This window comes from Enterobacter cloacae complex sp. IR5428, assembly GCF_049238585.1.
Taxonomy (GTDB): domain Bacteria; phylum Pseudomonadota; class Gammaproteobacteria; order Enterobacterales; family Enterobacteriaceae; genus Enterobacter; species Enterobacter intestinihominis.
The window spans coordinates 228,305-285,975 of record NZ_JBMKHV010000005.1; the positions used below are offsets into that span (position 1 = coordinate 228,305).

The following is a 57,671-nucleotide window of genomic DNA, read 5'->3' on the forward strand; positions in this document are numbered from 1 at the left end:
AAATGGTGGCTACCATTCTAGGCACCAACGAGTATCGCCGATTCCTGACCGGGCCGCGCGGGTGCGAAATCACCGGCATTGCATTTACGCCAGACAACCGGACGCTGTTTATCAACATTCAGCATCCGGGGGAGGGCGGGGATGATATTACCGACCCGGCCAACCCTCGCGCTGTTTCCAGCTGGCCAGACGCGAGCCCGAACGGGCGTCCGCGATCGTCAACGGTGGTGATCGTCAAAGCAGACGGCGGGATCATCGGGTCGTGACGTTTATCAGCCGGGCGCATGCGCTGGCCCGGCGTTAAGCTTGCTACCACCAGCATGAAGTGTTAAAACGTGCCCCTTCTAAAAAAGAGACAGGGGTAGGGCGTGAAAGACGCGTCATCCGCTTCAGGCCATGGTAGCGCTGAAGCTTCGTCGGATCAGAGTCCGACGCTGCAACGTGGTTTGCAAAATCGACATATTCAGTTAATTGCCCTTGGCGGCGCGATCGGTACCGGGCTGTTTCTCGGCATCGGCCCCGCCATTCAAATGGCTGGCCCGGCGGTTCTGCTGGGTTACGCTCTCGCGGGGATTATCGCCTTCCTGATCATGCGCCAGCTCGGCGAGATGGTTGTTGAAGAGCCGGTGTCCGGCTCCTTCGCGCATTTTGCCTATAAATACTGGGGTCCGTTCGCAGGCTTCCTCTCCGGTTGGAACTACTGGGTGATGTTTGTGCTGGTGGGCATGGCGGAGCTGACCGCCGCAGGCATCTATATGCAGTACTGGCTGCCGGATGTCCCGACGTGGATCTGGGCGGCGGCCTTCTTCATCATCATTAACGCCGTTAACCTTGTGAACGTGCGCCTGTATGGTGAGACCGAGTTTTGGTTTGCGCTGATCAAGGTGCTGGCGATTATCGGCATGATCGGCTTTGGCCTGTGGCTGCTGTTCTCCGGCCACGGCGGCGAGCGTGCATCGATCGACAACCTGTGGCAGCACGGCGGCTTCCTGGCGACCGGCTGGAAAGGGCTGATCCTCTCGCTGGCGGTCATTATGTTCTCCTTTGGCGGTCTGGAGCTGATAGGTATTACCGCTGCCGAAGCGCGCGATCCGCACAAAAGCATTCCGAAAGCGGTCAACCAGGTGGTGTACCGTATCCTGCTGTTCTATATCGGCTCGCTGGTGGTGCTGCTGGCGCTCTATCCGTGGGTGGAAGTAAAATCTGACAGCAGCCCGTTCGTGATGATCTTCCATGACCTGAACAGCAACGTGGTGGCTTCCGCGCTGAACTTCGTCATTCTGGTGGCGTCTTTGTCGGTGTACAACAGCGGGGTTTACTCCAACAGCCGCATGTTGTTTGGCCTCTCTGTACAGGGCAACGCGCCGAAGTTCCTTACCCGCGTCAGCCGTCGCGGCGTGCCGATCAATTCGCTGTTCCTTTCCGGCGCTATCACCTCGCTGGTGGTGCTGATCAACTATCTGCTGCCGAAAGAGGCGTTTGGCCTGCTGATGGCGCTGGTTGTCGCCACGCTGCTGCTGAACTGGATCATGATCTGCCTGGCGCACCTGCGTTTCCGCGCCGCGATGCGCCGCAAGGGGCGCGAGACGCAGTTCAAGGCGCTGCTCTATCCGGCGGGGAACTACATCTGTATCGCCTTCCTCGGCCTGATTCTGGTGCTGATGTGCACCATGGATGAGATGCGCCTGTCAGCGATGCTGCTGCCGGTGTGGGTGTTGTTCCTGTTTGTTGCCTTTAAACTCTCACGTAAAAAGTAGCGCGCTTTTCTCCCTCTCCCTGTGGGAGAGGGCCGGGGTGAGGGCACCAGACCGCACCAGACCGCACCACACTGCCCGCCTTCACGCCCGGCACCGCTGCGCTTACCGGGCCTACATGTTCGGGGACGTTATTTAGTTGGCCGGGTAAGGCGAAGCCGCCACCCGGCACCTCCGCTTCACCATTATCGTGACCCCTCTCCCAATTCTGTTTCGATCCACAGGATCTTTGTTTTGTAATCGATTACTTTTCATTTGAACTAATTTGTAATCGATTACTTTTTCCGGGTGAGGCTTATCATGGTGTCAACTGAGAGTAGTGAAAAGGCGATAACGCAACACCGGCTGCTGGTGCCGCGTCTGTCGCTGATGATGTTTCTGCAATTTTTTATCTGGGGTAGCTGGTCGGTCACGCTTGGCCTGGTGATGAGCCAGCACAACATGTCTTTGCTGATTGGCGACGCGTTCTCTGCCGGGCCTATCGCTTCCATTCTTTCGCCGTTCGTGCTCGGGATGCTGGTGGACCGCTTCTTCGCCTCGCAGAAGGTGATGGCGGTGATGCACCTCGCAGGCGCGGCGATCCTCTGGCTCGTGCCGGGGGCGCTGATTGCTGAGAACGGCGCGCTGCTGATTGGCCTTCTGTTTGGCTACACGCTCTGCTACATGCCAACGCTGGCGCTCACCAACAACATCGCGTTCCACAGCCTGGCAAACGTGGATAAAACTTTCCCGGTGGTGCGCGTGTTTGGCACCATCGGCTGGATCGTGGCGGGCATTTTTATCGGCGTCACCGGCGTGGCGTCCAGCGTGACCATCTTCCAGGTGGCGGCGGTCAGCTCCGTGCTGCTGGCGCTCTATAGCCTGACGCTGCCGCACACGCCAGCACCGGCGAAAGGCCTGCCTGTGAAGGTGCGCGATCTCTTCTGCGCGGACGCCTTCGCGCTGCTCAAAACCCGCCACTTCTTCGTCTTCTCCGTCTGCGCAATGCTGATCTCCGTCCCGCTAGGCACCTATTACGCCTACACCGCCTCGTATCTGGCGGATGCCGGCATTGCCGACGTCAGCACCGCCATGTCCTTCGGGCAGATGTCTGAGATCGTCTTCATGCTGGTTATTCCGCTGCTGTTCCGCCGCCTGGGCGTGAAATATATGCTGCTGATCGGCATGCTGGCGTGGTTCGTACGTTATGCCATGTTCGCGCTGGGCGTCAGCGAGGAGGGGCGCATTCTGCTGTATCTCGGCATTCTGCTGCACGGCGTCTGCTACGATTTCTTCTTTGTTGTCGGCTTCATCTATACCGACCGCGTGGCGGGCGAAAAGGTCAAAGGTCAGGCGCAGAGCATGATCGTGATGTTCACCTATGGCATCGGCATGCTGCTCGGCTCGCAGATTTCAGGGGCGCTTTACAACCGCCTGGTGGCAGGGCAGACCGTGCCGCAGGCGTGGGTTACATTCTGGTGGATCCCGGCGGTGGCTGCCGCGGCGATCGCGCTGATTTTCCTTCTCACGTTTAAGTATGACGATGACAAGGCGTAATGTTCTGGAGGTGGTATGAGGACAATGAAAGGACCGGGTATTTTTCTGTCGCAGTTTATTAGCGGGGAAGCGCCCTTCAACACGCTCGACGGGCTGGCAGGATGGGCGGCGTCGAAGGGTTACAAAGCGGTGCAGATCCCCTGCAACCATCCGCATATCTTTGATGTGGAGAAAGCCGCAGAGAGTCAGGCCTACTGCGACGACATCACCGCAAAGCTGGCCGCGCACGGGCTGGTCATCAGCGAGCTGTCGACCCATCTGGAAGGGCAGCTTGTGGCGGTGAACCCGGTTTACAGCGAGGCGTTTGACCACTTCGCACCCGCATCCGTGCGCGGTAACGATGCGGCGCGTCAGGCGTGGGCGACGGAAAAACTGAAGCAGGCGGCGGTCGCCTCGGCCCGATTAGGGCTGAAAGCGCACGCCACCTTCTCCGGCTCGCTGGCCTGGCCGTTTTTCTATCCGTGGCCGCCGCACAACGAGCAGCGTTTTCAGGAGGCGTTCGAGGCGCTGGCAACCCGCTGGCGGCCGATACTGGATACCTTCGACGAGCAGGGCGTGGACGTCTGCTTTGAGCTGCATCCGGGGGAAGATCTGCACGACGGCGTAACCTTCGAGCGTTTTCTGGCGCTGGTGGATAACCATCCGCGCTGCAACATACTCTACGACCCGAGCCACATGCTGCTTCAGCAGATGGATTACCTGACCTTTATTGATCTCTACCATGCGCGCATTAAAGCGTTCCATGTCAAGGACGCGGAGTTCCGCCCCAGCGGGCGCAGCGGCGTCTACGGCGGCTACCAGCCGTGGATCAACCGCGCCGGACGTTTTCGCTCGCTGGGTGACGGGCAGATCGACTTTAAGGGCATCTTCAGCAAGCTGACTCAGTACGACTACGACGGCTGGGCGGTGCTGGAGTGGGAGTGCTGCCTGAAGGATGGCGATACTGGCGCGAGTGAAGGCAGCGAATTTATCCGCCGCCACATTATTCCCGTTTCCGGACGGGCGTTTGATGATTTCGCCGCAGGGGGCAGCCATGATTAACGTCGGGATTATCGGTAGCGGGTTTATTGGCCCGGCACACATCGAGGCGCTCAGGCGTCTCGGGTTTGTGCAGGTGGTCGCGCTCTGCGACGGTTCGCTCGTTAAGGCGCAGGAAAAGGCGCGCCAGCTAAATGTGCCGCATGCTTACGCCAGCGTGGAAGAACTGCTCGCGCACCCCAATCTGCATGCGGTGCACAACTGCACGCCGAACCACCTGCACGCGGAGATTAACCGCCAGATCCTGCGCGCGGGCAAGCACGTGTTTTCCGAAAAGCCGCTGTGCATGACGCCGGACGAGGCGCGCGAGCTGGTGGCGCTGGCAGAGCAGGCGGGCGTGGTGCATGGCGTGAGCTTTGTCTATCGTCAGTTTGCGATGGTGCGCCAGGCGGCGAGCATGATGCGCGCGGGCACCCTCGGGCGGCTGTTTGCCTCGCACGGCAGCTATTTGCAGGACTGGATGCTGCTGGAAACCGACTACAACTGGCGGGTGGATGCCGCGCTCGGCGGCGCATCGCGGGCGGTGGCGGATATCGGCTCCCACTGGTGCGATACGGTGCAGTATGTCACCGGCAGGCGCATTACTGAGGTGATGGCTGATTTATCCATCGTCTGGCCGACGCGCAAGGCTAACGTGGCAGGCAATCAGACGTTTACGCACGACGAACATGCTCACTATGAAGATAAACTGGTCACCACCGAAGACTTCGGCTCGGTGCTGTTGCGTTTTGACGACGGCAGCAAGGGCAGCTTTAGCGTCTCGCAGGTGAGCGCGGGGCGAAAAAACCGCCTGACCTTTGAAATTAACGGCAGCGAGCAATCGGTGGCGTGGGATCAGGAAACCCCGCAGCAGCTGTGGATCGGCCATCGCGCCCGGGCAAACCAGACGCTCAGCGACGATCCGGGTTTGATGAACCGTGATGTGGCCGACAGCGCCCATTTCCCCGGCGGACACATTGAAGGCTGGCCGGATGCTTTTAAAAATATGATGGCGCAGTTTTACCGTGCCGTGCAGGCGGGAGCGATGCCGGATAAGCCGCAGTTTGCCACCTTCCACGATGGCGCCAGTGTGATGTATATCCTTGATGCGATTGTGAAAAGCCATCAGCAGCAGCGCTGGGTGCGTGTGGAATACTGACGCATTGCCCGGTTCGCCGGGCAACCAATTTATGGTAGCCTGCACAAAACGCTAACCGCAGGATGTATCGTCGCTATGTCAATTCAGAAAATCGCTCAACTGGCCGGGGTATCCGTGGCAACGGTCTCTCGCGTACTGAATAACAGCGATACCGTGAAGGCGAAAAACCGCGAGCGCGTTTTGCAGGCGATCCAGGAGAGTAACTACCAGCCCAATCTGCTGGCGCGTCAGCTGCGCACCGCCCGCAGCTATATGATCCTGGTGATGGTCTCGAACATCGCCAACCCGTTCTGTGCCGAAGTGGTGAAGGGCATCGAAGCCGAGGCGGAGAAAAACGGCTACCGCATTCTGCTGTGCAACTCCGGCTCGGATATTGAGCGCTCCCGCTCGGGCTTAAGCCTGCTCTCCGGCAAAATCGTCGACGGCATTATCACCATGGATGCGTTCTCGAAGCTGCCGGAGCTGGCCGCGCTGATTGGCAACGCGCCGTGGGTGCAGTGCGCCGAATACGCCGATGCGGGCGCGGTCTCCTGCGTGGGGATTAATGATGTTGATGCCTCTCAGCATGTTGTCAGCCAGCTTGCCGACGGGGGCCGCAAACGCATTGCGCTCATCAACCACGACCTCAGCTACAAATATGCCCGTTTGCGCGAACGCGGCTATAAGAGCGTCATACACCTGCGGGATCTGGACTATCAGGCGGTGGAGTACGCCAGTGAGCTCAGCTCCAGTGCGGGCATGGCGGCGATGCAAAATCTGTTAAAAGCAAACCCGCCGGATGCGGTGTTTGCCGTTTCTGATACGCTGGCGGCGGGGGCGCTGCGCGCCATTCAGCAGGCAGGGCTGCGGGTGCCAGAAGATATCGCGGTGGTGGGTTTTGACGGCACCGAGCTGGCGGAGATGATTTCTCTCACCACCATTGAACAACCGTCGCGGGATATCGGGCGCAAGGCGGTCAATCTGCTGTTAAATAAGATCGACAACCCGGATGCGCCCACGGAAAGGGTCATGATGGACTGGCGCTTTATTTTCCGCGCCAGCACCTGATTATCTGGCGATGACGCCAGCCAGCGAGCGAATATCGTTTCCGGTTGGCGACTGGTGAATACGCAGGCCAAATTCATCCACCACCGCGAAAATATGATCGAAGATGTCGGCCTGAATATCTTCGTATTCTGCCCAAATCACCGTGTTGGTAAAGGCATATATTTCAATCGGCAGCCCGTTGGCATCGGGCGCGAGCTGGCGCACCATCAGCGTCATATCTTTACGAATACGCGGGTGGTTACGCAGATATTCATTCAGATAGGCACGGAAGGTGCCGATATTGGTCATCTTGCGCAGGTTTAATACCGATTCCCCTTCGCCGTTCTGCTGATTCCACAGGTTAATTTCCTCATGACGCGCGGCCAGATACGGCTTCAGCAGTTTCGCCTGAATCAGTTTCTGCTGCTCCTGCTCATCGAGGAAATGAATGCTGGTGGTATCGATATTCAGGCTACGCTTGATGCGGCGACCACCGGAGGCTGACATGCCGCTCCAGTTGATGAACGCGTCGGACACCAGCGCCCAGGTCGGGATGGTGGTGATGGTGTTATCGAAGTTACGCACTTTAACGGTGGTCAGGCCGATGTCGGTCACCGTGCCGTTGGCCCCGTATTTCGGCATCTCCAGCCAGTCCCCGAGCTTCAGCATGTCGTTGGCGGAGAGCTGAATACCGGCCACTAAGCCCAGTATCGGGTCTTTAAAGACCAGCATCAGAACGGCAGCCATCGCACCCAGGCCGCTTATCAGAATGGCGGGTGACTGACCGATCAGAAGGGAGATAATTAATATTCCCACCAGAATGGCGCTCACCAGCTTGATGCCCTGGAATATCCCCTTCAGCGGCAGCTGTGATGCGGTGGCCATTTTCTGCGACAGATTAAAAATCACATCCAGCAGCGAGAAGAAGGAGAGCAGGGCATAGACCATCACCCACAATTTTGCGCAGGTGGTGAGCATTTCCGCCGCTTCGCTGCCTTTTTGCAGCCACAGAACCGCCTGAACGTTGACGATTATCCCCTGGAGGGTAAACGCCAGACGGTGAAATAACTTGTTCTGCGTAATGATCTGCAACCATAAATGGCTGCTGGCCTGCGCGCGTTTTTCGAAGGCGCGCAGCACCACTTTGTGCAGAATAAAATGAACGATAATGGCTGTAAGAAAAATAATACCAAAGATAATCACTAAAGAGGTGGTGTGATTAATTTCAATCCCTAACTCTTCAACCTGAGCAATTAATTCCTGCATAACGTCTCCTGTATTGATGCAGCCCCATAATGGCGGCTGCGGATCTATTATGCAAATTCAGGCAGTTTTATTTTGTCGCCGGACAGGCCTTGACGACCGGCAAACACAGACGATGGCGCATACGCAGCGTGGCCAGCGCCAGCACCCCCATCATGGCCGTTTCCACCATCAGGAAGACGTTGACTGCCTGGGTGTAATCTCCGTGATGATTTTGCAGCCCGTGCAGCAAAATCGCGCCGAAAATGGCCGGGCCAAGCCCCAGCGCAGCCTGTTGCAGCGTGCTTAAAATCGCGCTCGCGGCCCCTGCGTCATCAGGCTGGATATCGCGCATCCCGATACGGTAGAAGCTGTTTACAATCAGCGCCTGCCCGTATCCCACCAGCCCGGTGGCCGGGGCCAACGTCAGCGCGGTATTCTGCATCCCCCAGTGACGGAACGTGGCGATCAGCGCCACCAGGCCAACAAGCTGAATCACAAGCCCGGTCAGCAGGATGGCGCTGGTGCTGTAGCGGGCAATCAGGCGTGGGGCGAACCAGGCGGAAATAAAATAGGTGACGCCGAGCGCGATAAAGCTGTTCCCGGACTGCCACGGCGCCATCCCCAGACCGCTTTGCATGGTCAGCGCCATACAGAACATGAACCCGGACCAGACGCTGAAAAAGAGTATCCCGATCAGCACGCCAAAGCGGATGCTGCGCAGCTGCAACAGGCGCGGCGCGATGAGCGGGTGGGCATCTTCTCGCTCTTTCTTACGCGCGTTTAACACCATCAAATAGACCAGCGGCACAATCGCCAGCAGCGCGGCCTTCAGCGGCCACGACCAGTGCCATTGCGGGCCGAGCGCCATCGGGAACAGCAGACAGCACAGTATCGCCGTCAGCAGGACAGTACCGGTCCAGTCAATGCGCGACGGCGTGTCGCGGCGGGTTTCCGGTACGTAGCGACGGCTCAACGCCAGCACCACCAGACAAATCGGCACGTTGATAAAGAAGGCGTTACGCCAGCCAAGCCCGGCGATGTCCGCCGACACCAGCCAGCCGCCACCCATCTGGCCGACGATAAACGCAATCCCGCCGATACCCCCGAACAGGCTGATCGCTTTGGCGTGTGCCGTTCCTTTTAACGTCACGTGCAACGTCGCGAGAATTTGCGGCATGATCAGCGCGGCGCCCGCGCCCTGGATAATGCGCGCGGCAAGCAACTGTTCGATATTGCCCGCTATGCCGCACAGCAGCGAGGCCAGGCCAAAACTCGCCACGCCCCACATAAACAAGCGACGGCGGCCAAGGTTATCGCCCAGCTTGCTGCCGGGGGCCAGGCAGACGGCAAAGGCCACGCCGTAGAGGGCGACGATCAGCTCCAGTTCGGTGGCGGTGGCGTGTAACGAATGGGTGATGGAATCCAGCGCCACGTTGGTGATCGAGGTATCAATCAGCGGCAGCATCTGGCCGGTTAATAGCAATATCAGGCCCGCACGACCCGGTGAAACAACTGACGTATTCATGGTGACTCCATTGCGTCAAACAGCGTAGAGTCGTAGCATCAACCATCTGATAAACGGGTACCAGTTCTTGCTTATACTGGTACTGGCACTACCATGCAGGAGATGTTATGGCGCTGATGTCTGAACCTGTCACCTCTCTCCAGGATGACACCCGCAAGCAGCTGGGCGCGTTTTTGCGTGCCCGGCGCGAAAGCCTCGATCCGCAGCGGCTCGGCTTACCGCGCAGCGGCCGTCGCCGCACGCCGGGCCTGCGCCGGGAGGAGGTAGCGATGCTCGCGGATGTCGGTGTGACCTGGTACACCTGGCTGGAACAGGGCCGGGACGTCAATCCGTCCAGCGCGGTGATGGCCGCCATTGCAAAAGCGCTGCAATGCACCCCGACCGAAGCCCGGCATCTTTTTGTGCTTGCCGGTTTGCCGCCGGGCGAAGCCCCGCAGGCGGTGTGCTGTGAGGGGATCAGCGAAGGCACGCGTCGCCTGCTGGATACCCTGATGCCGAAGCCTGCCAGTATTCAGAAACCGAATTTCGATATCGTGGCGTGGAACGACAGCTTCGGACACCTGATGGGCGTCGATTTCAACGCTATCCCGCCGGAAGATCGCAACTGTATTTACCTGTTCCTCACCCATCCGGCGTGGCGCGCGCGGCTCGGCAAACGTGACGACGTGCTGCCGATTTTCGTCTCCTACTTCCGCGCGGCAATGGCTGAGCACCGTGGCGACCCGCTCTGGGAAGCGAAGCTGGCGCGTTTTTTTGCGGTGTCCGAGGAGTTCAAAACCCTGTGGCACCAGCGTAACGACGTGCGCGGCGTGGAGAACCAGCTCAAGCTGTTCACCCATCCCGAGCTGGGGGATTTTCATCTCCAGCAGATGTACTGGTACTCCGCCCCGCGAAACGGATCGCGGCTGCTGGTCTATTTACCGGTGGACGAGGCGGGGGAGAGGGCGATGGCGTGGCTGGAGGCGCAGGGGAAATAAGTTTTTTGCGAGGGGCTTTCAGGGAATAAGAGCTGGCTCTGCTAAGCGGATGAGACAGGTATAAGGTGGCGTTTAACTTAAACCAACCGACTGAATCGACATCATTTCGATGAGGGATTAAGTCGACTATACTCACGCCATGAGAAACAACAAATGTCGCCACTGATGATTGATTCCGCAGACTTCAGCCAAAAACTCGGCCTTATCTCCCGAAACGTCGAACACACCGAAGCGTTCCTGGCACGAGGTACGGCGGATTTTCATCTGCCGGGGTTTCTGCTGCCTGTGGGATACCGGCTCCTGAAATCGCGTTATGGTGATGAATATCGTCTCGTGACCACCGATGACGGCAAACCTTATACGGCGTATGCCGTAAAGCTTAAATTTCATAAAGAAATTACCTTTCCCCACGGTGCCGCCACGCAGGTGATGGTGTGGCGTACTCCGCGTGCCGTTCATCAACGCGTGATAAGCGGGTTGCCACAACTCTTTTTTCAGTGGGTGCTAAGCGAATACGACATCGTTGTCTCTGACAGCGAACAAACGGGAGACGGGCAACGGTTCTGGCTGCGCATGATCGACTGGGCGTTTACCATGAACTATCGCATTAGCGTGGCGGACGGTACGGTGGGAGAAAAGTGGACGTTAACGCCCGTAAATTCCTACGCTGAGCTGGAAGAGCGCTGGATTGCTTTTGCCTGGGGAAACGATCGTGAGGTCCATCCGCATCGCAGGCTTGTCATCAGTAAAGCGTAACGGGCCGCATGCAGCGGCCCATTTTCATTAGCATTCAGTCACAATCGTGCTCAGCGGCAGGCGAGACTTCGGCAGCGTGGCATTGAAATCCTCAACGCTGTGATGCCCAACCGGCACCACCACCAGGCTGGTGAAGCCTTTCTCTTTCAGGCCGAACTCTTCGTCGAGGATTGCGGCATCGAAGCCTTCAATCGGCACTGCGTCCAGGCCCATCGCGGCCACGCCCAGCAGGAAGTTGCCGACGTTCAGGTAAACCTGCTTCGCCATCCACTGGTCGTCATCTTTCAGATCCACGCGGTGCATGTCGGCAAAATAGCACCGGCCTTTGTGGTTCGCGGCTTTTGCTTCTGGCGTGGCGAAACGGCCGTCAGCCTCTTCCTGATCGACGACGCGCTCAAGCCAGGCATCGTCCATCGCGGTTTTCGCACAGAACACCACCACGTGAGAGGCATCCAGCATTTTGCGTTCGTTAAACACATAGGTGCCCGCCGCGGATTTTGCCACGCGCGCTTTACCCTCTTCAGTACTGGCAACAATAAAGTGCCACGGCTGGGAGTTGGTGCTGGACGGGCTGTATTGCAGCAGCGTTTTGATTTTTTCCGCTTCTTCTGCGGTCAGTTTTTTGGCTGGGTCGAACGCCTTGGTAGAGTGGCGTTTCAGGGCGACAGAAATAATATCCATAACAACTCCTGGTGATGAAATTCGCCCGCGGGCGGGCGTGAAAGGAAAGCAGATTACCGCGCGAAGCGGGAAAAGATAAGTGCGATTCGAGCGCTTATTCTGTTCGTCTCAGACGAACAATCAGGCTGGCCGAATCCACTTCTGATCTTTTTTCGGCAGTTTATCAACGACCAGATTCCACGAATCCGTAATCAGGTCGGTGACCAGTTCAGGCGTGATGTCGTCCGTGCCATAAAGGGAGATCCAGTGTTTTTTATTCAGATGGTAGCCAGGCTCCACGCCACGGTAGATCTGCTGATTGAGCAGCGATTTTTCCGGATCGGATTTCAGGCTGACGTGGGCCCGACCGTGAGCGGTCGCCATCAGCATAAAAATTTTCCCGCCCACCTTAAACACGTCATACTCCGGGCCAAACGGCCAGCAATGTTCGGTAAAAGGCATCTCCAGCGCGACGCGTCTGGCATGTTCCTGCAAGGCTTTACTGTCCATGGCTCTCTTCCTCAGCAAGCCCGCGCCACATGGCTTCAAAGCCCAGCGCTTTAAAATCGACGGCACGGGACGGATCGCGCGCGGCAAACTCCATGGTGGTTTCAGCCAGCGATAAGAATATTGCATCACCGAAGGTCTTAAACTCGTCAGACATAAACACCGGGCGCACCGAGCGGTGACACAGTTCGTGTATTTCCGGGAACATGTCTTTCACCGCCTGCTCGGTTTCAATGTTCAGCTTTTCACTGACGCCAATCTGGCGGATAGCCGCATGCGCCAGGGGGTTACGAATGCCCCAGTCCACATAGCTATTCCAGATATTACGGGTATGCTCTTTTGGCTGGGTGATGGTGCGATCGAGGTTCGCCAGCATGGTCTGGCAAAGATCCTGCTTCAGATGCAGATAGAGGGCATTCAGCAGATCGTCTTTGGTAGCAAAGTAGCGAAACAGTGTCCCTTCAGCGACGCCCGCATTACGGGCAATTAACGCCGTTGAGGCGGCAATACCTGACTGCGCAAACGCAGCCGTTGCTGCTTCCAGTAAGGCCTGTTTTTTATCTTCACTCTTCGGACGTGCCACTAAATTTTTCCTCCCGTCAATTGTAAAAACCCTGATTGAAACACGTGCTTTGCCACGCTGCAACGCGGAATGTCAAAGATCGAAAACCTTCTTGACGGCGTAATCATCCTATCTATAATGAGTGCTTACTCACTCATAATCAAGTTCAACCCGCGCAAACTATCGGACAGGGCGCGTTGGCGGGTCAGGATAATGAAAAAGCCTCTATTCATCTGCGTGGTGTTAGTCATGATTATTGCTTCAGCTGCCAGTTTACCGTTTGTACTGAATGCCGGATTTGGCCAGCCACCGCAGGGTGCGCAGCTCTCTGAAGTGGAGGCCTCTCCGCACTATCGCGACGGGCAATTCCATAACACGCTCCCTACGCCGGGCTTTACCGGGCAACAAAATATGCTGGTGGCGTGGTGGCAGTTCCTTACCCGTAAAACCGAAAACGCCCGTCCTGCGCAGCCGCTGCCGCTGGTGAAAACCGATCTGGCGAGCCTGTCGCCTGAACAGGACACGCTGGTGTGGCTCGGCCACTCCTCCTGGTATATGCAGCTGGCGGGGCAACGAATCCTGATCGATCCGGTTCTGAGTAACTACGCCGCACCGTTCTCCTTCCTCAATAAAGCCTTTGCGGGGGAGTACCCGTGGCGTGCGGAGAGCATGCCGGAGATCGACCTGCTGATTATCTCCCACGATCACTATGATCATCTGGATTACGCCACCATCAAGGCGCTGCTGCCGAAGGTTAAGCGCGTGGTCACCCCGCTGGGCGTGGGTTCGCATCTGCGCTACTGGGGGATGAACCCTGAGATTATCGACGAGCGGGACTGGAACCAGTCGGTACGTATCAGCGATGCGCTGACGGTACATGTTCTGCCGGCGCGCCATTTTTCCGGGCGCGGCATTAAGCGTAACCAGACCCTGTGGGGCAGCTTTATGTTTGTCTCTCCGGAGCAGAAGGTCTACTACAGCGGAGATTCCGGTTATGGCCCGCACTTCAAAGCAATTGGCGAGCAGTTTGGCGGAGTGGACTTAGCCATTATGGAAAACGGCCAGTACGACCAGGACTGGAAGTACATTCATATGCATCCGGCGGAAACGTCGCAGGCCTCGGCAGATCTCAATGCCAGAGCGGTCGTACCGGGACATAACGGGCGTTTTGTGCTGGCGAAACATACCTGGAACGATCCACTGATCCAGCTGGCGAAAGCCAGTAAGGATAAAAACTACCGGCTGCTGACACCGGAGCTGGGCGAGCCCGTGCGGGTGAGTGATACCACGCAACAATTTCGCGAGTGGTGGGAATAATGTTTAAGCGAGAAGCAGAGGGGGAGAGCAGTATGACGATTTCCGCTCAGGTCATTGATACGATTGTCGAATGGATCGATGACAACCTACACCAGCCGTTACGCATCGAAGAGATTGCCCGCCATGCGGGTTACTCAAAATGGCATTTACAGCGGCTGTTTATGCAGTACAAAGGCGAAAGTCTGGGGCGCTACATCCGCGAACGCAAGCTGCTGATGGCGGCGCGCGATCTGCGTGAGTCAGACGAGCGCGTGTACGATATCTGCCTGCGCTACGGGTTTGACTCGCAGCAGACGTTTACCCGCATCTTTACCCGCACCTTCAACCAGCCGCCCGGGGCGTACCGCAAAGAGAATCACCGCCAGACACATTGAAATTTACGACATCAAGGCCGGGTAAGGCGTAGCCGCCACCCGGCTTTTTTGTGGGCTCGGTGCCCGTAATTGCCCGGTGGCGCTGCGCTTACCGGGCCTACAAATCCCTTACCACCGATAATTCACCGTCGCCGTCACCGTCCGGCCAATCCCGTAGAAGCACGCCGTATCGCTTGCGCATGACGCCACATACTTCGTGTCCGCCACGTTATTGACGTTGAACTGCACGCTTGCCCCTTTCAGGCTGCGGTTCATCTCGCCCAGATCGTAGCGCAGCATCGCGTCATACAGATCCACCGATGGCACCTTAAAGGTGTTCTTCGCATCGCCGTAGCTGGTGCCGATGTAGCGCATCCCCACGCCAGCGGTCAGGCTCTTGAGCGCCCCGCCCGGAACGGTATAGCTGGCAAACGCAGACGCCATATGCGTCGGGATACGCGCCGGGGTCTTGCCCTCGGTGCCCGCCACCGTGGTGCTTTCGGTTTTTGCATCGGTGTAAGTGTAGGAGCCAATCAGGTTGATGTTATCCATCAGCGTGGCGTGGATTTCCGCTTCAGCGCCTTTCGAACGCACCTTGCCCGCATTTTCGAACCAGCCTTCAGCGCTGTTATAGGTCGCTACGTTGTCCTGAGTTAAATCGTACAGCGCGAGAGTCATCAGCGTGGTGTCTACCGGCTGATATTTCAGGCCAATCTCGGTCTGCTCCCCGGTAGTAGGCCTGAATGGCGCGACGCCCGGCGCACGGTTGGTTTGCAGGTTCGGCTCAAACGACGTGCTGTAGCTGATGTACGGCGAGAGACCAAAATCGAACGCGTACAGCAGGCCAGTGCGCCAGGTAAATTTGCTGTCGTTCTGCTGCGTAAAGCTATTATCGGTGAAGTCGTTGGTACGCACTTCGCTCCAGTCGTAGCGCCCGGAAACCAGCCACTCCCAGTTGTTCCAGCTCATCTGATCCTGAAGATACAGCCCCATCTGGTCGAGATTTTGCTGCTTGTCGGAGGCCGTTTTGAAGGTGCTTTCATCCACGTTCACGCCGTAAACCGGGGTTGTCCAGTCGAGGTCATACTGTGAGCCGCTCCCGCGCGCCAGCAGCTGTTTATCCTTGCTTGTCTTGTAATCAAACCCGCCGAGCAGGGTATGGCTGACGCTCCCGGTCTCCAGCAGATATTCCAGCTGGTTATCGAGGCCAAATTCATTGGTCGTGCGCTCTTCACGCTGGGCGCGACGGGTCAACACCGTGCTGTTGGCCGCGCTGTTGGCGTAAACCAGATAACGGTATTTCTGCTTGATGGTGGCGTAACGGGCGTTCTGGCGGAAGGTGAGGTTGTCGGCGAACTGGTGTTCCAGCTCGTAGCCAATCATCGTCTGCTCGCGCCAGGACTGATTGTAATTCGGATCGCTGACGTTAAAGTCGCGTGGGATGTACTTCCCGTCGACGCTTTTCACCGTGCCATACGCGGGCAGGAAGTTGCGGTATCCGGCATCCGGATCTTTCTGGTAGCTGGCCAGCAGCGTAAAGCGGGTCTGATCGTTCGGATACCAGGTGATCGCCGGGGCGATCGCCATCCGCGTCTCTTTATAATCGTCCACCTGATTATGCTGCGTACGGGCGATACCGTTCACGCGATACAGCACGCGGCCGTCGTCGCTCAGCCTGCCGCCGAAATCAAACGCACCTTCGGCGAGATCGTTATTGCCTGTGCGGAACTGCACGTTGTGAATGGCCTCCGCCGTCGGGCGCTTGCTGGTCATGCTGATTAACCCGCCAGGATTCACCTGACCAAACAGGACCGACGCCGGGCCGCGCACCAGCTCCACGCGCTCCAGCAGCCACGGGTCAACTGTGCCCGTCTGTGATGAGGCCGTTGCGCCAAAGCTTAAGCCGTCGAGGAATTTTGGCACGTAGCTAAAGCCGCGCACAAACACCTCGTCGTTACGGTTAGACGAGCCCCGGTATTCGGTAAACACGCCCGCCGAGTAGCGCAGCGCCTGCGAAACGGATGTGACGTCCTGCATGTTCATTTGATCGCGGGTGATCACCGATACCGACTGCGGCGTCTTCACAATCTCCGCGCTGGTCTTGGTGGCGGAGAGCGTTTTCGTCGCCACAATGCCTTTTACGGACGCAGTGGGCTCTTCACTCACGCCCTGCGTCACCGTAATCGTTTCTTCTTTCGTTTCTGCCTGAGCCGCGACGCTGGTCGTCGCCAGACTCAGCAGCCAGAGCTGCATTATCTTATTATTTTTAAACATTTTTATTGAACGTCCTTGGTTGCTATCGCCATAAAAACACCGGTAAATCGCCGTTGATGATATTGCAAATTATTACCATTTGCATTAGCGTTGTTAACAAATTTCGTTGGGGAACAAGCGGTAATGAAGAGGGTATGGAGTGGGTTGCTGTTGGGGATCGGCGCGCTGCCCGCCGTGGCGGCAACGTGCGAGCAGTCGTCCCGGCAGGGCGATGTTCAGGGAAAGTTTGATGCCAGCGGCGAAGTCTGCTTCTCCCTGCCTGAACTGGGTGAAAATTACGTTTCCGCCACGCTGAATGGCGTGACGGATGCGCGCCTGCTGGATGGGCAAAACCGCCGCATCCGCACGCTGATCGAAAATGGTCCTGCGGACGGGGAACACACGCTGCTGTTTGCCCTGCCGGTGAAACAGAACACCTCGCTGGTGCTACACGGCGAAGCCGGTAAGCCGTGGCGTTTTCAGTGGCGGATGAAAGAGACCTCTCCATTACCACGCGTGCAGATGCTGGCGCCAGTAAGCCCGACGCTAAAGGCGCTGGCAAACGTCATTTCTGCCGGTGGAAGTACCGAGGCGTTCTGGCAGGCGCAGCGTCGACAGGGAACGCCAATGGTGGAACCGGTAGATGCGAACCATAAGCGCGTGACCTTTCTGTGGCGCGGCGCGCGGGATAACGTCTTCATTCTCGGCTCTCCGGCGGGGGATCACGATCCGCTGTTCCGCCTGGGCAACAGCGACGTCTGGTTCCGCAGCTACGTGGTCCCCGCTGATACGGTGATGCAATATAAGCTCGCCCCCGATGTGCCGATCGTTGAAGGCTCTGCCCGCGATCAACGCCGTGCCATCCTGGTGAGCGCACAGGCCGATCCGCTTAACCCGAACACCTTTGGGGAGCAGAAGGCGGATCGATGGAACCGTTACTCGCTGCTCGATCTCAGCCCGGCGCGCTACTGCTCCGTTCAGGCCACGGCAAAGCCGCTGGTGCACGGGACGTTGAGCCGTCAGAGTTTTTCCAGCCACATCCTCGGCAACGCCCGCGACGTGATGATCTACAAACCGCGCGGCGCACAGCCCGCACGCTGGACGTTAATTCTGTTCGACGGGCAGATTTATCAGGACGAATACCATTTTGCCAACGTGCTGGACGGTCTGATTGCCCGGCATCACCTGCCACCGATTAACGTGGTGTTTATCGACAGCCTCGATCACGCCCGTCGCGGCAACGAGCTGCCGCCGAACCCGGAATTTGCTGACTTTATGGCGCACGAGCTGCTGCCGTGGCTGCGCGGGCAGGGCATCGGCATGCAGCGGCAGAAAACGGTGCTGGCGGGGTCGAGCTACGGGGGAATCGCGTCGTCATGGGTGGCGCTGCGCTATCCGCGCCTGTTTGGCAACGTGCTGAGCCTTTCCGGCTCCTACTGGTGGGCGCCGAAAGGTGACGCCCCCGGCTGGCTGACGCGTCAGTACCAGCAGTCGCCGCCGTATCCGGTGCGCTTCTGGTTACAGGCCGGAAAGTTTGAAACCACGGGGCCGGGCGGCGGCATTTATCGCACCACGCAGGATTTTGAACAGGTGCTGAAGGAAAAAGGCTATCGCGTCAGCTTCCACCCCTCATCCAGCGGCCACGACTACGCGGCCTGGTGTGAAGCACTGATCCACGGGATGCGCGATCTTACTGGCTTACGACGCCAGTGAAAACCAGCGGCGCCAGATGAAACGCAGGATAAAGAATTCGATGGCGCCGAGCACCAAAAACCACAGACAGAACAGAATGGTGTACAGCTGATTCAGATCGACCATATGAAAGGTCTGAACCAGTTTCTGCGCCAGCACCAGACCCAGCGACGGCGCAGGTAACAGCAGACAGGAGAGCAGGGCCATCAGCAAAATGCCCCCTGCGGTGAGCAGCGATTCTAACGGGTGTTTCATCTTAATGTTAATCGTGAGTTAAAAATGTCATTGTCCGGCATCCTGAAACGTAAAGCAATATCATCCCCACTGGCAAAATTGAGTGAAAGGCCACCGTTATTTTGCGAGTTAATAACGGAATATAGATAATATTTCCGGGGCGATTAAATTAATATCGCGTAATGTAAATAAACGTCTTTTTCACGAAAATAATTTTACAAAGCTATAGGTGCTATATCCAATTAACGTCGCAATAACAATGGCTGCGACAATGTATAACGCCAGGCGCCGCCCGCGATAAATACCAAACATGCTTCCTCCTCGTTTAGTGTTGGTTTAGAAATATTTTGTAAAAATCAACGCGTCGAAATAATTTTAATCAGTTTTGAATAACCGGGTAGTCAATATATTGCGGTAGATCAATTTAACCCGCAAGACTTAAAAATGAATTATTTAAAGCCAGAAAGGAATTCCGGCTTCCGTCCACCGGATATTGAAGGAAAAATACCATGACCAAAAAAAATTTCTCGCAGAATATGCCACCCGCAGGCGGGCAGGCGTACCAGCAGACCGTAGAGCAGGTGCTTGCTCAGGCGCAGAGCCAGGCGAATGGCCTGGACCGCACCGAGGCGCAGGCGCGTTTGCAGAAGCATGGCCCGAACGCGCTGCCGGAGAAAAAAGGCAAGCCGGGCTGGCTGCGTTTTCTCGCGCATTTTAACGATGTCCTGATTTACGTCCTGCTGGCGGCCGCCGTATTAACGGCTGTAATGGGACACTGGGTTGATACGCTGGTTATCCTGGGCGTGGCGGTAATCAATGCCTTAATTGGCCACATTCAGGAAAGTAACGCAGAAAAATCCCTGAAGAGTATTCGCAATATGCTCTCCAGCGAGGCGCGCGTAATTCGTAATGGTAACCATGAAACCATCCCGACGACGGAAATCGTCCCGGGCGATATTATTGTGTTGCGCGCAGGAGATCGTATTCCGGCGGATATGCGCTTAATTGAAGCGCATAATTTACGCGTGGAAGAGGCAATTCTGACCGGCGAATCCACCGTGGTGGATAAACACATTAATCCGCTGAGCGGTGAATTGCCGCTGGGCGACCGCACCAATATGGTCTTCTCCGGGACGACCGTAAGCGCGGGCGGTGGCGTTGGCCTGGTCACCGCGACCGGTAAGGATACGGAGCTCGGCCACATCAACCAGATGATGGCGGGCATTGAAAAGCACCGCACCCCGCTGCTGGTGCAGATGGACAAGCTGGGCAAAGCGATTTTCGCCATCATTCTGGCGATGATGGCCGCGCTGTTTGTCTTCAGCCTGGTGTTCCGCGAGATCCCGATGGGCGAGCTGCTGCTCTCCCTGATTAGCCTGGCGGTAGCCTCCGTACCGGAAGGTCTGCCGGCGATTATCTCCATCATCCTCTCTCTGGGCGTACAGGCGATGGCGCGTAAGCGGGCGATTATCCGCAAGCTGCCGACGGTTGAAACCCTGGGCGCGATGACCGTGGTCTGCTCGGATAAAACCGGCACCCTGACCATGAACGAGATGACGGTGAAAGCCATCATTACCGCCGATACATGCTATCGCGTGGACGGCAACAGCTACGAGCCGGTGGGCAACCTCTACCTCGAAGGCAGCGACGAGCCGGTGCAGATCCAGCCGGGCACCGTGCTGGAGCAGTACCTGCGCACCATCGACCTGTGTAACGACAGCCAGCTGATTCAGGACGAGCGCGGCCTGTGGGGCATCACCGGCGGCCCGACCGAGGGCGCGCTGAAGGTGCTGGCGGCAAAAGCCCACCTCGCACCGGTCGAGACCACCCTGGTCAACAAGATCCCGTTCGACTCGCAGTACAAGTACATGAGCACCCACTACCAGATTGGCGGTGAGGAGCAGATTTTGATCACCGGCGCGCCGGACGTGATTTTCGCCCTGTGTGAGCAGCAGCAGACCCGCAACGGTGCGCAAGCCTTTGACCGCGCGTACTGGGAAACGGAGATGGAGCGCTATGCGCGTCAGGGGCTGCGCATGGTCGCCGCGGCGTTCAGGCCAGCGAACGGTGAGCAGGCACTGACTCACGACGACCTGAGCCACGGCCTGATCTTCCTCGGCATTGCCGGGATGATGGATCCGCCGCGTCCGGAAGCGATTGAGGCGATTAACGCCTGCCAGCAGGCGGGGATCCGCGTGAAGATGATCACCGGGGATCACCCGCAGACGGCGATGAGCATAGGCCAGATGCTGGGGATAACCAACAGCGAGCAGGCGGTCACCGGCTATGAACTTGAGAAGATGGATGACGCCGAGCTGGCCGAAGCGGCGGTGAAGTATGACATCTTCGCCCGTACCAGCCCGGAGCATAAGCTGCGCCTGGTGAAAGCGTTACAGGACAAAGGCGAAATCGTCGGTATGACCGGTGACGGCGTGAACGATGCGCCAGCGCTGCGTCAGGCGGATGTGGGTATTGCGATGGGCATCAAAGGCACGGAAGTCACCAAAGAGGCGGCGGACATGGTCCTGACGGACGATAACTTCGCCACCATCGCCAGCGCGGTGAAAGAGGGGCGTCGCGTTTACGACAACCTGAAGAAGACCATTCTGTTCATCATGCCGACCAACCTGGCGCAGGGGCTACTGATTGTGATTGCGCTGCTGGCGGGGAACATCATTCCGCTGACGCCGGTGTTGATCCTGTGGATGAACATGGCGACCTCCGCCACGCTCTCCTTCGGCCTGGCCTTCGAGGCCGCCGAGCGCAACATCATGCGCCGCCCGCCGCGTCAGACCGGGCAACACGTGATGGACGCCTACGCCGTATGGCGCGTGGCTTTCGTCGGCACCATGATTGCCATCGCCGCCTTTGCGCTGGAAGCCTGGCTGGCCCCGCGCGGGCACAGCGCGGAGTTCATCCGCACCGTGCTGCTCCAGATGCTGGTCTGCGCCCAGTGGGTGTACATGATTAACTGCCGCAACACCGAAGGGTTCTCCCTGAACCGCGGCCTGCTGGCGAACAAAGGGATCTGGCTGGTAACGGGCGTACTGTTCCTGCTCCAGGCGGCGATCATCTACCTGCCGTTTATGCAGATGCTGTTCGGCACCGAAGCACTGCCGCTGCGCTACTGGTTCGTGACGCTGGCGGTGGCGGGGGTGATGTTCTTCGTCGTCGAAATCGAGAAGCGACTGACCCGCAGGTTCCGTAAGGCTGCATAACCAAAACCTTACCCCTCATCCTGCCCTCTCCCCAAAGGGGAGAGGGTGTTCAAGTTCCCTCTCCCCTTTGGGGAGAGGGTTAGGGTGAGGGGAAAATACTGAGGTACTCCCATGAAATTCCCGCTCCTGCTCATACTCCTCGCCGCTACCCTGCCGCCCGCATTCGCCGCAGTCATTCCCGTGCGTGTCGCCACCGTGGAGCAAACCGCCCACGCCGCCGAACGTCAGATCCCGGGTCGCATCGAAGCGATTCACACCGTTGAACTGCGCGCGCGTACGGAAGGCGTGATTACCAAAATCCACTTCCGCGACGGCCAGTACGTGAAAAAAGGTGACGTGCTGTTCGAGCTGGACGACGCCGAGCCGCGCGCCGCCCTGCGCCTGGCGCAGGCCGAAGTGAAAAGCGCCGAAGCCACGCTGCGTCAGGCGCAGCAGCAGCTTTCCCGCTTTGAAAGCCTGGGCAGCAGCAACGCCATCAGCCGCCACGACGTGGACAACGCCCGCATGCAGCGCGACGTAGCGAGCGCCGCGCTGGAGCAGGCGAAAGCCCGTCTCGACACCCGCAGCGTCACCCTCAACTACACGCGCATTACCTCACCGATTGACGGACGCGTGGGGCACAGCAACTTTCACGTCGGCAGCCTGGTGGATCCTGCCAGCGGTGTGCTGGTGGAGGTGGTCCAGCTCGATCCGATCCGCATCGCCTTTGCGCTGGAAGAGGGCGCGTTTGCCACCAAAGCCGGACAGCATGCGGATATCAGCGCCATGAAACAGGCCTGGCAGGCGCTGATTGACAGCAACGGTCAGCGCGTCAGCGGGGAACTCACCTCCGTGGACAACCGCATCGACCCGCGTACCGCCAGCGTGATGCTGCGCGCCGAGTTCGCCAACCCGCGCCATCAGCTGCTGCCCGGCGGCAATGTGAACGTCTACCTGCGTCCGGCAAGCGAGCAGCCTGTCCTGACCCTGCCCGCCGCTGCGGTACAACAGAATGGCGACGGGTTCTTCGCCTGGGTGGTTAACGCCGAGGATAAAGCCGAAATGCGTCCGCTTAAGGTCGCCGGGCAGATGGGCCAGCAGTTCCAGATTGCCTCCGGCGTTAAGCCCGGTGAGCGAGCAATTACTGACGGTGCGCAGCGCGTGCAGCCAGGCGCTGCCGTTCAGATACTGAATTAAGGAGCCATCATGCTGACGTTTTTCATCAAACGCCCGCGCTTTGCGATGGTGATTGCGCTGGTCATCACCCTGCTGGGGGCCATCGCGCTGAGGATTATTCCGGTGGAGCAGTACCCGCAGATCACACCGCCGGTCGTGAATGTGTCAGCGTCATGGCCGGGCGCCAGCTCGGCTGACGTGGCGGAGGCCATCGCCACGCCGCTGGAGACGCAGCTGAACGGGGTGGATCATATGCTCTATATGGAGTCCACCAGTTCGGACGAAGGCACGTATAGCCTGAACATCACCTTTGCGGCGGGCACCGATCCGGATCTCGCCGCCATCGACGTGCAGAACCGCGTGGCGCAGGCTGTGGCGCAGCTGCCGACCGAGGCACAGCAAAACGGCGTGCAGGTGCGCAAGCGCGCCACCAACCTGATGATGGGGGTAAGCCTTTACTCACCAAATAACACCCACACGCCGCTGTTTGTCAGCAACTACGCCAGCACCCAGGTGCGCGAGGCGCTGTCGCGTCTGCCGGGCGTCGGGCAGGTACAGATGTTTGGCGCGCGCGACTACAGCATGCGCATCTGGCTGCGTCCGGACCGCATGAATGCCCTGAACGTGACCAGCGATGACGTGGCGCAGGCGTTGCGCGAGCAGAACGTGCAGGGGGCGGCAGGCCAGGTCGGCACGCCGCCGGTGTTTAACGGCCAGCAGCAGACGCTAACCATCAACGGGCTAGGGCGCTTAAACCAGGCCGACGACTTTGCCAACATCATTATCCGCACCGGGGAGATGGGGCAGCTGGTGCGCCTGAAGGACGTCGCCACCATTGAGCTTGGCTCGCGCAGCTACAGCTCGGGCGCGCAGCTGAACGGGCATGACTCCGCCTACCTTGGCATCTACCCGACGCCGTCCGCTAACGCCCTGCGCGTGGCCGATGCGGTGCGGGCGGAGCTGGAACGGTTATCCACGCGCTTCCCGGACGATCTGGTCTATGAAGTCAAATTCGACACCACCTCGTTTGTGGCCGCTACCATCAAAGAGATTGGCGTCTCGCTGGCGCTGACGATGCTGGCGGTGGTGGTCGTGGTGTCCCTGTTCCTGCAAAGCTGGCGCGCGACGCTGATTGTCGCCCTTGCCATTCCGGTGTCGCTGGTGGGCACCTTTGCGTTGCTCTACGCGCTCGGCTACTCCGCGAACACGCTCAGTCTGTTCGCCATCATTCTGGCGCTGACCATGGTGGTGGATGACGCCATCGTGGTAGTGGAGAGTGTCGAAACGCTGATGGCGGAAGGGCAGAGCCGCACGGCGGCGACCGCGCTGGCGCTGCGTCAGATTGCCGGGCCGGTGATTGCCACCACGCTGGTGCTGCTGGCGGTGTTTGTACCGGTGGCGCTCCTGCCGGGGATCGTGGGCGAGCTGTACCGCCAGTTCGCGGTGACGCTCTCGACCGCCGTCACGCTCTCAAGCCTCGTGGCGCTGACCCTGACGCCCGCGCTCTGTGCGATGCTGCTGCGCCCGCGTCCGGCACAGCCCGCCGCCGTTTTCCGTGGGTTCAACCGCGGGCTGGACGCCACGCGCACGCTTTACACCCGGATCGTGAGCGTGTTCAACCTCCGTCCGTGGCTAGCGCTGCTGGCCACCGCAGGCGCGGCGGCGGTGGTGGTATTCAGCTTTATGTCGATGCCAAAGGGCTTCCTGCCTCAGGAGGATCAGGGCTACTTCTTCGCCAGCGTCCAGCTGCCAGAGGCAGCCTCGCTGGAGCGCACCGAAGCGGTGATGACCACCGCGCGCGAGCTGATCGCTAAAAACCCGGCGGTGGAAGACGTGATTCAGGTCTCCGGGTTTAACATCCTCAACGGCACCAGCACATCGAACGGCGGGTTTATCTCCATCATGCTCAAAGACTGGAGCGAGCGTCCGCCGCTGGATGAGGTGATGGGCACCCTTCAGCGCCAGCTGCTGGCCCTGCCGGAAGCCACCATCATGACCTTTGCACCGCCGACGCTGCCGGGGCTGGGCAACGCCTCCGGCTTCGATCTGCGCATTCAGGCACAGGCGGGGCAAAGCCCGGCGGAGCTGGAGCGCGTAACTCGCGAGGTGCTGGCGAAAGCCAACCAGCACCCGCATCTGAGCCGCGTGTTCACCACCTGGAGCAGCAACGTGCCGCAGATGACGCTCACCGTTGACCGTGAGCGCGCGGCCCGCCTCGACGTGCCGGTGTCGCGCATCTTCAGCAGCCTGCAAACCGCCTTTGGCGGCACGCGCGCCGGGGATTTCAGTGTCAACAACCGCGTCTATCACGTGGTGATGCAGAACGAGATGCAGTGGCGCGAGCGCGCAGAGCAAATCAGCGAGCTGTTCGTGCGCAGCAACAGCGGCGAGCGGGTGCGTCTGAGCAACCTCGTCACCATCACGCCGACCGTCGGCGCGCCATTTATTCAGCAGTACAACCAGTTCCCGTCGGTATCGGTGAGCGGCTCGGCAGCGGAAGGGGTGAGCAGCAGCACCGCAATGGCGGCGATGGGCGAGATTCTGGCGGAAAACCTGCCAGCCGGGTACGACTACGCCTGGAGCGGCATGTCGTATCAGGAGCAGCAGACCGGGAATCAGGCGATATGGATTGTGCTGGCGGCGGTGGTGATGGCGTGGCTGTTCCTCGTCGCCCAGTATGAGAGCTGGACGCTGCCGGCGAGCGTGATGCTCTCGGTGCTGTTCGCCATCGGCGGAGCGCTGGTCTGGCTGTGGCTGGCAGGCTATGCCAACGACGTGTACGTGCAGATTGGTCTGGTGCTATTGATAGCCCTTGCCGCCAAGAACGCGATCCTGATCGTGGAGTTTGCCCGCGCCCGGCGTATGGACGGAATGGCGATTGTCGATGCCGCGCGGGAAGGGGCATCGCGCCGCTTCCGCGCGGTAATGATGACCGCCGTGTCGTTCATCATAGGCGTCCTGCCGATGATGCTGGCGACCGGGGCGGGTGCCCAGAGCCGCCGTATCATTGGCACCACGGTGTTCAGCGGCATGCTGGTAGCCACCGTGGTGGGGATAGTGTTCATCCCGGCGCTGTTCGTGCTGTTCCAGCGCCTTCGCGAGTGGGGTCACGGCCTTACGGACTCGTCGCCCACAGTTCACAGTGCTTCTGCACCAGAGAAATCAGCGAGCCGCCATCGGCGATAAAGTCCCGCATGCGCTGCGCCTCGCTCTTGCCCTGCTTTAACAGCAGGGCAATTTCCTTGATGGCGCTCGTCGCGCCGAGTTTCTCGGCCGACGGTGCAACCTGCTCCAGCAGCCAGCCGATATCCTCCGCCACGGTTTTGTGCTCGCCGGTATGCACGTCCGTCAGAATGCCTTCCAGCCCGTAGCGACAGGCCTGAAAACGGTTAAAGCGGTACAGCAGAAAATCCCGTTCCTGATGCTTATAGGGCCGCGCAGTCAGCAGCCAGTGCGACGTCGCCTGAATAAGCCCGGCGATGTTAATGGCGTGACCGAGCGTCAGCGGCGTATCCATCACCCGCACCTCCACGGTGCCAAAGTGCGGGCTGGGGCGGATGTCCCAGTGCAGATCCTTAATGCTGTCGATCATGCTGGTGGAACTCAGGCGGCGGAACAGCCCCTCGAACTCCTGCCAGCTGTTGACCCACGGCATCTGGCCGTTATCCGGGAACCCGGAAAATATGTTGAGCCGCGACGAGGAAAACTTGGTGTCCGTGCCCTGCATATAAGGCGACGACGCGGCGAGGGCGATAAAGTGCGGTACGAAGCGCGACAGGCCGTGCAGCAGGTAAATCGCGTCGTCCCCGTTTCGGCATCCCACGTGCACGTGCTGGCCGAACACCGTCGCCTGCAAAATCAGATAGCCAAAGCGCTCCAGCGTGACGTTATAGCGCTCGTCGTCACACACCTCCTGCCGCTGCCATTTCTGGAACGGGTGCGTGCCGCCGCCGCAGATCTGGATGTGCTGCTCCGACGCCGCCCGCAGGATGCTCTGCTGCATCACGGAGAGCTGCGCCGCCGCCTGGTCGATGGTCTGGCAGACACCGGTGGCGATTTCGAGCATGCTTTCGGTGATGTCGTGTTTGACTTCGCCCCCTTTGATGTCGTCTTTGACGGCGGCGATGAGGGCAGAGGAGTCCTGGCTCAGATCGTAACCCGGCGGGTTAACCACCTGGAGTTCGAGCTCAATGCCGAGGGTATAAGGTTCAGAGGACTTGAAATCGGGTAAGGGCATGGCGCACTCCGTTGTCTGTTATGTGTTGAGTATAGACAATGGGCGTGGCGCGCTCTTTTCAAGGTGGTATAACTGATAGCAGGCTTAGCAAAAGGGGAGTGACCCATGTCTGACTATCCAACCATTGCGCTGATTGGTCCCGGTGCGATTGGCACCACCATTGCCGCGGTGCTGCATGACGCGGGCCGTACGCCGCTGCTGTGCGGTCGCACCGCGCATCCGGTATTACGCCTGCGTCACGATGAGGATGAAACTGTGGTGCCCGGTCCGGTACTCACCGATCCCACCGTCATTACCCGCCCCGTAGACCTCGTTTTTGTGGCGGTAAAAACGACGCAAAATGCCGACAGCGCCGGGTGGCTGCGCGCCCTGTGCGATGAAAACACCGTGGTCTGCGCGCTGCAAAACGGCGTGGAGCAGAAAGCCCAGCTTGCGCCTTTGGTCAACGGCGCAACGGTGCTGCCGTCGGTGGTCTGGTTCCCGGCGCAGCGCGAGCCGGACGCCTCCGTCTGGCTGCGGGCAAAACCGCGTCTGACGCTACCGGACGTGCCGCAGGCGCAGCGGGTGGTCGAGACGCTTCGCGGTACGCGCTGTGATGTTGAGCTCTCGACAGATTTCACCACCGTCGCCTGGCGCAAGCTGCTGCAAAACGCGGTCGCCGGGCTGATGGTGCTGGCCAACCGCCGCGCCGGGATGTTCAGACGCGAGGATATCAGCGAGCTGGCCCTGGCCTACCTGCGCGAGGGGCTTGCCGTCGCCCGCGCCGAAGGGGCGAAGCTGGACGATGCGGTGGCCCAGGAGATTCTGGCGAACTTCCAGCGTGCGCCCGAGGATTTAGGCACGTCGATCCTTGCCGACCGTCAGGCCGAACGCCCGATGGAGTGGGATATTCGTAACGGCGTGATCCAGCGCTATGGCCGCAGGCATGGTATTGCGGTGCCCATCAGCGACGTGGTGGTGCCGCTGCTGGCGGCGGGGAGCGAGGGGCCGGGCTAACGGCCGCTGTTTTTCCGTTCGGCGAGCGTGACGGTGGAGCAATAATCTGGGGATAGTCAGCCTTAAACACATATGCGAAACTTACCGCTTCTGAAAAAATGTGGTGGGACCCGCTCAATGTCAGAACCATCTTCGCAGTGCCTGTTTAATGAAGGAATGATTGCTTTTCCTGAGGGCTATCAGGACCGTACCGTCAATGTCTTCGCGCCGCCTGCAGCGGATGCGCCCGCGTTCAACATTTCCCGCGATGCCCTCAACCCCGGCGAAGCGCTTGCCGCGTATATCGATCGCCAGCTCGCCCTGATGGCAAAGCACATCAAGGGCTGGAAGCAGGGTGAGCGCAGCGCCGCTACGCTGGGCGACAGCCTTTTACAGGGGGAAACCGTCCATGCCAGCTACCTGCGCGACGGGAAACGCATCTGGCAGCAGCAGGCCGTGTTTAACGTCGACGGCGATAAAATCCTGGTGTTCACTATGACCTGCACCCGCGCGCCGGGCGATGCCGACGGCGCGCTGTTTGGCGATCTTCTCAGGAGCTTCCGCTTCCACCATTAACTTCAGGGACCGTTGTTATGTTTGAAGCAGCACGCGTTGGTGATGATATCGGCCACTCCGGTGCGCTGGCCGGGATGATTGCCGGAACGATTGTCGGTGGCCTGATTGCCGCCGCCGGGGGCATTCTGGCGGGGGCCATGTTTATTGCCGGTCTCGGCGCATCCTGTCTTGGCGTGGGCGTCCTGCTTGTCGGCGCCAGTCTGGTCGTGGGGTATTACACCGGGGAGCTGGCGACTGCCGCCAGGGACAGCATCGCCGACGCCGGGGCATCCAGCATGACGAAGAAAGGCGTCATCACCTCCGGCTCGCCCAACGTGTTTATCAACGGTAAACCCGCCGCGCTTGCCACCGATAGCACCGTCGACTGTTCTGACGACGGCTCGCAGCAGATGGCCGAAGGCTCTAAGCGTGTCTCCATTAACAGCCAGCCAGCGTCCCGCATCGGGGATCGCACCACCTGCGACGCGAAGGTGATGACCGGTTCGGACAACGTCATTATCGGCGGCGACCCGCAGCAAACCCTGCCCATTCAGTCTGAAGTGCCCGAGTGGCTCTACAAGGTCTCCGATCTTACCCTGCTGTTCGCCGGGCTTCTCGGCGGCTGGGGCGGCGCCGCTGGCAAAGTCGGGGCGCTCTCTAAGCTGCTGGGCAAAATCCCCGGCATCAATAAGCTGGCCCGTATCGCCTGTCGCGCCGGCACGCTGATGACCGGCGTGGCGGCCGCGGGGATCATCGCCCGCCCGGTGGATATCGTCAGCGGACAGAAGTTTCTCAGCGGGGATGATGAACTCGATTTCGTCCTGCCTTCCCGTCTTCCGGTGCGCTGGCAGCGCTACTGGCGCAGCGGCAATCCCGGCGACAGCGTGTTGGGCCGCGGATGGAGCCTGTTCTGGGAAAGCCGCCTGGAGCCTTATCAGGACGGCCTGGTGTGGCGCGCACCGTCCGGCGATTACGTCGCCTTCCCGAAGGTTCCGAAAGGGATGCGCTCCTACTGCGAAAGCGAAAAAAACTGGCTTGAACATCACCAGGACGACAGCTGGTCGGTGTATGACGTCAGCGGCGAGCGCTGGCACTATGCGCCGCTGCGGGATGATGCCCCGTCGCTGCTCCTGCGCCTCTCCGAACCCTGCGGCAACGATATCCTCTTTGAGTGGAATGCGGATAATACCCTGCATGCCCTGACCGACTGTGCGGGCCAGCGCGTGGTCTGCCGCTACGACCGCGACAGGCTCGTTGGCGCCTGGCTGGATGACGAGATCTGCCTGGTCAGTTACGCTTATGATGAACAGCGCCAGCTGGTCTCCGTGACCGGCCGGGGCGGTAGCGTGCGCCGACGCTTCAGCTGGCAGGACGGGCTGATGAGCGCTCATGAGGACGCCAACGGCCTGCTGAGCGAATACCGCTGGCGGGAGATTGACGGCCTGCCGCGCGTGGTCGGCTTCCGCCATAGTGGCGGCGAACGGCTGACGTTCGAATACGATTTTGAGAACGGCACCCGCCGCGCGACCCGCGAAGACGGCGCGCAGGCGCACTGGCTGGTGGATGACGACGACAACGTCGCGCGCTTCACGGATTACGACGGTCGCCAGACGACGTTTGTCTACCGCGACGGCGAGCTCTGCCACGTCATTCTGCCGGGCGGGGCGATGCGCCGCAGCACGTGGGACAAATACGGCCGCATGACCAGCGAGACGGACCCGGCGGGCCGCCGCACGGAGTATCACTGGCATCGCCTGACCGACCGCATCACCCGCACGGTTTACCCGGACGGTACCTCATCGCAGGCCATGTACGACCTTCGCGGTCGCCTGCTGTCGGAGACGGATCCGGCCGGTAGCACCACCGCGTATCGCTATCCCGATGATGAAGAATTCCTCCCGGAGAGCATCACCGACGCTATCGGCGGCGTGGTGCGCCTGGTCTGGAACCACCAGGGGCTGCTGACGCAGCGCACCGACTGCTCCGGCAGCGTCACCCGCTTCACCTACGACCGCTTCGGGCAGCTGATTGCCAGCGAAGATGCAGAAGGGAATATCACGCGGCGGGAGTGGAGCCGTGCCGGGCTGCTCAGCGCCGTGATCCATCCGGACGGTAGCCGCGAGTCGCTGGTGTGGAACGAACGCGGCCAGCTCACGGGCTGGCGCGACCCGCTGGAAAGCGAGGTGAGCTGGGCCTATAACGCGCTCGGCCTCCCGGTCAGCCTTACCGACCGTATTGGCCGCGTGCGCCAGTGGCGCTACGACCCGCGCGGTAACCTGCTGCGACTCGATAACGGCAACGGGGCGGAATACCGCTTCACCTATGACGCCGTGGGCCGCCCGCTCAGCGAAACGCGCCCGGACGAGACCGTGCGCCATATGGAATGGGACGCGCGAGGGTTCCTCTGCGCGCTCGAAGAAAACGGCCGGCCTGCCGCCGACGGCGGTATCGCCCGTCGCGTCCAGCAGTTCAGCTATGACGACAGCGGGCTGCTGATCGGGCGCACTCAGCGCCACGCGGAGTACCGCTACTTCCGCGACCTGAGCGGCCAGATCACCCGCATTCGCCGCACGCCGACGGCCGAAGGCGTTGCCCTGGGTATCGAAAGCGATGAGATCGCTTACCGCCACGACGCCGCCGGGCGCGTGCTGAGCGAGTCCGGCATTAACGGCGCGGTGGGCTACGAATGGGATGCCCTGAGCAACCTGACCGGCCTGACGCTGCCCGGCGGGCAAAAGCTGGCCTGGCTGCACTACGGCTCCGGCCACGTCAGCGCCATCCGCTTCGGGCAGCAGCTGGTGACCGAGTTCACCCGCGACCGCCTGCACCGTGAGGTACGCCGCACTCAGGGCGCGCGCGAGCAGCTCCGCCAGTATGATAGCCTCGGCAGACGCACCCTGCAGCGCAGCGAGCTAAGCACGGACGTGACCCTGCCGGAGCAGGCGCTACTGGAACGCCTGTATCGTTACACCGCACGCGGCGAGCTTTCCGGCGTCAGCGACACCCTGCGCGGTGAGGTGGACTACGGCTACGACGCCGAAGGGCGTCTGCTGAAGCACTACGAGGCCCGACAGGGGCACAGCCGCGCGCAGTTCAGCTATGACGCCGCGGATAACCTCGCCGCCAGTGACGATCCGGTACCGGTTACGGATAACCGCCTGCAGCACTGGCAGGCGCTGTTTATGAAATACGACCACTGGGGCAACCTGGTCAGCCGCCGCAACGGGCTGTATGAGCAGCATTACGCGTATGACGCCGAGAACCGGCTGGTATCCGCCCGGGGAACCGGGCCGGAAGGGCGGTTTGAGGCGCGCTATCACTACGACGCGCTGGGCCGCCGCACGCGCAAAATCGTCACCACGACGCACGGCACCACCGACACCCGCTTCCTGTGGCAGGGCTACCGTCTGCTGCAGGAGCAGCAGGAGAGCGGGCTGCGCAGCACCTATATCTACGACCCGAATGAAGCCTGGAGCCCGCTGGCACGGGTGGATCACCTTCGTGACCAGAGCAGCGGTGAGATTTACTGGTTCAGTAACGATCTGAACGGCGCGCCGCTGGAAGTGACCGACGAGCGCGGCGCGGTGCGCTGGAGCGGCCAGTACGGCAGCTTTGGCGAGGTGCGCCATCAGAGCGAAGGGTTCTCACGGTTGGTGAATCGCACGGCGATGGCACACCAGCCGCTTCGCTATGCCGGGCAGTACGCTGACGGTGAAACGGGGCTGCACTATAACCTGTTCCGCTACTACGACCCGCAGGTCGGGCGGTTTATTGTGCAGGATCCGATTGGGCTGAATGGCGGGTGGAACCTTTATCAGTATGCGCCGAATCCGTTGGGGTGGATTGATCCGTGGGGACTCTCTGCGCAAGGTTTAGTTCGTTATAAACCAGATCCCACCCTTAGCGCGCAGCCGGGAGCTAGGGCGACAGCAATAAGCCGAGCATGGGGAGAAGAAAGGGAACTAGTTGCGGCTGGTGGAGGAAGCCGAGACTGGACGGCCGCTGAACGCGAAGTAATATTAAGCACAAAAAATAATCGCCAATTATCGTCGGTTATGTCCGAAATGGGTTATACAGGCCATCATATCAATAGTGTGAAAGGTAATGGTGTTCTGGGAGGGAAATGGCAAGGTGATCCAAGGAATATTGTATTTCTCCAGAATGCTAATCATCCAAGCGGCTATGATGAGCATTTACATGGTCTACAAGGTCACCGTGGCAGCTATGAGACTCCAGGTAAAGGACGATTGATAGACCGTAATCTTACCCGTAAGAATTTGAAGAGCTGTCAATAATATCAATGAATATGCTGAATGTGAGGTATTGTTATGAGTGAATTTGAAGAGTCTTTAAAAAAACTTGTTGCTGTTTGCAAAAAATACTCGCTGTCCGGGAGTTTCAATACAATCAATGACTTGGATAATACATTCCCGTCCAACTTACCTCGTTCAACAGATGTTGATTACTTATATAAAAATTATAATCCTGAAAAGTTAAAGATTGAAACAGGCTTCACGCCAATTAAAATTCATTCTGTCAGCGAGCTCTCGAAGGCTCAAAGTGGTTATGAATACTTACCAGACAATTATCTTGTTTTTGGTGATGATTTAGGTGGAGGTAAACCTATAATTGCGGTTATCGATGAAGGGAATACCTCTGTCTATGCTAGTTATGATGTAATTGAACCATTTGAAATAGCTGGCAGTCTCTCTGGATTTATATTTTCATTAGCTGAGCTTATTGATTTGGTATATGGTCAATACGATATCTTTGATATAGCAGATGATAATGACGAAGTGAAAGGTGACTTTATTGATGAGTTGCGGAAAAGAATTGCACCTCTTATCGGTAATGAAGGTTTTAATGCATTCTATGATTATTTTTATGGCTAGGGCACATGTTTTTTTATTTTGATAAATGAATGTAATACGCCGGAAACCATTAAGTTCCGGCTTTAATTACTACCATCGATTTTTCCATATTATAGGTGGAGTGCCTAAGATCACTAAGTCATGACCTTAGCAAGGAGAGCTTATGCCTATTTCATGCGGTAAACCTACAACTCAAGATGAAATTAAAGTTTTGGAGGCAAAATTCAAAATCAGTTTGCTTGAAGATTATAAAGATTTCCTCAGGTTGAAAAATGGTTTTGTTGTAAATTCTCCAGATTTTTGTGAACTGGAGTACGAAGGTGTCGATGAAGGGGTTATAGCTTTTTATGCCCTTTTTGGAATCAATATGAAAAATCCTAATCACGACATTTTTCGTCAAAATGAGTGTTTTTTAAATGAACTCAATTTTATTGATGATAAATTAATCATCGGCGGTGATCCTGGAGGTAACTTTTACCTTATATTGAATGGCAGTAAAAGCCAGGGTGTGTATTATTGGGACAGAACACATCTACATGTAGAGGATGATCTCCAAGAGTATCAGATCGCTAAGCAAAATGAGTGCGGCAATATCTATAAAATTACTAATAGTTTTACTGAATTTCACAAGATAACTTGTAAGACTTCCCTTGATGCAGGAATGAATGTAACTGTTGATTTATGATATTTTAAAAATAAGCCATATTAAGAATATGATTATGGCTTATTTTTAAATTTAGAGGTTATTAAATGGATAAATAGTAAAATAAGAGTGTCACGTATGCTTGTATTTAAATCTTCATATTAAAGTCGACAGCATTGTTAGGTTTAGAACATTAGATAAGCACGTTATAAAATAAACTATTTGACTTTTTATAATGATATATTCTAATTATTTATTACCGGTGATGATATTAATAATATGAATGAAATATTGATGATAATCCCAATCTCGTCGTTTCTGACTACTAGATCTTGAAGTGTGAAAAAAGACTCTGTGCATATCTGGCTCAGGCTTCGATTTTACGGCTGGGATAGATGAAAGAGATGCTGGAATACCAGTGAGCCAGCAACCATCAAAAGTTGAGCTAGTACCTTTAACAGATCGAAACGGGAAATCTATTTTAGGAGACGATCATTTACCTATAAAGATACGAGAATATACTTTCTCGCGTCCAGATGGTGAATCTATTGTAATCCAGGACCATTCACCAGGGCATATCTATGGACCTCCAGGAACACCTGGTAACCAAGGGCCACATTTAAATGTTCGACCGATCAGTGATACCCGAAATGGTACTATATCTGGAACGCTAGAACATTATCCATTTTAAGGAGGGAAAATGAACTCATGGGTTGATTTATTAATTGATAAAAGAAGCATTTCTTCTATCTTCACCGATGATGAACCTTCATTACGTAATGTTGAACTTCATGATGTGATTTTCCATAGGGATGGGCCAAAAATCACACTAAGATTCAATATTAAAAGTTATCCTTCGCAACCACCAAAAAAATGGATAATGCAGAAATGTAATGTCGTACAATTGCAATTGACTGCTATTGATATAGCGGAAGTTAGCTTGTTTGGTTGGAATAAAACTCACTTTTCTTTAGATGTTAACATATCTAAAGAAGATGATTTTATCATCATTTTAGCTCAAGATGATATATTCTCTCTCTCAATAAAAGCAAAATTCATTGATATTTCTTCAATAACAGCTTATACAATTTCAAAATAATAAAGAATGGGAGGGTAATAAATCCTCCCATTGATTTTGTTCAGTTGGGTCTGATTGCATGTTCTGCAGAGGTTTGGTGTTACGACTGGAATGGGTGATACCTATTTAATCGACCATAAAACAGCATTATGTTTTGGTAAGTTTCTGTGTTTAACCTGCTGGTTAAAAACTAAAATAATTATCGTGCAGATAGCTTAATTTATCAGGGTGTGGCGGTAGCATGATTGTCTTATGCAAACCGCTACTTCCGCGACCTGAGCGGCCAGATTACCCGCATCCGCCGCACGCCAACCGCCGAATGCGTTGCCCTGGGTATCGAAAGCGATGAGATCGCTTACCGCCACGACGCCGCCGGACGCGTGCTGAGCGAGTCCGGCATTAACGGCGCGGTGGGCTACGAATGGGATGCCCTGAGCAACCTGACCGGCCTGACGCTGCCCGGCGGGCAAAAGCTGGCCTGGCTGCACTACGGCTCCGGCCACGTCAGCGCCATCCGCTTCGGGCAGCAGCTGGTGACCGAGTTCACCCGCGACCGCCTGCACCGCGAGGTGCGCCGCATCCAGGGTGCGCGCGAGCAGCTCCGTCAGTATGACAGCCTCGGCAGACGCACCCTGCAGTGCAGCGAATTAAGCACGGACGTGACCCTGCCGGAGCAGGCGCTACTGGAACGCCTGTACCGCTACACTGCGCGCGGTGAGCTTTCCGGCGTCAGCGACACCCTGCGCGGTGAGGTGGACTACGGCTACGACGCCGAAGGGCGTCTGCTGAAGCACTACGAGGCCCGACAGGGACACAGCCGCGCGCAGTTCAGCTACGACGCCGCGGATAACCTCGCCGCCAGTGACGCTGCGGCACCGGTCACGGATAACCGCCTCCAGCACTGGCAGGCGCTTTTCATGAAATACGACCACTGGGGCAACCTGGTCAGCCGCCGCAACGGGCTGTATGAACAGCATTACGCGTATGACGCCGAGAACCGGCTGGTGTCCGCCCGCGGAACCGGGCCGGAAGGGCGTTTTGAGGCGCGCTATCACTACGACGCGCTGGGCCGCCGCACGCGCAAAATCGTCACCACGACGCACGGCACCACCGACACCCGCTTCCTGTGGCAGGGCTATCGCCTGCTGCAGGAGCAGCAGGAGAGCGGGCTGTGCAGCACGTATTTATACGACCCGAATGAAGCCTGGAGCCCGCTGGCGCGTGTGGATCACCTTCGTGACCAGAGCAGCGGTGAGATTTACTGGTTCAATACCGATCTGAACGGTGCTCCGCTGGAGGTCACAGACGAGCGCAGCGCGGTGCGCTGGAGCGGCCAGTACGGCAGCTTTGGCGAGGTGCGCCATCAGAGCGAAGGGTTCTCACGGTTGGTGAATCGCACGGCGATGGCACACCAGCCGCTTCGCTATGCCGGGCAGTACGCTGACGGTGAGACGGGACTGCACTATAACCTGTTCCGCTACTACGACCCGCAGGTCGGGCGGTTTATTGTGCAGGATCCGATTGGGTTGAATGGTGGGTGGAACCTATATCAGTATGCGCCGAATCCGTTGGGGTGGATTGATCCGCTGGGTCTTAAATATTCTCATTCAGCAAAGAATCCTAAAGAATTTCATGCTGTTGTAAACGAAAAATGGGGGCATAAAATGACCGCCTCAGAAATGAGGGAAGTACAAAAAACAATCGATAATATTAAATTGAATAGACCAGCTTTTCCTCATGATGGAATACCTTTTGAAAATAATTTCAAAATTTCACCAGATAGTCAGCGCCTTAATACAGGAAGCGGTCCTTATAGAGAATGGACAGTAAAAACACCTGGTGTAGGAAATCGAGGAGCCAGGCGTATAGTTGTGGATACAAAAACAGGTCAAGCATTTTATAGTCACGACCATTACAACACTTTCATAGAGATCGGTCTGGGAGGATGGAAGTAATGAAAGTAATTACTTTATCTATTGACTTTAAAGAAATAAATGATGTTACAGAATTTCATGATAGGGTTAAGCACTTGTTTGGCTTTCCTGATTTCTATGGTAATAATTTCCATGCATTCATAGATTGCCTGACTAGTTTGCGATTCCCAGAAGAGGGGATGACATCTTTAAACTTAAAGCAAGACGAGTTTTTATTACTTAAGATAAGTAATATCAACAATTTGAATGAGGGATTGAAGCATGATTTTCTTTTGTCAATTCAAGAGGTAAATAATAGAAGTATTTTATTTGGTGAGGAGCCAACTATCTTGTTATTGCTTTGTGCACAACATAAGTGAAATATGGCGGGCGAAAAGAAAAATTCGCCTGTTTTTTATTAATTGATATTATTCTGAACGGAAGTATGTTGCGGAAAGTATATTTTTCACTCACTATGTGGAGTGTAATCATAGATACTTTAGGGAGGGCTGATGAGAGGGATTAAAGAGGCGTTGAAGCAACTAGCCGCTATTTGTAATGAATACTCGGTATCCGGAAATTTCAATACCGTTAATGACTTGGACAATGCATTTCCAACCAACCTACCTCGTTCCACAGATGTTGATTACTTATATAAAAATTACAATCCGGAAAAATTAAACATTGAAACAGGCTTCACGCCAATTAAAATTCACTCTATCAGTGAGCTCTCGAAGGCTCAAAGTGGTTATGAATACTTACCGGATAATTATCTTGTTATTGGTGATGATTTAGGTGGAGGTAAACCTTTAATTGCGGTTATCGAAGAAGGGAATACCTCTGTCTATGCTAGTTATGATGTAATTGAACCATTTAAAATAGCTAGCAGTCTCTCTGGATTTATATTTTCATTAGCTGAGCTTATTGATTTGGTATATGGTCAATACGGTATCTTTGATATAGCAGATGATAATGACGAAGTGAAAGGTGACTTTATTGATGAGTTGCGGAAAAGAATTGCGCCTCTTATCGGTAATGAAGGTTTTAATGCATTCTATGATTATTTTTATGGCTAGGGTACATGTTTTTTATTTAAATAAATGAATGGGATATGCCTCGCTTGTCAGATTGTTCGCCGCTTTGATGGCTGCTGCAAAGTTCATTCTTTCGTTCTCCGGTAGAGGTACGTGAGCTTGTCATACTCTGCGTGAGTGCTGGTGTGTTTGATGAAGAGCTTTCCGCGCTTAAAATCAGTAAATAACATTACTCTTAAATACCCGCCACCTACGTCAATGACCCACCATTTTTCCCGGTATTTCATCCTCTCCCGGCTGGGGAAGCGCTTTCGCATGTCGTCTGGTGATGGGTAGTGGTCTCCTTTTAGTACCCAGTAAAGATCTTCCAGATCGAGTTCTTGAATAGGAAAATGTCTGGTGGCCGCGTCGAAAGCGCTCTTGAGACTGCGGGCATTTTTGCCCCTTGTTTCCAGATTGGAAACATTTAAGGTGGTGGTCGGCGGGTTGAGAATGTGGGAATTGTCATGGATTGCAGTTTTCATTTGCTCGTGATAAAGGCGATCATTTAATGAGTGTGAACACTGTAAGAGGTGACTGTGAAAGAAATGTCCACTTTGTGCCAGGAGCGGACATTGTTATTAATAGCAGCAGACGCCAGCCGGACTCTCTCGTCTTACAGCACTTCAACCACTTCAAATTCTTCTGCGATCAACTCCATATCTTTAGAAAAATGACCTTCGCGGGTAAAAAATCGCTGATGCTCATTTCGCCAGTATTGAAGGCTTAAATCGCCTTCACCTTCTTTGCGGGCAAACTCCTCAGTCACATCACAAAAACGCACCAGTCGCATTGAAACCAGCCGGGTCACGCAGACCGGGGCATTCAGGCCATCAAGGATAATGTTATAGCTTCCAATCCTCGGGGCAGACTTTTCTTGCTGGTAAGAGGCAAAGGATCCGCAGGAGGCCGTTTTAATCCCTTTTTTAATCAGGTCCGCAAGCTCGCTGGCCAGTTCCGGGCTGTCTCCCATTTGCCAGGCATCTGCGCCTGGATACTTTACTTTTAATACCTCAACAGTAGCCATTAAGAGCCCTTTTTAATCGTCGATGAAAAATGTCATACAGAGTTTTAACATGAACTTTCCGGACATTAACATTGATGCTTTCCCTCTGCTACTTTGTCCGCTCTTCGCTCTTACCAGACATTCAAAAACAACATTAAATTTTGCGTATGGCCGGGGATCCGCTTCTTACCCAGCAGAACTCCGGCCTCCCATCACCCGCCTCAGTGCGTCGTTATATACGGCTCCTTCACAAACTCTGCCAGCAACCAGACCATATCATGCAGTAGCCCGGTGAGTTCTTTCGCCACGCTCGCAGGCAGTGTCCCGCCCATCACCGCCAGCGTTAATGCCACGGCATAATCCACCTGCAACACCGTTTCCTGCCAGCAGTCCGGCACGCAGGAAGTAATCTTTTCACCTGCAATCAATTGCTCAACCAGATACGACGGAAGCTCTGAGTCACAGCACTCACGCAGCCGCTTCAGCGCGGCCAGCAATCGCTTGCAGAGCGTGGTAAACGTCACTGTGTCGTCAGTTTCCACCAGCACGCTGACATACGCGGCGCAGGTATCAGCCAGCTCGAAAAGATTCGCAAAATCGGAAATTGAAGCGTTGATGAGCTGATGAACAGCGCTTTCTTCAGAGAGCGCATAAGAAAAGTTAGGTGTAGTAGCCATTTAGCATCCTCGTCGTGCAGAAAAGTGTCATGTTATGCTAACGGGTTCCTACGCCCGGTTACGGATGTGCCGCAACGCAGGCACTTTACGACCGTGAAGAAGGGATGAAAAGGGATAACCCTGAATTACATAAGGTTGCTTGCAGGTTTGCGAGGCGGCTTCCAGTAGGGCATTGCCGCGTGGCGGCTACGCCCGACCCGGCCTCCAAAACCACCGCGATACGACCCGTAGGCCCGCGCAAGCGCAGCGCCGCCGGGCACAGTTTGCACTGCGGTTACGTCTTACGCAGACCTTTTCATTTTGAGCATCCCTTCTAATGATGTCTGCGTCGCGCGGGAGGATTTTCCCGCCTGTGAACAAAACACCCCAAACTCCCGGCACAGTGAAAGCGTAGCCATTTTGTAGTACATGGTAGACCTCAAGCCAGAACGATGTCTGGCACCGCGACCAGCCATCCGGGCGTTTAAATGGTTAAAATAAATAATAATAATCATTGCGCAATAAATTTCGCTGTGTCTTAATAGCGTCATCGGTTTGGAATACAGACCTTATGAAAGCAGTTTTAGTAAAGCAGTCCTCAGTTCAGGTGTTATCAGTAGATACTCCTTCTTCGTGAGCCTCCTCCTAAGTGCCAAATAAGTAACTCTCGAAATACAGGCCATCATCGCCGCGCTTAAGTGGCTCATAAATTAAGGATTTATCTATGTCTAATAAAATGACTGGTTTAGTAAAATGGTTCAACGCAGATAAAGGTTTTGGCTTTATCACCCCTGACGACGGCAGCAAAGATGTATTCGTACATTTCTCTGCAATTCAGAGCGACAACTTCAAAACGCTTGATGAAGGTCAGAAAGTTTCCTTTACCATTGAGAATGGCGCAAAAGGTCCAGCAGCTGGAAACGTTTCTCCACTGTAACCCGCGCTAAATATCAGTGCGGCGTACGATAGCGATGAAGACAATAGTCCGAGCAGTTAAGCTGTACTGATAAAAATTAACCCGCACCTGTGCGGGTTTTTTATTTTTAAAGGGTAATGGTACTGAGTTTTATATGGCAGCCTGCCCATACTCCCTTCAAATTCAGCCTCAAAAACTGCTTCGCAATAAATTGAGCATCAATACAGTCCGCAGTTTCTGAAAAGGTTCATCCCTGCTCCCGTTCCCCCTCGCTCATCATCGCCAGAAACCGTTTCACCGTCCGTGAGCGTTCAAAGCGCCGCCAGCAGAGCGCGATATCGGTATAAAGCTCCGGTGAGCTCAGCGCGTGGTAGGTGACATTCGGCGGAGAAATAGCGGCCATCGATTTCGGCACCAGCGCGAACCCGCCGCCAGCGGAGACCATGCTCAGAGAAGAGGAAAGTTGTGAAGATTGCAGCGTGTGTTGCATATCGACTCCGGCCCGCTCGCAGCTGCCGTAAACGCGGTCATACAGTCCCGGCGCGACCTCCTGGGGGAACAGCACCACCGGTGTATCCCGAAGCTGCTCTAACGCCAGCGAATCGCACGCAGCCAGAGGATGATCGCGATGCAGCGCCACCACCATCGGCTCCCGGTCGAGGATTTTCAACTCGAACACCTTGCTGCTTTCGCACGGCAGGCGCACAAAGGCGATATCCAGTTCACCCTCCGCCAGCATTGTCGTCAGCGAAGACATATTGGCTTCCACCTGGTGAACCTGCACCGCCATGTTCTGCACCTGAAACTGACGAATCAGCGCGAAAATTTTGGGATGAAAGGCGTCGGAGCTGGTGATGCCAATCGACAGGCTGCCGTTCAGGCCGCGCGCGATGCCCCGGGCTTTCTCCAGCGCGGCGTCGCTCAGCGCCAGGATCTTACAGGCGTCCTCATAGAAGGCTTCTCCCGCCTCGGTCAGCTCCACGCCCCGCGTCAGGCGCCTGAACAGCGGTGTGCCCACTTCCTCCTCAAGCCGTTTAATCTGCTGGCTCAGTGGAGGCTGTGAAATACCCAGCGCTTTGGCCGCCCTGGTGAAGTGTCGCTCGCGTGCAACCGCGACAAAATAGCGCAGATAACGAAGTTCCATATCAAAAACGTCTCAAACCAGCATGGATTCTATATTGGAACTCTCTGCTGAATCGGGTCAACATTTATTTAACCTTTATAAATAAAGTTGAAGAGGACGGGCATGATGATGCATTCATCTGCATGCGACTGTGAGGCGAGTTTATGCGAGACCCTGCGTGGGTTCTCGGCTCAGCATCCTGACAGCGTGATCTATCAGACATCGCTAATGAGCGCCCTGCTAAGCGGCGTCTACGAAGGGGAGACGACGATCGCCGACCTGCTGGCACACGGTGATTTTGGTCTCGGCACCTTTAACGAGCTGGACGGTGAAATGATTGCCTTCAGCAGCCAGGTGTACCAGCTGCGCGCCGACGGCAGCGCCCGCGCCGCTAAGCCGGAGCAAAAAACGCCGTTCGCGGTGATGACCTGGTTCCAGCCGCAGTACCGCAAAACCTTTAACGGTCCGGTCAGCCGTCAGCAGATCCACGACGTGATCGACCAGCAGATCCCCTCCGATAACCTGTTCTGCGCGCTGCGCATCGATGGCAACTTCCGCCATGCGCATACCCGCACCGTTCCGCGCCAGACGCCGCCGTACCGGGCGATGACCGACGTGCTGGACGACCAGCCGGTGTTCCGCTTTAACCAGCGCGAAGGGGTGCTGGTCGGGTTCCGCACGCCGCAGCATATGCAGGGCATCAACGTGGCGGGCTATCACGAGCATTTCATCACCGATGACCGTCAGGGCGGGGGACATCTGCTCGACTACCAGCTGGAGAGCGGCGTGCTCACCTTCGGTGAAATTCACAAGCTAATGATTGACCTGCCCGCCGACAGCGCGTTTTTACAGGCCAACCTTCACCCCAGCAATCTTGATGCAGCGATCCGTTCCGTCGAAAACTAACAGGAGAACTATCGTGAACAGTGAGAAACAGTCACGTCAGTGGGCGCACGGCGCCGATATGGTTGTCGGCCAGCTGGAAGCGCAGGGCGTGAAGCAGGTGTTCGGGATCCCGGGCGCGAAGATCGACAAGGTCTTTGACTCTCTGCTGGACTCCTCCATCGAGATTATCCCGGTGCGTCACGAGGCGAACGCGGCGTTTATGGCGGCGGCGGTAGGGCGGCTGACCGGCAAGGCCGGGGTGGCGCTGGTCACCTCCGGACCGGGCTGTTCCAACCTGATCACCGGCATCGCCACCGCCAACAGCGAAGGCGACCCGGTCGTCGCGCTGGGCGGGGCGGTGAAGCGGGCGGATAAAGCCAAGCTGGTGCACCAGAGCATGGACACTGTCGCCATGTTCAGCCCGGTGACCAAATACGCCGTCGAAGTCAATTCGCCTGACGCGATTGCCGAGGTGGTGTCGAACGCGTTTCGCGCTGCCGAGCAGGGCAGGCCGGGCGGGGCGTTTGTCAGCCTGCCGCAGGATATTGTCGACCAGCCCACCACGGGGGCGATTTTACCCGCCAGCGGCCCGGCGCTGATGGGCCCGGCACCGGAGTCCGCCATTAACGACGTGGCGAAGCTTATCGAGAACGCCAAAAACCCGGTCATTTTACTCGGCCTGATGGCCAGCCAGCCCGCCAACAGCGCCGCGCTGCGCACGCTGCTGGAGAAAAGCCGCATTCCGGTCACCAGCACTTATCAGGCCGCCGGGGCGGTGAATCAGGAGCACTTCACCCGCTTCGCCGGACGCGTCGGCCTGTTCAACAACCAGGCCGGAGATCGGCTGCTGCATCTGGCGGATCTGATTATCTGCATCGGCTACAGCCCGGTGGAATACGAGCCGTCCATGTGGAACAGCGGCGACGCCACCCTGGTGCACATTGACGTGCTGCCCGCCTATGAGGAGCGCAAATATGTTCCCGATCTGGAACTGGTCGGGGATATTGCCGCCACGCTGAATCTGCTTGCCAGCCGAATCGAGCACAAACTTGAACTCAGCCAGCGCGCCTCGGAAATTCTTGTCGATCGCCAGCATCAGCGTGACCTCCTCGACCGTCGCGGCGCATCGCTAAACCAGTTTGCCCTGCATCCGCTGCGCATCGTCCGCGCCATGCAGGACATCGTGAATAACGACGTGACGCTTACCGTGGATATGGGCAGCTTCCACATCTGGATCGCCCGCTACCTCTACAGCTTCCGCGCGCGTCAGGTGATGATCTCCAACGGTCAGCAGACCATGGGCGTGGCGCTGCCGTGGGCGATTGGCGCGTGGCTGGTCAACCCGCGGCGCAAGGTGGTGTCGGTCTCCGGGGACGGCGGATTTTTGCAGTCGAGCATGGAGCTGGAAACCGCCGTGCGCCTCAATGCCAACGTGCTGCACATCATCTGGGTGGATAACGCCTACAACATGGTGGCGATCCAGGAAGAGAAAAAATACCAGCGTCTCTCCGGCGTGGAGTTTGGCCCGGTCGATTTCAAAGCCTATGCCGACGCATTCGGTGCGAAAGGCTTTGCCGTCGAGAGCGCCGACGCGCTCGAACCGACGCTGCGTGCCGCAATGGATGTCGATGGCCCGGCCGTGGTGGCCATTCCCGTCGACTACAGCGATAACCCGCTGCTGATGGGCCAGCTCCATCTCAGCCAGATTTTGTGAATCAATATAAGGACAGAGAAATGCAAAAAGTGGCTCTCGTAACCGGCTCCGGCCAGGGGATTGGCAAAGCGATCGCGCTTCGCCTGGTGAAGGACGGCTTTGCCGTCGCTATTGCGGATTACAACGAAGAGACGGCGAAAGCGGTCGCGGATGAGATCACCCGCAACGGCGGGAAAGCCGTCGCCGTGAAAGTGGACGTCTCTGACCGCGACCAGGTGTTTGCGGCGGTGGAAAAAGCCCGCACCGCGCTGGGCGGCTTCAACGTCATCGTCAACAACGCCGGGGTGGCGCCGTCTACCCCTATCGAATCCATCACGCCGGAAATTGTCGACAAGGTCTACAACATCAACGTGAAAGGGGTGATCTGGGGCATTCAGGCCGCGATTGACGCGTTCCGCAAAGAGGGGCACGGCGGTAAAATCATCAACGCCTGCTCCCAGGCGGGCCATACCGGCAACCCGGAACTGGCGGTGTACAGCTCCAGCAAGTTCGCGGTGCGCGGTTTAACCCAGACCGCCGCGCGGGATCTCGCGCCGCTGGGGATCACCGTTAACGCCTATTGCCCGGGCATCGTCAAAACGCCGATGTGGGCGGAAATCGACCGTCAGGTCTCCGAGGCGGCGGGTAAACCGCTCGGCTACGGAACGGAAACCTTTGCCAAACGCATCACGCTTGGCCGTTTGTCCGAACCGGAAGATGTGGCCGCCTGCGTCTCTTACCTCGCCGGACCAGACTCCGACTACATGACCGGTCAGTCGCTGCTGATTGATGGTGGGATGGTGTTCAACTAAATTCTAATAAGCTCTGACATGAACTTTCCCCTGCTCCCGTGCAGGGGCTTTTTTTTGTCTCCTCAGCCATTGTGCATTACACTGCGCGCTGCAAAACTTTAGTCTTAAGATCTGACAGGCGGTAACAGCGATGAACGGTACAATCACAACGTGGTTTAAAGATAAAGGCTTCGGATTTATCAAAGATGAAAACGGCGACAACCGCTATTTTCACGTGATTAAGGTCGCCAACCCTGATCTGATTAAGAAAGATGCGGCGGTGACCTTCGAACCCACCACCAACACCAAAGGCCTTTCCGCGTATGCGGTGAAGGTGATCCCGGAGAGCAAGCATCTTTATATCGCGGGCGAGCGCGTGAAGCTCACCTCGATCAAATCCTTCGTGGTGTTCAGCGAAGAAGAGCCCGTTGAGACCAAAATCGACAAAGAGAACGCGGTGCTGTCGGTGGGGCTACTGATGAACAGCATCAAGCCGAAAAGTGAGAAAAAACCGGGCGAGATGCGCACGGTGAAGAAGCTGGCGATCACCACCTTCCAGAACACGACGATGATCTTCACCGAAGATGAAATCGACATCGACGCGACGGTTAAGCTGCTGAAGTAATTTTATGCCGGGTGGCGGCTACGCGTTACCCGGCCTGCACGTTCTTCCTTTTCGACCGCTTTTTAACCTGCTATAACAAACTCCTTACCTTGCAGGGAGTCACCGCCGTGCCCGAAATCAATCAACATGGTCAAACCGTTAACGATATCGTCCCCGACTGGAAATGTGCCCGAGCGCTAACTCGCACGCCGCTAACCGGCCAGTATTGTCGTCTGGAACCGTTGGACGCAGAACGCCACGCGGCGGATCTGTTTGAAGCTTACGCACTGGGCGATGACAGCGACTGGACGTGGCTTGCCAGCACCCAGCCTGTGAGCGTTGAGGCTACTGCGCACTGGGTGCTTGGAAAGGTGCTGGATGACGACCTGGTGCCCTTTGCCGTTATCGATCTGCGCACCGAAAAGGCGGTAGGGCTGGTGAGCTATATGGCGATTGAACGCTTTCTGGGATCGGTGGAAATTGGCCACGTCACCTGGTCGCGCAAGATGAAAGGCACCCGCATTGGCACCGAAGCGGTGTGGCTACTGCTGAAAAATGCCTTTGAGCATAAATATCGTCGGCTGGAGTGGAAGTGCGATTCGATGAACACCGCCTCACGCAACGCGGCGGAGCGGCTGGGGTTTGTCTGGGAAGGGCGCCTGCGCCAGAAGCTGGTGCGCAAAGGACGCAACCGCGACAGCGATATGCTTTCGATTATTGACGGCGAGTGGCCGCAAAGGGACGCGGAGTTGCGCGCCTGGCTGGCGGCGGAGAATTTTGACGCCCAGGGGCGGCAGATTAAGCGGCTGGAGGCGTTTCGTTTATAAGCTTTTTATGTAGGGTACAGCGCAAAGATGCAGTTAATCCGCGGAAATCGCGATTTCAATCAGGTTGGTTTTTCCTGACTGCAGTCCGCGGGTTACCGCTTCGGCGATGTCTGCAGCATCGGTTATCCGACAACAGCGAATGCCCATGGCGGTGCCCAGCGACTGAAAATCGATGTGCGGATTAATCAGATCCATCCCGATAAAGCGCCCCAACTGCGTCGAGCTGTAACCCGGCTGTCCTTTCATAAAGTTTTTAAGAACGTTGTACTCCAGGTTATTCATCACGATAAAGGTGACCGGCAGGTTTTCGTGTGCTGCCGTCCAGAGCGCCTGCGGCGAATACAGCGAGGCGCCGTCGCCCATCAGGCACACTACCGGCTCGCGGCCCAGCCCCAGCGAGTGGCCCACCGCCGCAGGCATACCCCAGCCCAGACCGCCGCCGCGCATGAAATAGTAGCGCTGGTGCTGCGTGTCGGAGATAAAACGTCGGACATGTCTGGCTGTGGCAATCGCTTCATCAACAATGGTGACGCCCGGCGGAACGGCTTTGATGACTTCATAGGCCGCCACCATCGGCGAAATGGCCGGGCGCAGCCGCTCGGCAGCCAGACGTTCTTCCTGCAGTTGCCACTCTTTTTCACGTTCAGCGCGTGCCGTTTTGAGCAGCCGCTGATGCGTCAATTTGCCTGCCACCAGGCGCTGCTGAAGCAGAGGTAAGAGCGCCTTCAGGGAGAGTTTTATATCCCCCATCACCGACAGGCGTGTAGCGTAGGTGCGGCCCAGCTCGTTCATGTCGGCGGAGAGCTGGTAGACCGCGCATGAGCCCGGAATCGCGTCTCCTTCGCTGTATAATATGGTGATCAGGCTTCTGCCCCCAATGATAAACACCGCGTCGTAGGCATTAACGATGCTGGCAATTTCACTGGCGGTGGTAGGCATATTGCCGCGCCAGAGGGCATGCTGCGTGGGAAAGGGCAAATTCAACGGCCACGATGAGCCGTAAACGTGTGCACCTAGCGCTTCTGCAAGCTGGACAATCTCCGGCGTCGAGCCGCTGGAGTGAACTTCATCCCCCGCCACAATCATGATCCTGCCGGGCGTAACCTGGCTCAGGTCCGCCGCCAGCTCGTCCAGGGAGCCCGCGACGGTGTGATAGTTCACTTTGGAGGCCGTTTGTATCCCGGCGTCGCTCAGCTCTTCCATCACGTTCATTGGCAGAGAGAGCAATACGGGCCCGGCGGGGGGATAGCTGGCAGCATGGAACGCGCGACGCACCAGCACCGGGAGCTGGTCGGCGCTGGTGACCTCCTGCGCCCATTTCACCACCGGCGATCCAATGGAGACTATGTCATCGTACAGGAGCGGGTCGCGCACGTAGTGCCGCGTGTCCTGTTGCCCGACGGTGACAACCAGCGGCGTTTTCATGATCCGCGAGTTGATTAAATTTCCCATTCCGTGCCCAAGACCGCTGGCGGTGTGCAAATTGATAAAACCGGTTTTGCCGGAGGCTTTCGCGTAGCCGTCGGCAATCGCCACCACGGTGCTCTCCTGAAGCGCCAGAATATAGTGAATATTTTCATGCCGGAGCAGGGCATCAATGAGCGGAAGTTCGGTGGTGCCGGGGTTGCCAAAAATATATTCCACGCCTTCACTCTCCAGCACTTCAAGAAGAATGTCGGCACCTGTTCGCATATTTAAATCTGATAAGGACGTTAATGACTTAATCATAATGACACCTCATTCAGCGTTATTTAAGTCATGCTAAAATTCTTCCTGCGTTGGCCGGACGACAATTTCATTTACATCAACATCATCAGGCTGCTCGATAGCAAATAATACGGCCCGCGCAATGGCATCTGCCGGAATAGCCTGCTTATAAAATTCATGCAGGAATTTTTTACTCTCTTCGTCAGAACTGCCGAACTGCAGTTCGCTCTCGACCGCACCGGGAGAAATAAGCGTAGTGCGGACCGTTTTACCCACCTCCTGACGCAAGCCTTCGCTCAGCGCGCGGACGGCGAATTTCGTGGCGCTGTAGACCACGCCGCCGGGTGCAAGCACCTTAATACCGGCCACAGACGCAACGTTAATAAAATGCCCGCCACCCTGGCGCTGGAACACCGGTAACGCCGCCGCAATGCCGTATAAAACGCCTTTGAGGTTGGTATCGATCATCCGATCCCACTCGTCGGTCTTGCGCTCGCTGATGGGGGCGATAGCCATAAAGCCCGCGTTGTTGATCAGCACATCGACACGTTGGTATGCGGCAACGGCAGCGTCAATCGCGTGCTGGACCTCCTCCTGACGGGTCACGTCCGCCTTCACGGCAATCGCCCGGCCGCCCTGCTGGATGATGCGATCCACCAGGGCGTTAACTCTGTCCAGGCGACGCGCCACCAGTACCAGAGAAAAAGGCTTATTCGCTAAATACAGGGCAATAGCCTGACCGATACCGCTGCTGGCGCCGGTGATAACAACAACGTTGTTTGCACTATTATTCATGATCTTATCTCGCGGTTGAGTGATGCAAAAATAAAGGCAGGAGAGAATTAAAGAATAATGACGCTTTCTTTAATTTCAGTTTAAAATATATTGTATATTTCGAATGGAAAGACATTCGATTAAACTTAGTTGAATTACGGGAGCAGTGTCAACAGACTTTTAAATGAACAAAATAATTGCCGGGTAATATTTATTTCTTATAGTTATCGAAAAATATTATCGTAATGAAGGGATGTATTGAAAACCCTCTCGTTTTACGGAGAGGGCAGAATATTAAACGTTCTGTAATGCCTGACGAACCGGCGCGCCGTTCGCCACGTAATACGCCGCCGTGCTCTTCGCCAGCGGCTCGCGCCCGCGAATCGCATCAGCAATTTTCTCGCCGATCATAATCGTGGTGGCGTTCAGGTTGCCGGTAATAATCTGCGGCATGATCGACGCATCCACCACGCGTAACCCTTCCAGCCCGTGAACGCGGCCTACGCCATCGACCACCGCCATTTCGTCGTAGCCCATCTTGCAGGTGCCGCACGGATGGAAGGCGGTTTCGGCGTGGTTACGCACGAACTCGTCCAGCTGTTCGTCGGTCTGGCATTCGACGCCCGGGCTGATTTCGCGACCGCGATACTTGTCCAGCGCCGGCTGGTGCATGATCTCACGGGTGATGCGGATCGCGTCGCGGAACTCCTGCCAGTCCTGCTCGTGGGACATATAGTTGAACAGGATCGCCGGATGCTGATGCGGGTCGCGGGACTTAATCCGTACGTGCCCGCGGCTCGGCGAGCGCATGGAGCCGACGTGGCACTGGAAGCCGTGTTCTTTCACCGCGTTCGAGCCGTTGTAGTTAATCGCTACCGGCAGGAAGTGATACTGAATATTCGGCCACTCGAACTCCTCGCGGCTGCGGATAAACCCGCCCGCTTCGAAGTGGTTGCTCGCACCCACGCCGGTGCCGCCAAACAGCCACTCCGCGCCAATCTTCGGCTGATTCCACCACTGCAGGGCAGGGTAGAGGGAAACGGGCTCTTTGCATTCATACTGAAGGTACATCTCCAGGTGATCCTGCAAGTTTTCCCCCACGCCGGGTAAATCATGTACCAGCGGGATTTCAAACTGCTTCAGCAGTTCAGCGTTGCCCACGCCGGAGCGCTGGAGGATCTGCGGTGACGCAATAGCGCCCGCGCACAGCAGTACCTCTTTCTTCGCTGTCGCTTTTGACGGAATGGTGCTTTCGCCTTCCAGCCACTCGACGCCCACCGCGCGCTTGCCGTCAAAGATAATGTGATCGGTCATGGCGTGGGTGCGGATGGTCAGATTCGGGCGCGGTTTGGCCTGATCCAGATAGCCGCGCGCGGTGCTGGCGCGTCGGCCCTGCGGCGTGACCGTGCGATCCATCGGGCCAAAGCCTTCCTGCTGATAGCCGTTGAGATCGTCGGTGCGCGGGTAGCCCGCCTGCACGCCTGCCTCCACCATCGCTTCAAACAGCGGGTTCACGCCCGGCTTAGAGGTGGTGACGCTCACCGGACCGTCACCGCCGTGGTAGTCGTTAGGCCCCACGTCGCGGGTCTCTGCTTTGCGGTAGTAGGGCAGGCAGTTGAGATAGCTCCAGTGCTCCAGACCCGGTTCTTTCGCCCAGTTGTCCAGATCCATTGCGTTGCCGCGCACGTAGCACATGCCGTTGATCAGCGACGAGCCGCCCAGCCCTTTTCCGCGTCCGCACTCCATGCGGCGGTTGTTCATGAAAGGCTCTGGCTCGGTTTCATAGGCCCAGTTGTAGCGCTTGCCCTGCAACGGGAAGGCCAGCGCGGCAGGCATCTGGGTGCGGAAGTCAAAGCGGTAGTCCGGCCCGCCCGCCTCAAGCAGCAGGACGGTGGTGTTCGGATCTTCAGTCAGTCGTGTTGCCAGAACGTTGCCGGCAGAGCCGGCCCCGATAATGATGTAGTCAAATTGCAAATAAACCTCCCGGTTAAAATATGGACTGGAATTTACCCATCTCAACCTGGATGGACTTCACCTGGGTGTAACTCTGAAGCGTCATGACGCCGTTCTCGCGGCCAATGCCGGAGTGTTTGTAGCCGCCCACCGGCATCTCCGCGGCGGATTCGCCCCAGGTGTTGATCCAGCAGATACCCGCTTCGAGCTGATGAATAGCGCCGTGGGCGCGGTTCAGATCGGCGGTGACAATGCCCGCCGCCAGACCGTAGTCGGTGTCATTGGCGCGACGAATGGCCTCTTCGTCAGTGTCATAGGAAAGAATGGACATCACCGGGCCGAAGATCTCTTCGCGCACGATGGTCATTTCGTCGGTGCAGTCGGTGAACACGGTCGGGGCAACCCACGCGCCGTTATCAAAGCCGTCACCCTTCATCACGTCACCGCCGCACAGCACGCGCGCACCTTCCTCTTTGCCTTTGGCGATGTAGCGCATCACGCTGTCGCGGTGCGGGAAGCTGACCATCGGGCCGAAGTTAGTGTTTTCATCGAACAGGTCGCCCGCGCGGATGCGGCCCACGCGCTCAACGATTTTTTGCTCAAACGCGGCTTTGAACTTCGCGGGCACGAACACGCGGGTGCCGTTGGTGCACACCTGACCGGAGCTGAAGAAGTTGGCCATCATGGCGATATCTGCCGCGAGATCCAGATCCGCATCGTCAAACACTATCAGCGGGGATTTACCGCCCAGCTCCATCGTCACCTCTTTCAGGGACGAGGCCGCCGAGTTCGCCATCACCTTTTTGCCGCTGGCGACGCCGCCGGTAAAGGAGATTTTGGCGATGCCCGGATGCTCGGTCAGGTACTGGCCGGTTTCCGCGCCCACACCCGGCAGAACGTTAAACACGCCGTCCGGCACGCCCGCTTCGGTGTAGATTTCCGCCAGTTTCAGGGCGGTAAGCGGCGTTACTTCGCTCGGCTTGAAGATCATCGCGTTGCCCGCCGCCAGCGCCGGGGCGGATTTCCACAGGGCGATCTGGATCGGATAGTTCCACGCGCCGATGCCCGCCACCACGCCCAGCGGCTCGCGGCGGGTGTAGACGAAGGAGGTCTCGCGCAGCGGGATCTGGCTGCCTTCCAGTGCCGGGATCAGCCCCGCGTAGTACTCCAGCACGTCCGCGCCGGTGACGATGTCGACGGTCGAGGTTTCAGAAAACGCTTTACCGGTGTCGAGGGTTTCCAGCTTTGCCAGCTCGTCGTTGCGCTCGCGCAGGATATCGACGGCGCGACGCAGGATGCGTGAGCGCTCCATGGCCGTCATCGCCGCCCAGATTTTTTGCCCGCGCTTTGCGCTATCCACGGCGCGGTCCACGTCTTCACGCCCGGCGGCCTGCACGCTCGCCAGAACTTCACCGTTGGCCGGGTTGATGGTCTCGAAGGTGCGACCGCTGGTGGCGGATGTATAACCACCATTGATATAAAGCTGCTGTTCTGCCATTCGGGACATGCTTCCTCCTCGGTTATTCGGTCGGTAAATGCTGGCTGATAAAGTGGCTGGTAAGCGACTGGGCCAGGGTTTTATCCAGCGGTTTGCCGCTGAGCGCGGCGCGCAGCCACAGCCCGTCAATCAGTGCGGCGAGCCCGTAGCCCGCCTCTTCAGCCTGTTCACGCGGCAGTTCGCGGCGGAATTCGTACACCAGATTTGAGAGCAACCGGCGGCTGCTGACCTGCTGCAAACGATAGAGCATCGGCTGATGCATGCTGCTGGCCCAGAAGGCCAGCCAGGCCTTCATCGCCGCGCCGCTGACCTGGGTTTCATCAAAATTGCCGCCGACAATCGCCTGCAAACGCTGCTCTGCACTGCCGTCCGGCAGGGCGCGTAAACGGCTTAATACCGCATCGCGTAACTGACCGGTGATGTCGCGCATGGTTGCTTCCAGCAGACCGTTTTTATCTTTGAAATAGTGGCTGATGATGCCCGTGGACACGCCCGCCCGACGGGCGATTTGCGCGATGGTTGCGTCATGCATTCCCACTTCATTAATTGCTTCCAGCGTGGCATCGATGAGCTGCCTGCGCCGGATCGGCTGCATCCCCACTTTGGGCATTTTTGCCACTCCATTCATCAGCGTTGGTAATCTATTAAAGCGGTTTTTGATTGGACGTTCAATATAAAATGTGTCTTAATTGTTGCGATTTTGGATTTTAATAGTTACAAAAACAGTGGGGATACTGGATGACAGACCTTTCACAAGACAGAGAAAAAGACAAAATCAACCCGGTCGTTTTTTTTACGTCCGCCGGGCTGATTTTGTTGTTTTCCCTGACGACTATCTTCTTTCGTGATTTTTCTGCCGAGTGGATTGGGCGCACCCTGAACTGGGTGTCGAAGACCTTCGGCTGGTACTACCTTCTGGCGGCGACGCTCTATATCGTCTTCGTCGTCTGCATTGCCTGCTCGCGCTTCGGTTCGGTGAAGCTTGGGCCGGAGCAGTCCAAGCCCGAGTTCAGCCTGCTGAGTTGGGCCGCGATGCTGTTTGCCGCAGGCATTGGCATCGACCTGATGTTCTTCTCCGTGGCGGAACCGGTCACGCAATATATGCAGCCGCCGGAAGGGGCAGGGCAGACGATGGAGGCCGCGCGTCAGGCGATGGTCTGGACGCTGTTCCACTACGGCCTGACGGGCTGGTCAATGTATGCCCTGATGGGCATGGCGCTCGGATACTTTAGCTATCGTTATAATTTGCCCCTTACCATCCGCTCCGCGCTGTACCCGATTTTCGGGAAAAAGATCAACGGCCCGATTGGCCACAGCGTCGATATCGCGGCGGTGATCGGCACCATCTTCGGCATCGCCACCACGCTCGGGATTGGCGTAGTGCAGCTTAACTACGGGCTGAGCGTGCTGTTTGACATCCCGGATTCGATGGCGGCGAAGGCGGCGCTAATTGCGCTGTCGGTGATCATCGCTACCATCTCGGTGACCTCCGGCGTGGATAAAGGTATTCGCGTGCTCTCCGAGCTGAACGTCGCGCTGGCGCTGGGGCTGATCCTGTTCGTGCTGTTTATGGGCGACACCTCGTTCCTGCTCAACGCCCTGGTGCTCAACGTAGGTGATTACGTGAACCGCTTTATGGACATGACGCTGAACAGCTTCGCCTTTGACCGCCCGGTGGAGTGGATGAACAACTGGACCCTGTTCTTCTGGGCGTGGTGGGTGGCCTGGTCGCCGTTTGTCGGCCTGTTCCTGGCGCGCATTTCGCGTGGCCGCACCATCCGTCAGTTCGTGATGGGCACGCTGATCATCCCATTCACCTTCACCCTGCTGTGGCTGTCGATTTTCGGCAACAGCGCGCTGCACGAAATTATCCACGGCAATGCGACCTTCGCGCAGGAAGCGATGGTGCACCCGGAGCGCGGCTTCTACAGCCTGCTGGCGCAGTACCCGGCGTTTACTTTTAGCGCGTCCGTAGCAACCATTACCGGCCTGTTGTTCTACGTCACCTCGGCGGACTCCGGCGCGCTGGTGCTGGGGAACTTCACTTCGAAGCTCAAAGACATCAACAGCGATGCGCCGAACTGGCTGCGCATCTTCTGGTCCGTCGCCATCGGCCTGCTGACGCTCGGGATGCTGATGACCAACGGCATTTCGGCGCTGCAGAACACCACGGTGATCATGGGCCTGCCGTTCAGCTTCGTGATCTTCTTCGTGATGGCCGGGCTGTATAAATCGCTTAAGGTGGAAGACTACCGCCGCGTCAGCGCCAGCCGCGACACCGCCCCGCGGCCGATGGGCGCGCAGGACAGATTGAGCTGGAAGAAACGCCTGTCGCGCCTGATGAACTACCCGGGCACGCGCTACACCAGCCAGATGATGGAGACGGTCTGCTTCCCGGCGATGGAAGAGGTGGCGCAGGAGCTGAAGCTGCGTGGCGCCTACGTGGAGCTGAAAAACCTGCCACCTGAAGAGGGCGAAACCCTGGGGCACCTGGATCTGCTGGTGCACATGGGCGACGAGCAGAACTTTGTTTATCAGATCTGGCCGCAGCAGTATTCGGTGCCCGGCTTTACCTACCGGGCGCGCAGCGGGAAATCGACCTACTACCGGCTGGAGACCTTCCTGCTGGAAGGGAGCCAGGGGAATGATTTGATGGATTACAGCAAGGAGCAGGTAATTACGGATATTCTGGACCAGTATGAACGGCACCTGAACTTTATCCATCTCCACAGGGAAGCGCCGGGGAATAGCGTGATGTTCCCGGATGTCTAAACGGATTCTTAAAATACCTTCAGACTGTATATAAATACAGTTATTTGGCGCAGCATTACTCAAGGAAGAGTAACCATGCAGCAAGAGCCTGATGCTGAAGCATTCGGGCTTTTGCTGCGTTTAGGGAAGGAACTATGGATGAGTCATGCGATAGAGTTTATCGAAACATCACTCTTTACCCGACAGTTTAAAAGCATTGCTACGGATGATGAATTAAAGGATCTGCAAAAGGAACTTATTGCCTGGCCTGATAAAGGTGACCTGATCCAGCAGACGGGGGGTTTACGTAAAATAAGGATGGCGGCAGGCTCAAAGGGAAAGAGAGGGGGGATCAGAGTGATTTACTTTCTTGCCACAGAGGAGGTGATCTATTTCATTATGGCCTATCCAAAATGCATAAAGGACAGCCTGACAGAGACAGAGAAAGCAGAACTTAAAAAGCTGACTTCCATTCTGAAAAATACTGCTTCCAGTGCCGTAAATTTGAGGTGTACTATGTACCCTAATCAGGCAGGTGGAGGCTGATAATGAGTATTTTTAATGAATTAAAATCTTCGCTTGAAGAGGCCGTTGAGATCCATAACGGAAGAAAAGCCGCTTCCCGGGTAACCCGCTATGAAGTTGCTGATGTGCGCGCCATCAGAGAGCAGCTCAATATCACGCAAAGCGAAATGGCGAAGGCGCTTGGCACGAGCGTCGATACGATAAAGAGCTGGGAGTCTAAACGTCGCAACCCAACCGGGCTGGCGGCGAAGGTACTTAATGTGATTCGGGAGAATCCTGCATTTTATAAGGCACTTGCCGGGCAGTGAGTCGCCCTTATGCCGGGTGGCGCTGAGCCTACCCGGCCTACAAAACTCCAAAACTGCTTTACCCTAGGCCTGATAAGCGAAGCGCCATCAGGCTCTCCCTCCGTTGACATAACTTTAATGATAACTATTTTCATTTAAATATAGCCTGTGCTATACCTTATAGCACGGGCTAATTTTGCTTTTAATTTAATCACCTCAGGAGACTTCTGCGATGCATCCACGGCAAGGATTGAAGCGTCTGTTGCTCGGCGCGCTGCTTATGACCGCGACCACAACCGGCGCGCTGGCGGCTGAAAAGTTCCAGGTCATCACCACTTTTACCGTTATCGCTGATATGGCGAAAAACGTAGCGGGGGATGCCGCAGAGGTCACCTCCATCACCAAACCGGGCGCGGAAATTCACGAATACCAGCCCACCCCGGGCGATATCAAACGCGCGCAGAAGGCGCAGCTGATCCTGGCGAACGGCATGAATCTGGAGCTGTGGTTCCAGCGCTTTTATCAGCATCTGAACGGCGTGCCGGAGGTGATTGTTACCAAAGGCATCACCCCGATGGGCATCAGCGAAGGGCCCTATAACGGCAAGCCCAACCCGCACGCGTGGATGTCGCCGGACAACGCCCTGATTTACGTCGATAACATCCGCGACGCGCTGGTGAAGTACGATCCGGCCAACGCGCAGACCTATCAGCGTAACGCCGACGCCTACAAGCAGAAGATTACCGCTACCCTTGAACCGCTGCGCAAGCAGGTCACGGCGATCCCGGAAGACAAACGCTGGATGGTGACCAGCGAAGGGGCGTTCTCCTATCTGGCGCGGGATTTGGGCCTGAAAGAGCTGTACCTGTGGCCGATCAACGCCGATCAGCAGGGCACGCCGCAGCAGGTACGCAAGGTTATCGATCTGGTGAAAAAACATCACATTCCGGCGGTGTTCAGCGAAAGCACCGTCTCGGATAAGCCCGCCCGTCAGGTGGCGCGTGAAACCGGCGCCCATTACGGCGGCGTGCTGTACGTCGACTCTCTGAGCGCAGAAAACGGCCCGGTGCCGACCTATATCGATCTGCTGAACGTCACCACCCGCACGCTGGTGCAGGGCATCCGCGACGGGATGAAGGAGTAACCATGCAGAAGGGGATTGTTGTAACCGACGTGACCGTGACCTACCGCAACGGCCACACGGCGCTGCGCGACGCGTCGTTCAGCGTGCCGGGCGGATCGATTGCCGCCCTGGTGGGGGTGAACGGTTCCGGCAAGTCCACGCTGTTTAAGGCGGTGATGGGCTTTGTGCGGGCGGCGAGCGGCACTATCTCCATTCTCGGGCTTCCGCCTCACCGGGCGCTGCGCCTGAACCTGGTCGCCT

General features: G+C 57.0%; 51 protein-coding genes and 2 pseudogenes (2 of these 53 running past the window's edge). 36 read left to right on the top strand and 17 right to left on the bottom strand.

Annotated elements, in window-relative coordinates; genetic code table 11:
* From ACOTXC_RS09370 to ACOTXC_RS09395, 6 genes are all read left to right on the top strand, one after another.
* A protein-coding gene (locus tag ACOTXC_RS09370; RefSeq protein WP_421767582.1) for a PhoX family protein crosses the window boundary here: on the top strand, positions 1–266 show its end. Its footprint begins 1,708 nt before the window's first position; only the last 266 of its 1,974 coding nucleotides appear in the window; its start codon lies off the left edge, out of view; it ends in the stop codon at positions 264–266.
* 102 nt (positions 267–368) lie between these two features.
* On the top strand, positions 369–1,757 hold the full coding sequence (gene pheP, locus ACOTXC_RS09375; protein ID WP_353416869.1) for a phenylalanine transporter: 1,389 nt from the start codon (positions 369–371) through the stop codon (positions 1,755–1,757).
* Between the two features lie 297 nt (positions 1,758–2,054).
* On the top strand, positions 2,055–3,290 hold the full coding sequence (locus ACOTXC_RS09380) for an MFS transporter (RefSeq protein ID WP_302215549.1): 1,236 nt from the start codon (positions 2,055–2,057) through the stop codon (positions 3,288–3,290).
* Positions 3,291–3,305: 15 nt separating this feature from the next.
* Entirely contained in the window at positions 3,306–4,331 is a 1,026-nt protein-coding gene (locus ACOTXC_RS09385; RefSeq protein ID WP_421767583.1) for a sugar phosphate isomerase/epimerase family protein, read from the top strand.
* Positions 4,324–5,466 (top strand): Gfo/Idh/MocA family protein, encoded by a 1,143-nt coding sequence (locus ACOTXC_RS09390; RefSeq protein WP_155025017.1) that lies wholly within the window; start codon positions 4,324–4,326, stop codon positions 5,464–5,466. The genes ACOTXC_RS09385 and ACOTXC_RS09390 overlap by 8 nt, the downstream gene beginning before the upstream one ends.
* Before the next feature lie 75 nt (positions 5,467–5,541).
* Entirely contained in the window at positions 5,542–6,513 is a 972-nt protein-coding gene (locus tag ACOTXC_RS09395; protein WP_421767584.1) for a LacI family DNA-binding transcriptional regulator, read from the top strand.
* On the opposite strand, the gene ACOTXC_RS09400 is transcribed toward ACOTXC_RS09395, so the two are convergent.
* Together ACOTXC_RS09400 and ACOTXC_RS09405 are read right to left on the bottom strand one after the other, a co-directional pair.
* Positions 6,514–7,758 carry a mechanosensitive ion channel family protein gene (locus ACOTXC_RS09400; protein WP_022647326.1) on the bottom strand — a complete coding sequence of 415 codons (1,245 nt, stop codon included), beginning with the start codon at positions 7,756–7,758 and terminating at the stop codon, positions 6,514–6,516. It abuts the gene before it with no gap.
* A 67-nt stretch (positions 7,759–7,825) separates the two neighbouring features.
* The gene (locus ACOTXC_RS09405) at positions 7,826–9,262 is read right to left on the bottom strand and encodes an MFS transporter (protein ID WP_421767585.1); all 1,437 of its coding nucleotides are present in this window, start codon (positions 9,260–9,262) and stop codon (positions 7,826–7,828) included.
* Between the two features lie 107 nt (positions 9,263–9,369).
* On the opposite strand from ACOTXC_RS09405, the gene ACOTXC_RS09410 reads away from it, so the two are divergent.
* Together ACOTXC_RS09410 and ACOTXC_RS09415 are read left to right on the top strand one after the other, a co-directional pair.
* The gene (locus tag ACOTXC_RS09410) at positions 9,370–10,239 is read left to right on the top strand and encodes a helix-turn-helix transcriptional regulator (protein ID WP_022647328.1); all 870 of its coding nucleotides are present in this window, start codon (positions 9,370–9,372) and stop codon (positions 10,237–10,239) included.
* A gap of 153 nt (positions 10,240–10,392) precedes the next feature.
* Entirely contained in the window at positions 10,393–10,995 is a 603-nt protein-coding gene (locus tag ACOTXC_RS09415; RefSeq protein WP_302215542.1) for a hypothetical protein, read from the top strand.
* Between the two features lie 27 nt (positions 10,996–11,022).
* On the opposite strand, the gene nfsB is transcribed toward ACOTXC_RS09415, so the two are convergent.
* From nfsB to ACOTXC_RS09430, 3 genes are all read right to left on the bottom strand, one after another.
* Positions 11,023–11,676, bottom strand: a complete 654-nt coding sequence (gene nfsB / locus ACOTXC_RS09420; protein WP_003858884.1) for an oxygen-insensitive NAD(P)H nitroreductase — start codon at positions 11,674–11,676, stop codon at positions 11,023–11,025.
* A 120-nt stretch (positions 11,677–11,796) separates the two neighbouring features.
* Entirely contained in the window at positions 11,797–12,165 is a 369-nt protein-coding gene (locus ACOTXC_RS09425) for an MmcQ/YjbR family DNA-binding protein (protein WP_022647330.1), read from the bottom strand.
* Positions 12,155–12,745 carry a TetR/AcrR family transcriptional regulator gene (locus ACOTXC_RS09430; protein WP_023299509.1) on the bottom strand — a complete coding sequence of 197 codons (591 nt, stop codon included), beginning with the start codon at positions 12,743–12,745 and terminating at the stop codon, positions 12,155–12,157. Before ACOTXC_RS09430 ends, ACOTXC_RS09425 begins: the two co-directional genes overlap by 11 nt.
* Positions 12,746–12,937: 192 nt before the next feature.
* On the opposite strand from ACOTXC_RS09430, the gene ACOTXC_RS09435 reads away from it, so the two are divergent.
* Positions 12,938–14,041, top strand: coding sequence for a RomA family MBL fold metallo-hydrolase (locus tag ACOTXC_RS09435; protein WP_250116674.1), 1,104 nt, complete (start codon positions 12,938–12,940; stop codon positions 14,039–14,041).
* Positions 14,042–14,073: 32 nt separating this feature from the next.
* A complete protein-coding gene (locus ACOTXC_RS09440; RefSeq protein WP_032670430.1) occupies positions 14,074–14,415 on the top strand; it encodes a RamA family antibiotic efflux transcriptional regulator in 342 nt (113 codons plus the stop codon).
* A 108-nt stretch (positions 14,416–14,523) separates the two neighbouring features.
* Here ACOTXC_RS09440 and ACOTXC_RS09445 read toward each other — a convergent pair whose 3' ends face one another.
* Entirely contained in the window at positions 14,524–16,668 is a 2,145-nt protein-coding gene (locus tag ACOTXC_RS09445; protein WP_421767586.1) for a TonB-dependent siderophore receptor, read from the bottom strand.
* A 123-nt stretch (positions 16,669–16,791) separates the two neighbouring features.
* Between ACOTXC_RS09445 and ACOTXC_RS09450 the strand changes: the two genes are divergently transcribed.
* On the top strand, positions 16,792–18,360 hold the full coding sequence (locus tag ACOTXC_RS09450) for an alpha/beta hydrolase-fold protein (protein WP_063152378.1): 1,569 nt from the start codon (positions 16,792–16,794) through the stop codon (positions 18,358–18,360).
* Here ACOTXC_RS09450 and ACOTXC_RS09455 read toward each other — a convergent pair.
* Positions 18,346–18,594 (bottom strand): DUF1158 domain-containing protein, encoded by a 249-nt coding sequence (locus tag ACOTXC_RS09455; protein ID WP_003858875.1) that lies wholly within the window; start codon positions 18,592–18,594, stop codon positions 18,346–18,348. The genes ACOTXC_RS09450 and ACOTXC_RS09455 overlap by 15 nt on opposite strands.
* A 488-nt stretch (positions 18,595–19,082) precedes the next feature.
* Here ACOTXC_RS09455 and ACOTXC_RS09460 point away from each other — a divergent pair, with 488 nt between their 5' ends.
* The 3 genes from ACOTXC_RS09460 (at position 19,083) to ACOTXC_RS09470 (ending at position 26,132) form a co-directional block, all read left to right on the top strand.
* Positions 19,083–21,791 carry a cation-transporting P-type ATPase gene (locus ACOTXC_RS09460; protein WP_045307909.1) on the top strand — a complete coding sequence of 903 codons (2,709 nt, stop codon included), beginning with the start codon at positions 19,083–19,085 and terminating at the stop codon, positions 21,789–21,791.
* Positions 21,792–21,902: 111 nt separating this feature from the next.
* Positions 21,903–22,967: an efflux RND transporter periplasmic adaptor subunit gene (locus ACOTXC_RS09465; RefSeq protein WP_022647336.1), complete on the top strand. Its 1,065-nt coding sequence runs from the start codon at positions 21,903–21,905 to the stop codon at positions 22,965–22,967.
* Between the two features lie 9 nt (positions 22,968–22,976).
* Positions 22,977–26,132 carry an efflux RND transporter permease subunit gene (locus ACOTXC_RS09470; protein WP_421767587.1) on the top strand — a complete coding sequence of 1,052 codons (3,156 nt, stop codon included), beginning with the start codon at positions 22,977–22,979 and terminating at the stop codon, positions 26,130–26,132.
* On the opposite strand, the gene ACOTXC_RS09475 is transcribed toward ACOTXC_RS09470, so the two are convergent.
* On the bottom strand, positions 26,062–27,183 hold the full coding sequence (locus ACOTXC_RS09475) for a YbdK family carboxylate-amine ligase (protein ID WP_421767588.1): 1,122 nt from the start codon (positions 27,181–27,183) through the stop codon (positions 26,062–26,064). The genes ACOTXC_RS09470 and ACOTXC_RS09475 overlap by 71 nt on opposite strands.
* Before the next feature lie 105 nt (positions 27,184–27,288).
* Here ACOTXC_RS09475 and ACOTXC_RS09480 point away from each other — a divergent pair, with 105 nt between their 5' ends.
* From ACOTXC_RS09480 to ACOTXC_RS09530, 11 genes and pseudogenes are all read left to right on the top strand, one after another.
* The gene (locus tag ACOTXC_RS09480; protein ID WP_045623546.1) at positions 27,289–28,179 is read left to right on the top strand and encodes an oxidoreductase; all 891 of its coding nucleotides are present in this window, start codon (positions 27,289–27,291) and stop codon (positions 28,177–28,179) included.
* Between the two features lie 117 nt (positions 28,180–28,296).
* Entirely contained in the window at positions 28,297–28,734 is a 438-nt protein-coding gene (locus ACOTXC_RS09485) for a DcrB-related protein (protein ID WP_038415594.1), read from the top strand.
* A 17-nt stretch (positions 28,735–28,751) separates the two neighbouring features.
* The gene (locus ACOTXC_RS09490) at positions 28,752–33,008 is read left to right on the top strand and encodes an RHS repeat-associated core domain-containing protein (protein WP_421767589.1); all 4,257 of its coding nucleotides are present in this window, start codon (positions 28,752–28,754) and stop codon (positions 33,006–33,008) included.
* A 33-nt stretch (positions 33,009–33,041) separates the two neighbouring features.
* Positions 33,042–33,605 carry a hypothetical protein gene (locus ACOTXC_RS09495; RefSeq protein ID WP_126490121.1) on the top strand — a complete coding sequence of 188 codons (564 nt, stop codon included), beginning with the start codon at positions 33,042–33,044 and terminating at the stop codon, positions 33,603–33,605.
* 142 nt (positions 33,606–33,747) lie between these two features.
* Positions 33,748–34,269 (top strand): SMI1/KNR4 family protein, encoded by a 522-nt coding sequence (locus ACOTXC_RS09500; protein WP_421767590.1) that lies wholly within the window; start codon positions 33,748–33,750, stop codon positions 34,267–34,269.
* 376 nt (positions 34,270–34,645) lie between these two features.
* Positions 34,646–34,918: an HNH/endonuclease VII fold putative polymorphic toxin gene (locus tag ACOTXC_RS09505; protein WP_185806741.1), complete on the top strand. Its 273-nt coding sequence runs from the start codon at positions 34,646–34,648 to the stop codon at positions 34,916–34,918.
* 9 nt (positions 34,919–34,927) lie between these two features.
* Positions 34,928–35,326 (top strand): Imm50 family immunity protein, encoded by a 399-nt coding sequence (locus ACOTXC_RS09510; protein ID WP_126490123.1) that lies wholly within the window; start codon positions 34,928–34,930, stop codon positions 35,324–35,326.
* 242 nt (positions 35,327–35,568) lie between these two features.
* A pseudogene (locus tag ACOTXC_RS09515) lies at positions 35,569–36,900 on the top strand (RHS repeat-associated core domain-containing protein); the annotation flags it as partial.
* A 144-nt stretch (positions 36,901–37,044) separates the two neighbouring features.
* Positions 37,045–37,260 (top strand): annotated as a pseudogene (locus ACOTXC_RS09520) (ribonuclease domain-containing protein); the annotation flags it as partial.
* A complete protein-coding gene (locus ACOTXC_RS09525; protein WP_023299531.1) occupies positions 37,260–37,598 on the top strand; it encodes a barstar family protein in 339 nt (112 codons plus the stop codon). The pseudogene ACOTXC_RS09520 and the gene ACOTXC_RS09525, both read left to right, overlap by 1 nt.
* A 132-nt stretch (positions 37,599–37,730) precedes the next feature.
* The gene (locus ACOTXC_RS09530; RefSeq protein WP_023299532.1) at positions 37,731–38,294 is read left to right on the top strand and encodes a hypothetical protein; all 564 of its coding nucleotides are present in this window, start codon (positions 37,731–37,733) and stop codon (positions 38,292–38,294) included.
* 83 nt (positions 38,295–38,377) lie between these two features.
* Here ACOTXC_RS09530 and ACOTXC_RS09535 read toward each other — a convergent pair whose 3' ends face one another.
* The 3 genes from ACOTXC_RS09535 to ACOTXC_RS09545 form a co-directional block, all read right to left on the bottom strand.
* Positions 38,378–38,707 carry a type II toxin-antitoxin system HigB family toxin gene (locus ACOTXC_RS09535; RefSeq protein ID WP_421767607.1) on the bottom strand — a complete coding sequence of 110 codons (330 nt, stop codon included), beginning with the start codon at positions 38,705–38,707 and terminating at the stop codon, positions 38,378–38,380.
* 200 nt (positions 38,708–38,907) lie between these two features.
* Positions 38,908–39,318 carry an ASCH domain-containing protein gene (locus ACOTXC_RS09540; RefSeq protein WP_023299534.1) on the bottom strand — a complete coding sequence of 137 codons (411 nt, stop codon included), beginning with the start codon at positions 39,316–39,318 and terminating at the stop codon, positions 38,908–38,910.
* Between the two features lie 200 nt (positions 39,319–39,518).
* Complete coding sequence (locus ACOTXC_RS09545) at positions 39,519–39,974, bottom strand: hypothetical protein (protein ID WP_023305643.1); 456 nt, start codon at positions 39,972–39,974, stop codon at positions 39,519–39,521.
* Positions 39,975–40,677: 703 nt separating this feature from the next.
* On the opposite strand from ACOTXC_RS09545, the gene cspE reads away from it, so the two are divergent.
* A complete protein-coding gene (cspE, locus tag ACOTXC_RS09550) occupies positions 40,678–40,890 on the top strand; it encodes a transcription antiterminator/RNA stability regulator CspE (RefSeq protein ID WP_022647355.1) in 213 nt (70 codons plus the stop codon).
* Between the two features lie 226 nt (positions 40,891–41,116).
* On the opposite strand, the gene ACOTXC_RS09555 is transcribed toward cspE, so the two are convergent.
* The gene (locus tag ACOTXC_RS09555) at positions 41,117–42,013 is read right to left on the bottom strand and encodes a LysR family transcriptional regulator (protein WP_023305644.1); all 897 of its coding nucleotides are present in this window, start codon (positions 42,011–42,013) and stop codon (positions 41,117–41,119) included.
* A gap of 105 nt (positions 42,014–42,118) precedes the next feature.
* On the opposite strand from ACOTXC_RS09555, the gene budA reads away from it, so the two are divergent.
* From budA to ACOTXC_RS09580, 5 genes are all read left to right on the top strand, one after another.
* On the top strand, positions 42,119–42,898 hold the full coding sequence (gene budA / locus ACOTXC_RS09560) for an acetolactate decarboxylase (RefSeq protein ID WP_139153954.1): 780 nt from the start codon (positions 42,119–42,121) through the stop codon (positions 42,896–42,898).
* Positions 42,870–44,591 carry an acetolactate synthase AlsS gene (gene alsS / locus ACOTXC_RS09565; protein ID WP_421767591.1) on the top strand — a complete coding sequence of 574 codons (1,722 nt, stop codon included), beginning with the start codon at positions 42,870–42,872 and terminating at the stop codon, positions 44,589–44,591. Before budA ends, alsS begins: the two co-directional genes overlap by 29 nt.
* A 20-nt stretch (positions 44,592–44,611) precedes the next feature.
* Positions 44,612–45,382: a (S)-acetoin forming diacetyl reductase gene (locus ACOTXC_RS09570; protein WP_022647359.1), complete on the top strand. Its 771-nt coding sequence runs from the start codon at positions 44,612–44,614 to the stop codon at positions 45,380–45,382.
* Positions 45,383–45,512: 130 nt separating this feature from the next.
* Positions 45,513–45,986 carry a cold-shock protein gene (locus tag ACOTXC_RS09575; protein ID WP_022647360.1) on the top strand — a complete coding sequence of 158 codons (474 nt, stop codon included), beginning with the start codon at positions 45,513–45,515 and terminating at the stop codon, positions 45,984–45,986.
* A gap of 107 nt (positions 45,987–46,093) precedes the next feature.
* Positions 46,094–46,792 (top strand): GNAT family N-acetyltransferase, encoded by a 699-nt coding sequence (locus ACOTXC_RS09580; RefSeq protein ID WP_275062482.1) that lies wholly within the window; start codon positions 46,094–46,096, stop codon positions 46,790–46,792.
* 33 nt (positions 46,793–46,825) lie between these two features.
* On the opposite strand, the gene ACOTXC_RS09585 is transcribed toward ACOTXC_RS09580, so the two are convergent.
* From ACOTXC_RS09585 to betI, 5 genes are all read right to left on the bottom strand, one after another.
* Complete coding sequence (locus tag ACOTXC_RS09585; protein WP_023299540.1) at positions 46,826–48,520, bottom strand: thiamine pyrophosphate-binding protein; 1,695 nt, start codon at positions 48,518–48,520, stop codon at positions 46,826–46,828.
* A 33-nt stretch (positions 48,521–48,553) separates the two neighbouring features.
* Complete coding sequence (locus ACOTXC_RS09590) at positions 48,554–49,294, bottom strand: SDR family oxidoreductase (RefSeq protein ID WP_023299541.1); 741 nt, start codon at positions 49,292–49,294, stop codon at positions 48,554–48,556.
* 273 nt (positions 49,295–49,567) lie between these two features.
* A complete protein-coding gene (gene betA / locus ACOTXC_RS09595) occupies positions 49,568–51,247 on the bottom strand; it encodes a choline dehydrogenase (protein ID WP_421767592.1) in 1,680 nt (559 codons plus the stop codon).
* A gap of 13 nt (positions 51,248–51,260) precedes the next feature.
* Positions 51,261–52,733 (bottom strand): betaine-aldehyde dehydrogenase, encoded by a 1,473-nt coding sequence (gene betB, locus ACOTXC_RS09600; RefSeq protein WP_421767593.1) that lies wholly within the window; start codon positions 52,731–52,733, stop codon positions 51,261–51,263.
* Positions 52,734–52,746: 13 nt separating this feature from the next.
* A complete protein-coding gene (betI, locus tag ACOTXC_RS09605) occupies positions 52,747–53,334 on the bottom strand; it encodes a transcriptional regulator BetI (protein ID WP_023299544.1) in 588 nt (195 codons plus the stop codon).
* Between the two features lie 128 nt (positions 53,335–53,462).
* Here betI and betT point away from each other — a divergent pair, with 128 nt between their 5' ends.
* From betT to sitB, 5 genes are all read left to right on the top strand, one after another.
* Entirely contained in the window at positions 53,463–55,496 is a 2,034-nt protein-coding gene (betT, locus tag ACOTXC_RS09610; protein WP_421767594.1) for a choline BCCT transporter BetT, read from the top strand.
* A gap of 138 nt (positions 55,497–55,634) precedes the next feature.
* Positions 55,635–56,021 (top strand): type II toxin-antitoxin system RelE/ParE family toxin, encoded by a 387-nt coding sequence (locus tag ACOTXC_RS09615; protein ID WP_421767608.1) that lies wholly within the window; start codon positions 55,635–55,637, stop codon positions 56,019–56,021.
* 2 nt (positions 56,022–56,023) lie between these two features.
* Positions 56,024–56,308, top strand: a complete 285-nt coding sequence (nadS, locus tag ACOTXC_RS09620; RefSeq protein WP_003858821.1) for a NadS family protein — start codon at positions 56,024–56,026, stop codon at positions 56,306–56,308.
* 211 nt (positions 56,309–56,519) lie between these two features.
* Positions 56,520–57,431 carry an iron/manganese ABC transporter substrate-binding protein SitA gene (gene sitA / locus ACOTXC_RS09625; RefSeq protein WP_032624705.1) on the top strand — a complete coding sequence of 304 codons (912 nt, stop codon included), beginning with the start codon at positions 56,520–56,522 and terminating at the stop codon, positions 57,429–57,431.
* Positions 57,432–57,433: 2 nt separating this feature from the next.
* A protein-coding gene (gene sitB, locus ACOTXC_RS09630; RefSeq protein ID WP_063150380.1) for an iron/manganese ABC transporter ATP-binding protein SitB crosses the window boundary here: on the top strand, positions 57,434–57,671 show its 5' portion. 569 nt of this gene lie beyond the right edge of the window; only the first 238 of its 807 coding nucleotides appear in the window; it begins with the start codon at positions 57,434–57,436; its stop codon lies beyond the right edge, outside the window.

Bases quoted from the DNA above. Each gene is read 5' to 3' on its own strand.
- ACOTXC_RS09530 (WP_023299532.1), top strand. From the start codon at position 37,731: ATGAGAGGGATTAAAGAGGCGTTGAAGCAACTAGCCGCTATTTGTAAT.
- ACOTXC_RS09615 (WP_421767608.1), top strand. From the start codon at position 55,635: ATGAGTCATGCGATAGAGTTTATCGAAACATCACTCTTTACCCGACAG.
- ACOTXC_RS09390 (WP_155025017.1), top strand. From the start codon at position 4,324: ATGATTAACGTCGGGATTATCGGTAGCGGGTTTATTGGCCCGGCACAC.
- nfsB (WP_003858884.1), bottom strand. From the start codon at position 11,676: ATGGATATTATTTCTGTCGCCCTGAAACGCCACTCTACCAAGGCGTTC.
- ACOTXC_RS09510 (WP_126490123.1), top strand. From the start codon at position 34,928: ATGAACTCATGGGTTGATTTATTAATTGATAAAAGAAGCATTTCTTCT.
- ACOTXC_RS09585 (WP_023299540.1), bottom strand. From the start codon at position 48,520: ATGATTAAGTCATTAACGTCCTTATCAGATTTAAATATGCGAACAGGT.
- ACOTXC_RS09395 (WP_421767584.1), top strand. From the start codon at position 5,542: ATGTCAATTCAGAAAATCGCTCAACTGGCCGGGGTATCCGTGGCAACG.
- ACOTXC_RS09525 (WP_023299531.1), top strand. From the start codon at position 37,260: ATGAAAGTAATTACTTTATCTATTGACTTTAAAGAAATAAATGATGTT.
- ACOTXC_RS09385 (WP_421767583.1), top strand. From the start codon at position 3,306: ATGAGGACAATGAAAGGACCGGGTATTTTTCTGTCGCAGTTTATTAGC.
- nadS (WP_003858821.1), top strand. From the start codon at position 56,024: ATGAGTATTTTTAATGAATTAAAATCTTCGCTTGAAGAGGCCGTTGAG.
- ACOTXC_RS09435 (WP_250116674.1), top strand. From the start codon at position 12,938: ATGAAAAAGCCTCTATTCATCTGCGTGGTGTTAGTCATGATTATTGCT.
- ACOTXC_RS09415 (WP_302215542.1), top strand. From the start codon at position 10,393: ATGTCGCCACTGATGATTGATTCCGCAGACTTCAGCCAAAAACTCGGC.
- ACOTXC_RS09445 (WP_421767586.1), bottom strand. From the start codon at position 16,668: ATGTTTAAAAATAATAAGATAATGCAGCTCTGGCTGCTGAGTCTGGCG.
- ACOTXC_RS09490 (WP_421767589.1), top strand. From the start codon at position 28,752: ATGTTTGAAGCAGCACGCGTTGGTGATGATATCGGCCACTCCGGTGCG.
- ACOTXC_RS09570 (WP_022647359.1), top strand. From the start codon at position 44,612: ATGCAAAAAGTGGCTCTCGTAACCGGCTCCGGCCAGGGGATTGGCAAA.
- ACOTXC_RS09440 (WP_032670430.1), top strand. From the start codon at position 14,074: ATGACGATTTCCGCTCAGGTCATTGATACGATTGTCGAATGGATCGAT.
- ACOTXC_RS09450 (WP_063152378.1), top strand. From the start codon at position 16,792: ATGAAGAGGGTATGGAGTGGGTTGCTGTTGGGGATCGGCGCGCTGCCC.
- ACOTXC_RS09480 (WP_045623546.1), top strand. From the start codon at position 27,289: ATGTCTGACTATCCAACCATTGCGCTGATTGGTCCCGGTGCGATTGGC.
- ACOTXC_RS09500 (WP_421767590.1), top strand. From the start codon at position 33,748: ATGCCTATTTCATGCGGTAAACCTACAACTCAAGATGAAATTAAAGTT.
- budA (WP_139153954.1), top strand. From the start codon at position 42,119: ATGATGCATTCATCTGCATGCGACTGTGAGGCGAGTTTATGCGAGACC.
- ACOTXC_RS09425 (WP_022647330.1), bottom strand. From the start codon at position 12,165: ATGGACAGTAAAGCCTTGCAGGAACATGCCAGACGCGTCGCGCTGGAG.
- ACOTXC_RS09470 (WP_421767587.1), top strand. From the start codon at position 22,977: ATGCTGACGTTTTTCATCAAACGCCCGCGCTTTGCGATGGTGATTGCG.
- sitA (WP_032624705.1), top strand. From the start codon at position 56,520: ATGCATCCACGGCAAGGATTGAAGCGTCTGTTGCTCGGCGCGCTGCTT.
- ACOTXC_RS09545 (WP_023305643.1), bottom strand. From the start codon at position 39,974: ATGGCTACTACACCTAACTTTTCTTATGCGCTCTCTGAAGAAAGCGCT.
- ACOTXC_RS09495 (WP_126490121.1), top strand. From the start codon at position 33,042: ATGAGTGAATTTGAAGAGTCTTTAAAAAAACTTGTTGCTGTTTGCAAA.
- ACOTXC_RS09485 (WP_038415594.1), top strand. From the start codon at position 28,297: ATGTCAGAACCATCTTCGCAGTGCCTGTTTAATGAAGGAATGATTGCT.
- ACOTXC_RS09555 (WP_023305644.1), bottom strand. From the start codon at position 42,013: ATGGAACTTCGTTATCTGCGCTATTTTGTCGCGGTTGCACGCGAGCGA.
- ACOTXC_RS09410 (WP_022647328.1), top strand. From the start codon at position 9,370: ATGGCGCTGATGTCTGAACCTGTCACCTCTCTCCAGGATGACACCCGC.
- ACOTXC_RS09540 (WP_023299534.1), bottom strand. From the start codon at position 39,318: ATGGCTACTGTTGAGGTATTAAAAGTAAAGTATCCAGGCGCAGATGCC.
- ACOTXC_RS09475 (WP_421767588.1), bottom strand. From the start codon at position 27,183: ATGCCCTTACCCGATTTCAAGTCCTCTGAACCTTATACCCTCGGCATT.
- ACOTXC_RS09455 (WP_003858875.1), bottom strand. From the start codon at position 18,594: ATGAAACACCCGTTAGAATCGCTGCTCACCGCAGGGGGCATTTTGCTG.
- ACOTXC_RS09465 (WP_022647336.1), top strand. From the start codon at position 21,903: ATGAAATTCCCGCTCCTGCTCATACTCCTCGCCGCTACCCTGCCGCCC.
- alsS (WP_421767591.1), top strand. From the start codon at position 42,870: ATGCAGCGATCCGTTCCGTCGAAAACTAACAGGAGAACTATCGTGAAC.
- betB (WP_421767593.1), bottom strand. From the start codon at position 52,733: ATGTCCCGAATGGCAGAACAGCAGCTTTATATCAATGGTGGTTATACA.
- ACOTXC_RS09460 (WP_045307909.1), top strand. From the start codon at position 19,083: ATGACCAAAAAAAATTTCTCGCAGAATATGCCACCCGCAGGCGGGCAG.
- cspE (WP_022647355.1), top strand. From the start codon at position 40,678: ATGTCTAATAAAATGACTGGTTTAGTAAAATGGTTCAACGCAGATAAA.
- ACOTXC_RS09400 (WP_022647326.1), bottom strand. From the start codon at position 7,758: ATGCAGGAATTAATTGCTCAGGTTGAAGAGTTAGGGATTGAAATTAAT.
- ACOTXC_RS09380 (WP_302215549.1), top strand. From the start codon at position 2,055: ATGGTGTCAACTGAGAGTAGTGAAAAGGCGATAACGCAACACCGGCTG.
- ACOTXC_RS09405 (WP_421767585.1), bottom strand. From the start codon at position 9,262: ATGAATACGTCAGTTGTTTCACCGGGTCGTGCGGGCCTGATATTGCTA.
- betI (WP_023299544.1), bottom strand. From the start codon at position 53,334: ATGCCCAAAGTGGGGATGCAGCCGATCCGGCGCAGGCAGCTCATCGAT.
- betT (WP_421767594.1), top strand. From the start codon at position 53,463: ATGACAGACCTTTCACAAGACAGAGAAAAAGACAAAATCAACCCGGTC.
- ACOTXC_RS09575 (WP_022647360.1), top strand. From the start codon at position 45,513: ATGAACGGTACAATCACAACGTGGTTTAAAGATAAAGGCTTCGGATTT.
- ACOTXC_RS09590 (WP_023299541.1), bottom strand. From the start codon at position 49,294: ATGAATAATAGTGCAAACAACGTTGTTGTTATCACCGGCGCCAGCAGC.